At 68.6% G+C, this 56948-nt stretch carries 50 protein-coding genes and 1 tRNA gene (1 of these 51 running past the window's edge); 21 read left to right on the top strand and 30 right to left on the bottom strand.

Translation table 11 applies throughout. The features are described from left to right. On the top strand, positions 1 to 515 hold the 3' portion of the coding sequence (locus tag BLP83_RS12810) for a hypothetical protein (RefSeq protein WP_143006672.1). 82 nt of this gene lie to the left of the window's left edge; only the last 515 of its 597 coding nucleotides appear in the window; its start codon lies beyond the left edge, outside the window; the stop codon is at positions 513 to 515. Between the two features lie 46 nt (positions 516 to 561). Beyond that, positions 562 to 1095: a hypothetical protein gene (locus BLP83_RS12805; protein WP_091243439.1), complete on the top strand. Its 534-nt coding sequence runs from the start codon at positions 562 to 564 to the stop codon at positions 1093 to 1095. A gap of 424 nt (positions 1096 to 1519) precedes the next feature. On the opposite strand, the gene BLP83_RS12800 is transcribed toward BLP83_RS12805, so the two are convergent. The 12 genes from BLP83_RS12800 to BLP83_RS12745 form a co-directional block, all read right to left on the bottom strand. Then, positions 1520 to 3196 carry a DUF1501 domain-containing protein gene (locus BLP83_RS12800; protein WP_091243615.1) on the bottom strand — a complete coding sequence of 559 codons (1677 nt, stop codon included), beginning with the start codon at positions 3194 to 3196 and terminating at the stop codon, positions 1520 to 1522. 11 nt (positions 3197 to 3207) lie between these two features. Continuing rightward, complete coding sequence (locus tag BLP83_RS12795) at positions 3208 to 5529, bottom strand: DUF1800 domain-containing protein (RefSeq protein WP_091243437.1); 2322 nt, start codon at positions 5527 to 5529, stop codon at positions 3208 to 3210. A 660-nt stretch (positions 5530 to 6189) separates the two neighbouring features. Continuing rightward, positions 6190 to 7524, bottom strand: a complete 1335-nt coding sequence (locus BLP83_RS12790; RefSeq protein ID WP_091243435.1) for a tryptophan--tRNA ligase — start codon at positions 7522 to 7524, stop codon at positions 6190 to 6192. Positions 7525 to 7555: 31 nt separating this feature from the next. Continuing rightward, the gene (locus tag BLP83_RS12785) at positions 7556 to 7696 is read right to left on the bottom strand and encodes an entericidin A/B family lipoprotein (protein WP_091243432.1); all 141 of its coding nucleotides are present in this window, start codon (positions 7694 to 7696) and stop codon (positions 7556 to 7558) included. A gap of 109 nt (positions 7697 to 7805) precedes the next feature. Next, entirely contained in the window at positions 7806 to 8750 is a 945-nt protein-coding gene (gene rocF / locus BLP83_RS12780; RefSeq protein ID WP_091243429.1) for an arginase, read from the bottom strand. Continuing rightward, a complete protein-coding gene (locus BLP83_RS12775) occupies positions 8747 to 9127 on the bottom strand; it encodes an Hpt domain-containing protein (RefSeq protein WP_091243427.1) in 381 nt (126 codons plus the stop codon). Before BLP83_RS12775 ends, rocF begins: the two co-directional genes overlap by 4 nt. Before the next feature lie 49 nt (positions 9128 to 9176). Beyond that, a tRNA-Thr gene (locus tag BLP83_RS12770) sits at positions 9177 to 9252 on the bottom strand. 114 nt (positions 9253 to 9366) lie between these two features. Then, positions 9367 to 10014, bottom strand: a complete 648-nt coding sequence (locus tag BLP83_RS12765) for an SPOR domain-containing protein (RefSeq protein WP_176764185.1) — start codon at positions 10012 to 10014, stop codon at positions 9367 to 9369. 90 nt (positions 10015 to 10104) lie between these two features. Further along, complete coding sequence (locus tag BLP83_RS12760) at positions 10105 to 10902, bottom strand: type III pantothenate kinase (protein WP_091243421.1); 798 nt, start codon at positions 10900 to 10902, stop codon at positions 10105 to 10107. Then, positions 10899 to 11684 (bottom strand): biotin--[acetyl-CoA-carboxylase] ligase, encoded by a 786-nt coding sequence (locus BLP83_RS12755; protein WP_091243418.1) that lies wholly within the window; start codon positions 11682 to 11684, stop codon positions 10899 to 10901. The genes BLP83_RS12760 and BLP83_RS12755 overlap by 4 nt, the downstream gene beginning before the upstream one ends. 11 nt (positions 11685 to 11695) lie before the next feature. Continuing rightward, a complete protein-coding gene (plsY, locus tag BLP83_RS12750; RefSeq protein WP_091243415.1) occupies positions 11696 to 12319 on the bottom strand; it encodes a glycerol-3-phosphate 1-O-acyltransferase PlsY in 624 nt (207 codons plus the stop codon). A 76-nt stretch (positions 12320 to 12395) separates the two neighbouring features. Next, on the bottom strand, positions 12396 to 14153 hold the full coding sequence (locus BLP83_RS12745; RefSeq protein WP_176764184.1) for a DegV family protein: 1758 nt from the start codon (positions 14151 to 14153) through the stop codon (positions 12396 to 12398). A gap of 301 nt (positions 14154 to 14454) precedes the next feature. On the opposite strand from BLP83_RS12745, the gene BLP83_RS12740 reads away from it, so the two are divergent. Continuing rightward, positions 14455 to 14769: a hypothetical protein gene (locus BLP83_RS12740; protein ID WP_143006671.1), complete on the top strand. Its 315-nt coding sequence runs from the start codon at positions 14455 to 14457 to the stop codon at positions 14767 to 14769. A gap of 36 nt (positions 14770 to 14805) precedes the next feature. Then, complete coding sequence (locus BLP83_RS12735; RefSeq protein WP_091243405.1) at positions 14806 to 15591, top strand: M90 family metallopeptidase; 786 nt, start codon at positions 14806 to 14808, stop codon at positions 15589 to 15591. A gap of 54 nt (positions 15592 to 15645) precedes the next feature. Here the strand turns inward: BLP83_RS12735 and BLP83_RS12730 are convergent, their stop codons facing one another. The 6 genes from BLP83_RS12730 to BLP83_RS12705 all read right to left on the bottom strand — a co-directional run bounded on the left by BLP83_RS12730 (position 15646) and on the right by BLP83_RS12705 (position 22126). Further along, entirely contained in the window at positions 15646 to 17028 is a 1383-nt protein-coding gene (locus BLP83_RS12730) for an ATP-binding protein (RefSeq protein WP_091243402.1), read from the bottom strand. Between the two features lie 87 nt (positions 17029 to 17115). Next, positions 17116 to 17796 carry a response regulator transcription factor gene (locus tag BLP83_RS12725; protein ID WP_091243399.1) on the bottom strand — a complete coding sequence of 227 codons (681 nt, stop codon included), beginning with the start codon at positions 17794 to 17796 and terminating at the stop codon, positions 17116 to 17118. Positions 17797 to 17886: 90 nt separating this feature from the next. After that, positions 17887 to 18201, bottom strand: a complete 315-nt coding sequence (locus BLP83_RS12720; RefSeq protein WP_091243396.1) for a PepSY domain-containing protein — start codon at positions 18199 to 18201, stop codon at positions 17887 to 17889. A 123-nt stretch (positions 18202 to 18324) separates the two neighbouring features. Next, on the bottom strand, positions 18325 to 19227 hold the full coding sequence (locus BLP83_RS12715; protein WP_091243393.1) for an arginine deiminase-related protein: 903 nt from the start codon (positions 19225 to 19227) through the stop codon (positions 18325 to 18327). Next, entirely contained in the window at positions 19224 to 20177 is a 954-nt protein-coding gene (gene dusA / locus BLP83_RS12710; RefSeq protein WP_091243390.1) for a tRNA dihydrouridine(20/20a) synthase DusA, read from the bottom strand. The genes BLP83_RS12715 and dusA overlap by 4 nt, the downstream gene beginning before the upstream one ends. Before the next feature lie 200 nt (positions 20178 to 20377). Further along, positions 20378 to 22126, bottom strand: coding sequence for a VWA domain-containing protein (locus BLP83_RS12705; protein ID WP_091243388.1), 1749 nt, complete (start codon positions 22124 to 22126; stop codon positions 20378 to 20380). A 165-nt stretch (positions 22127 to 22291) separates the two neighbouring features. Between BLP83_RS12705 and BLP83_RS12700 the strand changes: the two genes are divergently transcribed. From BLP83_RS12700 to grxD, 3 genes are all read left to right on the top strand, one after another. Then, positions 22292 to 23233, top strand: coding sequence for an NUDIX hydrolase (locus BLP83_RS12700; RefSeq protein WP_091243386.1), 942 nt, complete (start codon positions 22292 to 22294; stop codon positions 23231 to 23233). Positions 23234 to 23419: 186 nt separating this feature from the next. Continuing rightward, a complete protein-coding gene (locus BLP83_RS12695; RefSeq protein ID WP_091243383.1) occupies positions 23420 to 24172 on the top strand; it encodes a class I SAM-dependent methyltransferase in 753 nt (250 codons plus the stop codon). Between the two features lie 268 nt (positions 24173 to 24440). Further along, positions 24441 to 25370: a Grx4 family monothiol glutaredoxin gene (grxD, locus tag BLP83_RS12690; protein WP_091243381.1), complete on the top strand. Its 930-nt coding sequence runs from the start codon at positions 24441 to 24443 to the stop codon at positions 25368 to 25370. A 108-nt stretch (positions 25371 to 25478) separates the two neighbouring features. Here grxD and BLP83_RS12685 read toward each other — a convergent pair whose 3' ends face one another. Continuing rightward, complete coding sequence (locus BLP83_RS12685; protein ID WP_091243378.1) at positions 25479 to 26252, bottom strand: AMP nucleosidase; 774 nt, start codon at positions 26250 to 26252, stop codon at positions 25479 to 25481. 169 nt (positions 26253 to 26421) lie between these two features. Between BLP83_RS12685 and BLP83_RS12680 the strand changes: the two genes are divergently transcribed. Continuing rightward, a complete protein-coding gene (locus BLP83_RS12680) occupies positions 26422 to 26973 on the top strand; it encodes an ECF-type sigma factor (RefSeq protein WP_176764183.1) in 552 nt (183 codons plus the stop codon). Positions 26974 to 26989: 16 nt separating this feature from the next. After that, on the top strand, positions 26990 to 29527 hold the full coding sequence (locus BLP83_RS12675; protein WP_091243374.1) for a serine/threonine protein kinase: 2538 nt from the start codon (positions 26990 to 26992) through the stop codon (positions 29525 to 29527). Positions 29528 to 30007: 480 nt separating this feature from the next. Here the strand turns inward: BLP83_RS12675 and BLP83_RS12670 are convergent, their stop codons facing one another. Together BLP83_RS12670 and queF are read right to left on the bottom strand one after the other, a co-directional pair. Further along, a complete protein-coding gene (locus BLP83_RS12670; RefSeq protein WP_091243373.1) occupies positions 30008 to 30478 on the bottom strand; it encodes a hypothetical protein in 471 nt (156 codons plus the stop codon). Positions 30479 to 30682: 204 nt separating this feature from the next. Next, entirely contained in the window at positions 30683 to 31531 is an 849-nt protein-coding gene (queF, locus tag BLP83_RS12665) for an NADPH-dependent 7-cyano-7-deazaguanine reductase QueF (protein WP_091243370.1), read from the bottom strand. 166 nt (positions 31532 to 31697) lie between these two features. Here queF and BLP83_RS12660 point away from each other — a divergent pair, with 166 nt between their 5' ends. The 3 genes from BLP83_RS12660 (at position 31698) to BLP83_RS12650 (ending at position 36801) form a co-directional block, all read left to right on the top strand. After that, positions 31698 to 35006: an amidohydrolase family protein gene (locus BLP83_RS12660; protein WP_091243612.1), complete on the top strand. Its 3309-nt coding sequence runs from the start codon at positions 31698 to 31700 to the stop codon at positions 35004 to 35006. A 159-nt stretch (positions 35007 to 35165) separates the two neighbouring features. Then, a complete protein-coding gene (locus tag BLP83_RS12655; protein ID WP_091243367.1) occupies positions 35166 to 35696 on the top strand; it encodes a hemerythrin domain-containing protein in 531 nt (176 codons plus the stop codon). Positions 35697 to 35967: 271 nt separating this feature from the next. Then, a complete protein-coding gene (locus BLP83_RS12650) occupies positions 35968 to 36801 on the top strand; it encodes a DUF3050 domain-containing protein (RefSeq protein ID WP_091243365.1) in 834 nt (277 codons plus the stop codon). Positions 36802 to 36859: 58 nt separating this feature from the next. Here the strand turns inward: BLP83_RS12650 and BLP83_RS12645 are convergent, their stop codons facing one another. The 7 genes from BLP83_RS12645 to BLP83_RS12615 all read right to left on the bottom strand — a co-directional run bounded on the left by BLP83_RS12645 (position 36860) and on the right by BLP83_RS12615 (position 42988). Further along, a complete protein-coding gene (locus BLP83_RS12645) occupies positions 36860 to 37477 on the bottom strand; it encodes an acyl-homoserine-lactone synthase (RefSeq protein ID WP_176764181.1) in 618 nt (205 codons plus the stop codon). A 474-nt stretch (positions 37478 to 37951) separates the two neighbouring features. After that, positions 37952 to 38683: a helix-turn-helix transcriptional regulator gene (locus BLP83_RS12640; RefSeq protein ID WP_176764180.1), complete on the bottom strand. Its 732-nt coding sequence runs from the start codon at positions 38681 to 38683 to the stop codon at positions 37952 to 37954. 237 nt (positions 38684 to 38920) lie between these two features. After that, the gene (locus BLP83_RS12635; RefSeq protein WP_091243359.1) at positions 38921 to 39286 is read right to left on the bottom strand and encodes a DUF6164 family protein; all 366 of its coding nucleotides are present in this window, start codon (positions 39284 to 39286) and stop codon (positions 38921 to 38923) included. A gap of 4 nt (positions 39287 to 39290) precedes the next feature. Further along, on the bottom strand, positions 39291 to 39824 hold the full coding sequence (locus BLP83_RS12630) for a PAN domain-containing protein (RefSeq protein ID WP_091243357.1): 534 nt from the start codon (positions 39822 to 39824) through the stop codon (positions 39291 to 39293). Next, complete coding sequence (locus tag BLP83_RS12625; RefSeq protein ID WP_091243354.1) at positions 39821 to 40984, bottom strand: prephenate dehydrogenase; 1164 nt, start codon at positions 40982 to 40984, stop codon at positions 39821 to 39823. The genes BLP83_RS12630 and BLP83_RS12625 overlap by 4 nt, the downstream gene beginning before the upstream one ends. 22 nt (positions 40985 to 41006) lie before the next feature. Then, positions 41007 to 41798 (bottom strand): sulfurtransferase, encoded by a 792-nt coding sequence (locus tag BLP83_RS12620; RefSeq protein WP_091243352.1) that lies wholly within the window; start codon positions 41796 to 41798, stop codon positions 41007 to 41009. Between the two features lie 8 nt (positions 41799 to 41806). Then, complete coding sequence (locus tag BLP83_RS12615) at positions 41807 to 42988, bottom strand: phosphoglycerate kinase (protein WP_091243350.1); 1182 nt, start codon at positions 42986 to 42988, stop codon at positions 41807 to 41809. Positions 42989 to 43323: 335 nt separating this feature from the next. Between BLP83_RS12615 and BLP83_RS12610 the strand changes: the two genes are divergently transcribed. Further along, positions 43324 to 45456 (top strand): methyl-accepting chemotaxis protein, encoded by a 2133-nt coding sequence (locus tag BLP83_RS12610; RefSeq protein ID WP_091243347.1) that lies wholly within the window; start codon positions 43324 to 43326, stop codon positions 45454 to 45456. 186 nt (positions 45457 to 45642) lie between these two features. Here the strand turns inward: BLP83_RS12610 and ypfJ are convergent, their stop codons facing one another. Next, positions 45643 to 46524, bottom strand: a complete 882-nt coding sequence (gene ypfJ, locus BLP83_RS12605) for a KPN_02809 family neutral zinc metallopeptidase (RefSeq protein ID WP_091243345.1) — start codon at positions 46522 to 46524, stop codon at positions 45643 to 45645. A gap of 372 nt (positions 46525 to 46896) precedes the next feature. Here ypfJ and BLP83_RS12600 point away from each other — a divergent pair, with 372 nt between their 5' ends. From BLP83_RS12600 to BLP83_RS12565, 8 genes are all read left to right on the top strand, one after another. Next, positions 46897 to 48789: a DEAD/DEAH box helicase gene (locus tag BLP83_RS12600; protein ID WP_091243343.1), complete on the top strand. Its 1893-nt coding sequence runs from the start codon at positions 46897 to 46899 to the stop codon at positions 48787 to 48789. Positions 48790 to 49078: 289 nt separating this feature from the next. Next, positions 49079 to 50077 (top strand): LacI family DNA-binding transcriptional regulator, encoded by a 999-nt coding sequence (locus BLP83_RS12595; RefSeq protein ID WP_176764196.1) that lies wholly within the window; start codon positions 49079 to 49081, stop codon positions 50075 to 50077. Positions 50078 to 50090: 13 nt separating this feature from the next. Then, positions 50091 to 50636: a GNAT family N-acetyltransferase gene (locus BLP83_RS12590; RefSeq protein ID WP_091243339.1), complete on the top strand. Its 546-nt coding sequence runs from the start codon at positions 50091 to 50093 to the stop codon at positions 50634 to 50636. 145 nt (positions 50637 to 50781) lie between these two features. Next, complete coding sequence (locus BLP83_RS12585; RefSeq protein ID WP_091243337.1) at positions 50782 to 51651, top strand: ATP-grasp domain-containing protein; 870 nt, start codon at positions 50782 to 50784, stop codon at positions 51649 to 51651. Between the two features lie 346 nt (positions 51652 to 51997). After that, positions 51998 to 52744 carry an electron transfer flavoprotein subunit beta/FixA family protein gene (locus BLP83_RS12580; RefSeq protein WP_091243334.1) on the top strand — a complete coding sequence of 249 codons (747 nt, stop codon included), beginning with the start codon at positions 51998 to 52000 and terminating at the stop codon, positions 52742 to 52744. Positions 52745 to 52768: 24 nt separating this feature from the next. Next, positions 52769 to 53707, top strand: coding sequence for an electron transfer flavoprotein subunit alpha/FixB family protein (locus BLP83_RS12575; protein ID WP_091243331.1), 939 nt, complete (start codon positions 52769 to 52771; stop codon positions 53705 to 53707). Positions 53708 to 53872: 165 nt separating this feature from the next. Then, entirely contained in the window at positions 53873 to 54649 is a 777-nt protein-coding gene (locus BLP83_RS12570) for a hypothetical protein (protein ID WP_091243329.1), read from the top strand. 250 nt (positions 54650 to 54899) lie between these two features. Then, positions 54900 to 55754: an energy transducer TonB family protein gene (locus BLP83_RS12565; protein ID WP_091243327.1), complete on the top strand. Its 855-nt coding sequence runs from the start codon at positions 54900 to 54902 to the stop codon at positions 55752 to 55754. Between the two features lie 138 nt (positions 55755 to 55892). Here BLP83_RS12565 and BLP83_RS12560 read toward each other — a convergent pair. Continuing rightward, a partial coding sequence (locus tag BLP83_RS12560) for a DUF7507 domain-containing protein (protein WP_143006670.1) occupies positions 55893 to 56948 on the bottom strand: 1056 nt, incomplete at its 5' end.

The following is a 56948-nucleotide window of genomic DNA, read 5'->3' as shown; positions in this document are numbered from 1 at the left end:
CAACCCAGCCGCTCGGCAGCGACTGCGAGGACCTGTCGGATATCCCGATCACCTACGGCATGCAGTACGACCTGCCCGGCAGCGGCCTGCCCGGCCCAATCCGCGATATCCACGACGTCTGGCTGTCCGGTGGCTGTGTCGGTTGCCACAATGCATCCAACGCATCCAACGCTGGCGATCTGCAGCTCGACGACCCCCAGATCGGGGGACTCTCGCTCGTCAATGAGGCGAGCAACCGCGATCCGAACGCGCTTCGCGTGCGGCCCCGGAACCCCGAGGCCAGCCTGCTGTACGCGCAGATCAACTGTACGCCGCCACCGACCGAACAGTTCATGCCGCCCCCAGACGGTGATGTGCTGGTGAGGATTCCGCGCGTGCTACGGGCCGCGGTGTACGACTGGATCGCTCAGGGCGCGCGCGGCTTCGACGAGGACGGCTTCCCCCTGAGCGATGTGATCTTCCGCGACGGCCATGAGTCGCAGCGTTTCCAGCGCAATGTGGCCCTTGGTCGCTGAAGGCTTCACCCGTTACGCATCCCTTTCCAGCGGACACGCCATGCCCATGAATCCAAATCTGCAGTTCGCCCGCTGCGCGGCCCTTGCCTTCGGACTGTCGGCCACGCTGGCCGCGGGCGCGCAGACCCTGCCAGCCGGCTGTGACGAACTGCCTGCCAGCACCTATCCGATTCGCTACGACGTCAGTTTCGAGGCTGACATCCGTCCGCTGCTCGAATCCGAGGAACAGCGCTGCACGGTCTGCCACGGCTCTTCGGGCAACCTCAGCCTCAGCTTCGCCAATGCCCGTTCCAACCTGCTGGGCGCGCAGGAGCGCGGGGTGGCATCCGCCGGGGACGCGTCTGCGAATCCGATCCTTCGCGTGCGCCCACGCGAGCCGCTTGCAAGTTCGCTGTTCCTGAAACTCAACTGCGCCACGCCGCCGTTTGGTGGACGCATGCCGCTGGGCCTCAGCCCCAGCCCGGAACTGCAGGCGCTGGTGCACGACTGGATCGCGAGCGGCGCGCTGATGCCGGACAGCCCCGGCGGTGTTCGCCTGTTCATCGGAGGCTTCGAGAGCATTCGGCGTCCGAGCCCCTAGCAACGTGTTGAAAAACGCTCTTCCGGGGAGTTTTTCAAGTCGGCGGTCCGGCGCAGGTCCGTACCGCCTCAGGACACATCAATCGCCTAGGCGCCGGCTTCGTCGTCCCGGCCATCCCTGCCCGCTAGCAGGCTGATTTTCAACAGCCGGCTAGCGGGCAGGCTTTGCGCACTCGGGGAATCTCAGCCCGCTCGACAGACTTGGTCGTCCGGCAAGCCGTCCAGCGCCCGCGCTTCTCCTCTGCCCTTGCGTGCTCGGAACCGCAGACCTTTCCGCCAGGCTCGCAAAGGCTCGTGCGCCAGCTGGATTCCGGCGGTGTTGATGGCGCGGCAACCCAGCAAAGATCACCCGCAAAGGCCGGCCTACGAAAAAGGAGATGCCGGCAATGCCGGCATCTCCTTTGTGCGTGTGCGGCGGACCTCGTTCAGATCGCGAGGAAGGGCACCGTACGACTGTTGTAGGCCATCACACCCTGATTCGGGTGCGCACTGGCGAAGGTGTCGATGTTCGGGAAAATCAGCGGCAGATCGGCGTTGCTGATGCCCATCCAGCGCGCCATTGTCGCCGACATCTGCTCGACCGCCATGGTCGGGATGAACTCGCCGCGGTTGAAGCACTCGCCGTACTGGTCAGGCTGGGTACCGGGATAGGTGCGGTTGAGCAGCTGCAGCGGATAGCGGCCGTAGATCTGGCCACCGATCAGCGGGCCACCCTGCGAGGCGGGGGCACCCATCACCATCTGCACGGCACCCCAGGCATGGTCGGTGCCATTGCCGTTGGAGTTGATCGTGCGGGAGAACTCGCTCATGGTGAAGGTGACCACCTCGTTGCGCACGCCGCTGTAGCCGGAGATGCCGTTCAGCGCCTCCAGCGCATCGTTGAACCCCTTCATGGCCTGAGCGACCTGCTGCAGTAGGCCCTGGTGTCCGTTCCAGACACCGTTGGTTGGCCGCGCTGCAGGGATCTGTCCGCCATGGGTGTCATAACCGCCCGTGCTGACGTAGAACACCTGACGATTGGCCTGGACCGGGCTGCCGGACAGGCGGCTGACCGCGATCATCCGCGCTACCTGCCGGAGCTGGTTGCCGATGCTGGTGTTCGGAATGGCGGCCACGGCCGTATTGAAGGCGGCATAAGTGGTGGCATTGGTGCCGCTGGTCAGGCCGGTGATCGCGCCGTTGACGCTGCTGGCCAGACCCAGGGAGCGATCCAGAATCTCGCCGTAGGCACCGGTGAACGCCTGCGGATAGGTGACGTCCAGCAGCTCCTGGAGCGCGGCGCGACGACGGTTGCCGGCCTCGGAGCCCGTGCCGCTGTAGTTGCCCAGGGTGACCGAGGGCGAACTCGAACTGGTCGACATGCGGTAGGGGAAGAGGTTCTGGCCCGACGGGTACTCGCCGACCAGGAACTTGGCCTGCCCCGAAATCGAGATGCACGGAGCCAGACCGTTGGTCGGCGGTGCCCCCAGTAGCCGGCCAGCCATGCGACCGCCCCAACCGGCCGGATCTCCGGGCGCACGGCCGGCGCCCAGTTGCCAAAGGCTGGTCTGGTCGTTGTGGGAGTAAAGCTGCGGGGGGCGTCGGAAGCTGTTGATGCCTTGTCGCCGCAGCGGCTCCACGAGCGGTCCGACGTTGGCCATGAAGGTCAGACGGCCATCGTTGAACAGCTGCTGCAATTCGGGCACGGCCGGATTGAGGCCGTACTGATTGCCGAGAATCCCCAAAGCCGGAGGCAGGAAAGAGGTTCCGGCATCCGGAGCTCCGGGACGGATCAGGCCAAGAGCAGCCGCGTTGCCCTGGAACTGTCCGCCACGCGAGGTGACGTACCAGCCGTAGGGCGTCGCCGTCTGCCCGGCGATCGGATCACGGCCGGTGACCGGCACGGGCGTGCTGTTGTCGCCGGGAATGAGCAGGTTCCAGGAGTCGTTGCCGCCCGACAGGTAGATACAGACCAGGGCCTTGTAGCCGGTCGGCGCACTCTGGGCCAGCGCCGTGCCCATCATCGACAGCTGCGGCACGAAGGTCGAGGCGGCGCCCGATGCCGCCATGCAGGCGGCACCCTTGAGGAAGTCACGGCGCTTGTTGAAGTGGATGCGGGACATGGATGAGATCCTCAGCGCTGGGTGCTGTATTCGGGCGAGATGGCGATCAGGTGCATCAGGTACAGGGCCTTGCGGCGCTGGCGCTGCTGCTGGTTGCCATTCGAAGTGCCATTGGTGCCACCGTTGAGGGCGGTGTTGATGCTGGCCACGGTCGCGTTGTTCCAGGTGGCGGAGCAACGCATCGCCTTCATGAGCACGCTCTTCATGCCCGTACCTGTATTGCTGCAGCTGAAGTCCGCCGGCACGCTGCCCGACATCGTTCCGCCCATCAGCCGGACGTTGAAGAACTCGATCAGAGCCAGATCGTCGGCCACGGCAGGCTCGGCCGCGGTGGAGCGCTCGGCGACGCGGGCCGGGATCTGGTCGATCTGCGCGATCGGGAAGTAGGCGCGGCTGTTCGGCGGGTTGTTGTTGGCGTCGGGCGGCGTCGGCGAGGTCGGTCCGCCGGTCAGGGCGCCGGAGCCGCAGTTGTTGCTGTTGCCGCCATAGCCGGAGCACAGGCGGGCGAACAGATCATTGGCCGCCGCCACCGAGGTGACCTCGTGGATGATCTGCAGTTCGGGCGAGAACAGGCCGCGCTCGGTGACCGTGCCAGGCTGGCGATAGTCGGGTTCAAAGAAGTTGAACACCGTAGGCGCACCGAGCGGACGCTGCTGGTACTCGTTCTGCGGGTTGGTCGGGCCCCAGCGGCGCAGGGCCGGCTGGCCTGCCAGCGGATTGGCCGTGGCCGGGCTGCCCTGCGGGTTCTGGTTCGGGAACAGGGCGGTATCACCTGAAACCGCGCCAAAGTGGCGCCACAGGGCTACCAGCTTGAGCATGGGCTCACGCACCTTCCCAAAGTCCACCGGCTGGCCGGCGGCGCCATGCGGGCGGCGCGCCTCTTCGTCGATGAGGATCGCCCGCACCACCGCCTTCATATCGCCGCGCACATTGTTGCCGTTGTTGGCGAAGACCTCCGCCACGCGCCGCACGTAAGCAGGGCTGGGGTTGGAGGTGACCAAACGCTGGATCAGCTGGCGCGCCACCATCGGCGGCGTGTTCGGATGGTTGAACAACAGGTCGACGACCGCATCGATGCTGCCCTCGCAGTAATCGATGCAAGCCTGCTGCTGGGCTTCGTTCAGGTTGCTGGCGTGGCAGTTGAGCGGCGAGCCGTCGAGGAAGCTCGGCTGCACGGTCAGGGTGCGGACGCCCTGCGAGCTGCCAAGGGTCAGGGTCTTCTCGGGCGTGGGCGTGCCCGGCGGCAGAGAGAAGCTGCCGGTATCGGTTTCGATGATGGCGCCGCTCGTGTCGCGACCGTTGTCGTGGTAGCGCGGATAGCAGACCAGCGGGCGGTACCAGTCGGGGTGGATCAGGCCACGATTCAACGGGTCGCGCGGCGGGCTGTTACCGAACAAGCGGTTGCCGCCGTTGCCAAAGCGGCAGCCAATACCCGTGCAGGCCGTGGTCGAATTGGAGCCGCAGTTGCGCTCCAGCGGGACCCCACCCACCACCGAGACACCCTGGGTGCACTGGTAGGACAGGCCGGTGAAGAAGCGCGCCAGCTCGGAGATGTCGTCTTCGTCGTAGGTGGTCTGCAGCACCTGCGGGTTCTGCGGATCGGCGAAGGTGGTGTAGAAGTCGTCGCCGCGCACGACCAGGCCGATCGAGAACAGCTGCATGATCTCGCGGGCGTAGTTCTCGTCGGGCTGCACGCCGTTGTTGCCGGCGGTGAAGGTCGTGTTGCCACCACTGGTGCTGCGCACCAGCTCGAACTTGCGATTGCGCAGATGCGTCAGGTAGCGGCCCATCATCGGGCTGTAGGTCACCTCGCGCAGCAGCGTGCGGTAGTTGCCCAGCGCGTTGCGGACGAGGATGTCGTTCCACTCCGCCATCTGGATCGGCTCGCCGGCCAGGAAGTCATCGCGGTCGGAGGCCACCACGATCTGGGACAGGGCGTAGGCCACCTTCTGACGGACCTGATCGGGGGCCGTCACGGCGACATCGAACCAGCGGTGGAGGCGCGCATCCTGGTTGACGCTGCTGTTGGCGGGCAGGGCCGCGGCATACGCCTCCAGCCAAGCGCGCGACAGTGTCACCGTGGGGTGATTCAGCTGGCCATTGAGCCAGCCCGAGACCGACTGCGAGCGCACGATCGGGATGTCCTGCGGGCGCGCACCGAACGTGGCCTGATTGAGGAAGCGCACCGCCTCCGCGTCCGAGGTCGGCAGGTCGAAAGCCACCTCGAAGGAGTTGGAAAACAGCGGGTCATCGGCCTTGCTCTCGGCTGAGAACAACGAGCAGGTCAAGCCTGCCAGGCCCAGGATCAGACTGGAAAAACGTGTGTAGGTCATGCGAGTTCCCCGGATGGGAAGAGCGGTGAAACGTTTGTTCACTCTACCTCGGGCTAAACATTTGAAAACTTGTCGCTGGCCGCAGCCCCGATAAACGGCAGTGAAACGCCGCTGACACACCGCGTCACATTCTGCGCAGTCTCGTCAAAACGCGAAATCGATCGTAAAAGCCCGGCAATCGGGGGGTTTCCGACACGAACTGGCGGAGCCCGCCCCACATGCGCGTGCTGCAAGGCGCAAGACTGCGCTGCCAGAGCGATCGGCCGAGGTCAGCGAAGAGGCAAGCGCACGGAAAGCCACTGAGCGCGCAACGCGCCCGTCGGCCGCGCCGCGGAGCTTGGCCACAGCCAGACCCTCGCGCGCCACCTCTGCCGACAGAAGTCCCGGAGCCCGCCGCGCCTGGACGCGGGCGCCGCAATGATCCGGGCCGGCCCTACAACCTCCGGGAATGCTCTGACGCATGGCCGCCTCCGGGCACAAGGCCGGCGCGATCCCGGGTCATTCACGCGCCTGCTTGATCCAGCGCGAGCGGAGGCAGCAGAGGCGCGCCGTGCAGCAGCCGAACGGGGCGGACCTGCAGCGGACTCGCAGCCCCTGACAACGCCAGGGGGGATGGCTCAGATCTTCCCAGGGCACCAGATCAGCGCGTGCCAGCAGTCTTCAGCCGCCCGCAGCCTTGGCCTTGCGTTCTGCTTCTGCAGCCTCAAGTGCGGCGAAGGCGCTGGCGATCCGCTCCTGCTCGGCAGGGCCCACTCGTCCGCCGAGGGCTTCAGCGAGATCAGCCGGGGCGCACTGCCGCAACCGCTGCAGGGCCTGGCCCGCCTCCTTGGGCGAGGCATGGCCCTCGCTCTGCAGCAGCAGTTCGCCTTCGGCCGAGAGCAGCTTGAAGTAGAACTGGCCGTCGGCCTCCCGGTACTGCTTCACCTGCGGCAGGGCTTCGCGCTCGGCTTTCGCCGGCGCGGGCTTGGACGAAACGCCGACGAACCGGCGCAGGCCCACCGCCTCGCGCAGCTCCGCCAGCAGCGGCGCAGCGATGGCGCGGGCGCGGGCGGCGCCAGCCTGCAGGATGTCCTCCAGCCGCTGCGGATCGGCCATGTAGGCCTGGTAGCGCTCGCGCATGGGCGCCACGTCGCGCTCGATGCGCTCGACCAGACGCTGCTTGGCCTCGCCCCAGCCCAGGCCGGCACGCAGGTCCGCACGGTAGGCCGCGGCCTCGTCGGCGCTGGCGAAGGCATCGAAGATCAGGGCCAGCGCATTGGCCTCGGGATCCTTGGGCTCACCGGGCAGTCGCGAGTCGGTGACCACGCGGGCCACGGCCTCCTTCAGCGCCTTGGCGCCGCCCTCGAACAGCGGGATGGTGTTGTCATAGCTCTTCGACATTTTGCGGCCATCGAGCCCGGGCAGGGTCGCGACCGACTCCTCGATCACCGCCTCCGGCAGGGTGAAGAAGCTGCGCCCCTGGCCGAACAGATGGTTGAAGCGCGCGCCGATGTCGCGCGCCATCTCGATGTGCTGCACCTGGTCGCGGCCCACCGGCACCTTGTGCGCGTTGAACATCAGGATGTCGGCCGCCATCAGCACGGGATAGCTGAACAGGCCCATGGTGACGCCGGCATCGGCATCCTCGCCGGCCGCCTCGTTGGCGTCGGTCGCGGCCTTGTAGGCATGCGCGCGGTTCATCATCCCTTTGGCGGTGACGCAGGTCAGCAGCCAGGTCAGCTCGGGAATCTCGGGGATGTCCGACTGCCGGTAGAAGTGCACGCGCTCCGGGTCCAGCCCTGCCGCCAGCCAGGTCGCGGCGATCTGCATGCGCGAGCTCTGGATGCGTGCCGGTTCGTCGCACTTGATCAGGGCGTGGTAGTCGGCGAGGAAGAAAAAGGCGTCGACATTGGGGTCGGCGCTGGCGGCGATCGCCGGGCGGATCGCGCCGACGTAGTTGCCGAGGTGCGGGGTGCCGGTGGTGGTGATGCCGGTAAGGACGCGGGTGCGGGACATGGAGCCTCTTGGGGGTGGGGGCGCGGCGCGCTCAGCGGCGCGCGGCCTCTTCGATCTTCTCGCCGGCACGTTTCAAGTCCTTGCCGGCGCCCTGGATGGTGTTGCAGCCGGCCAACACGAGCAGGCCGAGCGCGAGCGCCGCAAGGCGCCAGACTGGTTTCGAGATGCGCATGGGATCTCCGGCGGCAATCGCCGCGAAAAGCGGGGGCAGCAGCCTAGCAGCGCCTTCGCCCGACCGTCAGCGCCAAGGCTTGCGAGGATTCAGCGCGGTCAAGCGCGCGTCAACGCGCCTCGCGCTGCGGATCGCGCATCAGGGTCGATTTGCCGAACAGGCTCTCGACCAGGTCGACCGCCAGCCGCGCCGTGCGGTTGCGCTCATCAAACGCCGGGTTCAGCTCGACGATGTCGAGCGAGGCCATGCGGCCGGTGTCGGCGATCATCTCCATCACCAGCTGGGCTTCGCGGTAGTTCGGCCCGCCCTCGACCGTGGTGCCGACGCCGGGTGCGATGCCGGGATCGAGGAAATCGACGTCGAAGCTGACGTGCAGGTGGGTGTCGGCGTCGACCCCTTCCAGCGCTTCCTCCATCGCCCGCTTCATGCCGACTTCGTCGATGTAGCGCATGTCGTAGATGTCGAGGCCGGCCTCGTGCACGAGGCGACGTTCGCCCTCGTCCACCGAGCGGATACCGATCTGTTTGACCTGGTCCGGACTAATCGCCGGAATGCTGCCCCCGAGATGGGTCAGCGCGCGCGGCCCCATGCCGCAGAGGCAGGCCACCGGCATGCCGTGGACGTTGCCGCTGGGCGTGAGCTCGGAGGTGTTGAAGTCGGCATGCGCATCCAGCCAAAGGATGCGCAGCTTCTTGCCCTGCGCGCGCACGTGCTTGGCGACGGCGGTGATCGAACCGACCGCGAGGCAGTGGTCACCGCCCAGCATGATCGGCATGCGCCCGGCTTTCAGCTCGGCCTCGACAGCCTGCATCACCGCCGTGTTCCACTCGACCACCTGTTCCAGATGGCGATAGCCCTCGTGCGGCGGCTGCCAGGGGTTGAAGGGTCCGCGCAGGTTGCCGCGGTCGTGCACCTCCAGACCGCGCGCAACCAGGGCTTCGCCAAGGCCGGCGACGCGCAGGGCCTCAGGCCCCATCGAGGCGCCGCGATGGCCTGCGCCGATGTCGGTCGGGACGCCGATCAGGCTGACCGGCGGGAAACGGTTCGAGCTCATGGGTCTTCCTGCTCCTCGGTCGCCTGCGAGGCGGCGGCGATAGCCTTGTCGATCAGCACGAGCAACTCCAGCGTCGGCGTGAGCAGCTCGGCGCACAGCGCCTGCACGGGACGACGCGCCTCGGCAGGCGACTTGATCCAGGCGATCCACTGGCGCTCGATGGCGCGGGCCTTGTCGCTGACCTCGGGGAAACCGTAAGCGCCCGCCGAGCCCGCCATCTTGTGCAGCATGCCGCGCAGCTCGGTCACATCCGCCTCTGCGGCCTCGTTGCTGGCTGCTTCGCGGATCGAGGCCATGTAGCGGCGCAGCTTCAGGCGCTTGTCCTTCAGCGCCAGTCGGTACAGGGCCAGCAGGGAGTCAAAACCGTCGATGCTCACGCGTTCGGGCCACGCTGGGGGTCGATCGGGCAGCGCGGGGCTGCGAGAGTGGTGCCGGCAGTCCGAATCGAACGGACGACCTACCGCTTACAAGGCGGTTGCTCTACCAGCTGAGCTATGCCGGCACGGAGCCGGGATTGTAGCGTCTTGAGGGCGCGATTCGGGATCGCCTGACCGGGACTTCTGCCGCATGCCGCCCGGATGCACTGCGGCGAGGGCGCCATCCCCTGCCCCAGCCTTCAGGTTTCACAGTCGATTCGGCTGGAATCGACGCCGGCATAGCCGCCGAGCTGGGCGCGCCAGTCGAAGCGCGGGTCGGCGGCGATGTCGACCCAGTACTGCGGGATTTCCTCGGTGCGCTCGCCGAGCTCCGCGCCGAAGCCCATCGCACGCACATCGGCCTGGCGCTGTCGGGCGTTCGCGAGCTCGCGGAACAGTCCCAGCGAGATGGTGTTCTGCCGGTCGCCGGCAGTGACGACGTAGTAGTCGCGCAAACCCTGGGCCGCCAATTCGCGCGCGGTGGCGAGCGCGGCGTCGCGAGTCGGCTGCGCAGGCATGTAGACCCAGTAGCCGCGGCGGGCCAGGGCACGGGTCTCGCGGAACTGGATGCGCTGCACGACCGGGGTCAAGGCGCCGACCGCACGGCGCAGGTCGGCCTGGGTCAGGAAGGGGCCGATCCGCTCGCACACCGCATCGGCACTGGGCGCGATCGGCTGCGGCGCCTCCGCCAGCTCGCCGACCATGCCGCGCGTCTCATGCTCGCTCAGCAACTCAAGGCCCGGCACGGCCGGTTCGGTCGGCGCGAAGCGGCGCGGCTCGTGCTCCGGGCGCAGGAACCACCAGGCGCCGACGCCGACGTTCATGAGCAGCAGCAGCAGGACGAGCACGCGGGGCAGCATCGGGGTCGGGAGGTCGATCGGGCACGGAACGGGCGCGCAGGATAGCAGGGCGTCCCAGCCCCGCCGGGCGACCAGGCTTCAGTCGTGCACCGCGGCCTGCAGCAGACCGTGCAGCACCAGGGCAGGCTCGACACGCACGGGACACTCCAGCAGCGGCGCGATGCCTGAGGCGTCACCGCCCGCCAGCAGCACACCGGGCACCTCACCGGCGTCGCGCTCCAGCTGTCGCCGAGCGCGCTCGATCAGCCCCGCCGCCGCCTGCCAGGGCGCCATGGCGACCGCTGGCGCGGTGTCATTCGCCCAGAAAGCCCCGAGCCCAGGTGAGCCGCCGGGCATGCGCAGATGCGGCGCACGCGCCAGCAGGGCCTCGTGCATCGTGGCGATGCCGCTCAGGATCAGACCGCCGAGATGCCGGCAGTCGCGGTCGATCGCATCGATGGTCAGAGCGGTACCGGCGCCGACGACCAAGAGTGGCGGGGCAGCGATCGCCAGCGCCCCGCGCAGGCTGAGCCAGCGGTCGGAGCCGAGATGCCCCGGCCGTGGATAGGCGCAGCGCAGCACCGGGCCACGCGCGGTGGGCGCTTCGGCTTGGGTGCGCGCTCGAAGCAGGCCGGGGCGCTGCACCCGCACCGAGGCGGCGACGCAACGCTGGATCGCATCCACCGTCGCCTCTGCGGTGACGGCCACCAGATGCACGCTGTCGAGTTCGGGCAGCCCGCGCAGGGCGTGTTCCAACGCGGGCAGGAAATCCGGGCCGGCATGGGCAAGCGCGGCCACCTCGCCGAGCCGCCAGTCCGGGTGCTCCGCATCCGGCGGCAGCGCCAAGCCCCACTTCAGGCGGGTATTGCCCAGATCCAGCAGCAGGCGCGGCTTCATGCCGGCCTCAGGCTGGCTTCGCCGCTGTGCCAGACCCGCACGCCATCGGCATGCTCGACGCGCAGCCCGCCATCCGCGGCCAGTCCCAGCGCGCGACCGGGCCAGCGCTGCTCGCCCGCGAGCATCTGCACCGGCTGCCCGCGAAGCACGTCAAGACGCTCCCAGTGCGGCAGCAGGTCGCCTAATCCCTGCGCCTGCATCTGCCAGAGACGGGTACGCAGCTGCCGCACCAGGGCCGCCACCAGCTCGGCGCGGTCGGGCTTGAGCCCCAGATCGGCGAGGGCGATCCACTCGACTTCGGCCTCGAAGTCGCGCGGCAGGTCGAGGTTGAGGCCCAGTCCGATCACCAGAAACACGCCGTCGGAACGCCCGCCGACCTCGACCAGCAGCCCCCCCAACTTGCGCTCGCGGGCCCACAGATCGTTGGGCCACTTGAGGCCCACATCGACTGCGCCAAGTCCGCGCAGCGCTTCCGCCACCGCCAGACCGGCGATCAGGCTGGCGCCGACCGCAGCGGTGATGCCACCAGGCCATGGCAGCGCCATCGAGAGGCAGAGGCTGCCCCCAGGGCGCGACTGCCAGCGACGACCCAGGCGCCCTCGGCCAGCCGTCTGCCGCTCGGCCACGCGAACTGCGCCCTCGGGCGGTGGCGGGCCTGCAGCCAGCAGATCGGAATTGGTGGACTCCGTCACCGCCACCCACTGCAGCTGCGGCGGCGCAGGGTCAGCCGCCGCCAGTGCTCGCTGCGTGCGCTCGGCCAGCGCGGCGATCGATTCGCTCATTTCCGCCGGCCTCAGCCCGCCCGGCGATGGAACAGGCGCACGCGCTCGAAGCGGTGCTCGGTGCCGCGCAGCAGCCGCTGCACATTGCTGCGGTGGGTGAACAAGATGAAGCTCGCCGCAGCCACGGCGAAGCCGAGCTGCGCTGGCGCGATCCACAGCGCCAGCGGCACCAGCACAGCGGCTCCGAGGATGGTCGAAAGCCCGACATAGCCGGTCAGCACGAGACAGAGCATCCAGACCAGGAACACCGGGCCCACGCTGAGCGGCCAGACCACGCAGAGTCCGCCGACCAGGGTGCCCGCGCCCTTGCCGCCGCGGAAGCCGAAGAACACCGGCCAGGTGTGACCGATGGCCGCCGCCAGGGTGCAGGCCCCAGCCAGGTCAGTCGCCGACAGCAGTGCCTCAGGAGTCCACAGCCACGCGCCAAGCGCGGCGGCCAGGGCGCCTTTGCCGATGTCGATCAACACCACGCCGAGCGCAAAGCGCCAGCCTCGCGTGCGGAAGGCATTGGTGCCGCCGGCGTTGCCGCTGCCGCTCTGGCGGATGTCGACGCCGATGGCGCGACCGATCAGCAGGCTGCCGGACAGCGAACCCAGCAGATAGGCCAGCAGGAGAGCGATCAGGGATTGGAGCATGGGCCTAGTGTGCGGGTTCGGAAGGGCGCCACGGAAGCGCAGGCCAGCACACGGCGGCCTCGCGCTCGCCGATGGCTCAGGCGCGATCGATCGGGCCGAGATCCAGCAGACCGACCACCAGCGCGCCCGAGCCCGCATGCGCGCCAATCGCGGGGCCGACTTCCACAACCCCGAAACTATCGGCCTGCAGGGCCTCGCGCAGGCGGAGTTCCAGCTGCTGCGCATCGTCTGCGCAGTCGACGTGGCCGACCAGCAGACGCCAGCGTCGGCGCGCGTCGAGCCGCTTGAGCAGATGCCTCGCGAAGCGCTCCGGCGCCACCTGCGCCCCGCCCGTCAACGCGCCCGCGATCGCCAGTCGACCACTGGGCTTGGCGCGCGCCACCGGCGTGAGCCCGAGCGCCGCCACCAGCTTGCCGGCCCAGGCAGGAATGCGTCCGCCGCGCACGGCGAAACTCACGTCGCGGGTGATGGCCCAGGTCTGCACGCGCGGGCGCAGGGCTTCCACCTCGGCGACGACCTCCGCTGCACCGAGCCCCCGCGCCGCCGCTTCGGCGGCGGCAATCGCCAGCAGGGCTTGGCCACAGCTCGCATGCCCGGAATCGACCACGCGGATGCGTTCGGCGGCGACGCGGGAGGCCGCCGACTCGCCAGCCTGCAGCGTGCCCGACAGTGCGCGGGCGATGCCGACATAGACCAGCTCGCGGTGGTGCGAGAGGCGCGTCTCGAACTGACGGCGGAAATCGCCCGGCGGCGGCTGCGAAGTCTTGGGAGCGACGGGGCTGGCCTTCAGTCGCCGATGGAATTCGGCGGCGCTCATCGAGACTTTGTCGAGGAACTCCTCCTCGCCGAAGGAGACGCGCACCGGTACCGCGGACAGGCCAAGCCGCTGCGCCAACTCGGCGGGATAGTCGGCGCCCGAATCGGTGACCACCGCCACCGCCTGCGCCAGGCTCGCCTCGTGCTGCTGGGCGAGCATGTCCTCCGCCTTGTGCGCGCTGACCTTGCCGAAGCGACCCGCCAGTTCGAACAGCTGCGCCGGCGCACCGACATGAGCATGGATGCGCACGCGCTGACGGCCGCCGGCGATCACGACCGATTCCGCGCCCGCCGCGGTCAGGGCGGCACGCAGGGCCTCGGCATCCAGCGCTTCGGCGCTGAGCAGGCACTCGGTGCACCAGCGATGTGCGGGGTCGACATCCTCATGGAGATCGGCTCCCGCAAATGGGATGTCTTCCAGATGCTCGACCCGTGCCGCCACTTTCAGGCGGCCTGTTCGCAGGTAGTCGGCAATGCCTTCGAGCAGGTCGACGAAGCCCTGTGCGCCAGCATCCACCACCCCTGCCTGGCGCAGCACCGCGAGCTGTCGGGGCGTATCGGCCAGCGCCGCGTGTGCTGCGTCAAGCGCGCGCTCGAAGCGTTCGCGCAGGTCGCGGGCGCCCTCGGCGCTGGCCCGCGACATGCCATCGGCGAAGGCGCGAATGACGCTGAGGATGGTGCCCTCGCGCGGTTCGGACAGAGCCTTGCGGGCGGCGTCCGCGCCGGCAGCAGCGGCGGCGGCGAGCTCATCGGGCGGCAACACCTCGGCGTCGGCGACTCGCTCGGACACGCCGGAGAGAAACTGCGCCAGGATCGCGCCGGAGTTGCCGCGGGCGCCATCGACGGCGTCGTCGGCCACCTGCCGAAGCAGGGGACCGAGCGCCGCACAGCGGCGACTCAGGCTGCGGCTCAGCACGCTGTTGAGGGTGAACGCGAGGTTGCTGCCGGTATCGCCATCCGGAACAGGGAAAACGTTGATGCGATCCAGCAATTCGCGGCGTTCGACGACGCGACGCATGCCCGCAATCAGGGCACGCCGCATCTGTGCGGCGGTGACGGGCGCTTCAAGGGCGCGGGGACTCAGGACGGCAACCATTCGGCGAGGATGCCAGAGCCCCCGTTCAGGTCACGCTGCGCTGCGACAGCGCAGGGCAACCCGATCGACGATTGACATTTCCTCACTTTCTCTGAACGCCCCCGCGCTACACTCGGGCAGCTGACCGCCTGTGATTCGCAGACGCGGCGTCTCATTCCGAACGTCGGAAAGAGCACTGGCCGCGATCCCGCCCGCTTCCGCAGCCCCTGTCCAAGGAATGCTCATGCCGCAGATCCGCACGATCCTGAGCGCTTCGCTACTGTGGCTCCTTGTCTCTGCGCCGGCTGCGGCGGTTGAAGTCCTGCCGATGGATTCGCCCGCGGACGAGTGCGGCAGCGAGGCTGCCGCTGGCGTCGAGCCGGCCGCGCAGGAGCCAGCGCTGATTGAGGATGCCGAACTGCCCGCAGGTCTCCAGGCCGTGGGTGGATCCGCAGTGCCCGTGCGTGCCCCGACGCAGGGCGGCGGCGACTCAAGCACACCCGCACCGGCCAAGCCGAGCTCGCGCTGGAACGCCTTCCTGCCCGGCATGGTGCGTTGACCGCAAGACCCGAGGCCCCAGACCGAGGTCATCGCCGTGCTTTCCCGCTGGTGGAGCGGTCGGCGCGCCCGTGAAACGCTGTCTGCAACCATTTTCGAATCTGTCTCCGCGCGCTGCGCCCTGATCGCAGGCCTGGACCCGGCATCCCAGGGGCGCCTGCGCGCGCTGGCTGGAAGCTTCCTGCAGCGCAAGGCGATCACACCGGTGCACGGCCTTGAACTGGGCGATCGCGAGCGTGCCCTGATCGCATCGCTCTGTTGTCTGCCGATACTGAATCTTGGCGGCCACTGGCTGGGCGGCTGGCATGAGGTCGTGGTCTATCCGGGCGCGTTTCGCGTACGCCGCAGCCAGTTGGATGAACCCACCGGCGTGCTGCACGAGTGGGACGAGGAGCTGGCGGGCGAAGCCTGGAGCGAAGGCCCCCTCATCCTGTCCTGGGAAGACGTGCTGCTCGACCTCGACGAACCCGCCGAGGGCTGCAATGTGGTCGCCCACGAGATCGCCCACAAGCTCGATCTGCGCGATGGCGTGCTGGATGGCACGCCTCCCCTGCCCGCCGCGCGCCAGCGCGCCTGGGCCCGCGACTTCCAGGCCGCCTTCGATGCCCTGTGCGCGGAGGTTCAAGCCGAACGCGAGACGCGGATCGACCCCTATGCAGCGACGGCACCAGAGGAGTTCTTCGCGGTCGTCAGCGAATACCATTTCTCGGCGCCGGAAGTGCTGCGCGATGCGCTGCCGACGGTGGCCGAACACCTCGCCGCGTTCTACGGCCCTTCGCCGGCAGAGCTGGCGCCCGAGCCACCCGCGCTCCAGCCGGAGTGAGTGGCAGCCAGCCGGGGCCCTTTGCAGAACTGCAGCCCTCGCGCGCGGCGCCGCTCAGCCGGCCGGCGAGAAGCGCAGCACGAAGCGTGCGCCGCCCAGTTCTTCCGAACGCTCCACGGACAGCTCGCCGCGATACGCGCGCACGATGTCCTGCACGATCGACAGGCCGATGCCGTGTCCCTGCACGCGCTCGTCGCCGCGAACGCCACGCTGCAGCAGCAGCTCCACCTTGTCGGGCGGAATGCCCGGGCCATCATCCTCGACCGAGATCATCAGCCCGGCGCGGCGTTGCGGCGCCACGGTGAGGGTCTGCGTGGTCAGCAGCACGCGGTGGTTGGCCCACTTGAAGGCGTTCTCCAGCAGATTGCCAAGCAGCTCCAGCAGATCACCCAGCTCGCCATAGAAGCGCGCGGTGGGATCCAGGTCGAACTCGCAAAGAACGTTCTTGCGGGCGTAGACCTTCTCAAGGCTCTGCACCAGCGACTCCACCTGCGGCTCGATGGCGATCGGTGCCGCGAACACCTGGTGGCCCGTGGTCGCCGCGCGCGCGAGCTGGTAGGCGACGATGCCGTCCATGCGCGCAACCTGTTCGCGCACATCGGCGCGCAGACCCTCGATGTCGTCGTCCCGCCCATCCTCGATGCGTGTGCGCAGCACCGCGAGCGGCGTCTTGAGGCTGTGCGCGAGATCACCGAGCGTGTTGCGGTAGCGCATCAGGTGCTCGCGCTCGCTTTCGATCAGTTCGTTGATGTTGCTGGTCAGCAGGGCCAACTCACGCGGGTAATCGCCGCGCAGGCGTTCGACCTCGCCGCGCTCGACTTCGGCCAGTTCACCGACCACTGCACGCAGCGGCTCCAGGCTCCAGCGCGAAATCAGGATCTGCACCGCCAGCAGCAGACCTGCGGCGGCGCCAAGATAGGCCCAGAGCGTGCGGCGGAACACCGCCACCTGCGCATCCACCGCCTCCGCCGTCTCGACGATGACGATCGAGAAATCGACATCCTCATCGGCTTCGCTGGTCCAGGCGACGCCAAGGCCGAGGCGATACACCGGCCCTTCGTCACTGTCGAGCGGCCCCTCGAAGCGCACCTCGCCCATCGCAAGGTCCATCGCCATGGGCACGCTGCGCGAGACCATCGAGGGCGATTCCCAGCTGAAACTCTCCGAGCGCACCGCCGCGTACAGGCCCGAACCCCCGGTCAGGAAACGCGGCTCCGGCGGCACTTCGGGAATGATCAGCTCACCGCCGCGGGCAAGATCGGCACCGGCAAGATAGGCATGCGCATAGGTCTGCAGGCGCTCTCGCAGGTTCGATACCGCCGCCTCGGTGAAGGCGCGATCCAGAGCGAAGCCTGTGAGACTCAGGAAGGCGACCAGCCCCAGCGCAGCCGCCAGCAGCTGGCGGCCCTGCAGGGAGAGCGCGCGGCGTGCGCTCATTGCACGCCCCTCGCGCGGCAGGCCGCCACTGCAAATGCGAAACCCGGCGCGGAGCGCCGGGCTTTGCGGTGATCCATGAGCATCGACTTATTCGTCGCGCGGGATCGCGAAGCGGTAGCCGCGGCCGCGCACCGTCTCGATCGGCTTGAGCTCGCCGTCAGGATCGAGCTTCTTGCGCAGTCGGCCGATGAACACCTCCAGCACGTTGGAATCGCGGTCGAAATCCTGCTGGTAGATGTGCTCGGTGAGATCAGCCTTCGAAACCAGCTCACCCGCGTGCAGCATCAGGTACTCGAGCACCTTGTACTCATAGCTGGTCAGGTCGACGCTCTGCCCGTTCACGCTCACGGTCTGTGCGGCGAGATCCAGCTTGATCGGACCGCAGTCGAGCGAGGGCTTGCTCCAGCCGGCCGCGCGGCGCAGCAGGGCATTGAGCCGCGCCAGCAGCTCCTCGACGTGGAAAGGCTTGACCAGGTAGTCGTCCGCGCCCGACTTCAAGCCTTCGACCTTGTCCTGCCAGCTCGATCGCGCGGTGAGGATAAGGATCGGGAACTTCTTGCCCTCGGTGCGCAGCGCGCGCACAAGGTCCATGCCCGACATCTTGGGCAGGCCGAGATCGATGACGGCGACGTCGAAGGGCACTTCGCGCCCCAGGTACAGGCCTTCCTCGCCGTCCTGGGCGAGGTCCACCGCATAGCCCTCGCGCTTCAGGCGGGCGCCCAGGGTCTCGCGCAGCGGGGCTTCGTCTTCAACCAGCAGGATGCGCATCGGATCGGCTCCTCATGCAGGGAACTGGAAAGTTGGAAGGCGGACGCCTCGGGCGTCGCCGGCGATGTACCGCGGGTGCGGTCATCGTACTCACTCGTCGCGGAAGGTCCCGGGCACGTCGCCGCGGCCGCCGCTGCGGCGATCGTCTCGGCGATTGTCCTGCATGACACGCACGCGTCCCTCGGGCGTCAGCACCTTCATGCGGTAGGTGTCGCGGCCACCGCGACGGACCGGCTCGACCCGCAGCACGCGCCCGCCGGTCTCCTGCTCCACTCGCCGAACCGACTCGCGGATTTCGGAAGGCGGAAGCTCAGGGATGTCCTCGCCCGAATCGGCAGACGCACAGGCGCTGCCGCAGGGCAGCAGCAAGGCGATCAGCAGCAGGGGCAGGCGGGCGGACATCATGGAGGCGCGATCTTAGACCAGTGAGGCCGTGGGCGGGAGCGTGGGGCCAGTCTCGCCAGCGGGGGGTGAATCCGTACTGAAGTCGGCCGCAGTCCTGGGCTTCCCTAGGGGCGGACCAGAGCGTCAGAAGATTTCCGCCACGCAGCAGCGCAGGCTGCCGCCGGCCTTCTCGATCTCGTCGAGTTCAACGCTTCGCAAAGCGAAGCCGGCCCGCTCCAGCTGCAGGCGCTGGTCGGGCCTCAGGCTGTCGGCTGCGCGCCCGCTGATCCATACCGAATCGGGGGCAAGGCTGATGCAGTTGGCCGCGAAGGCGTTCTTCTGCGCCGGCTCCAGCCACAGCACCTGCGGCGCATAGACGGCAGCGATCGCTTCGGCGGCGGCCGGGTCGGCGAAGCCTTCGGCACAGATCACCGCCATGCGCCCAGCCAGCACCGACAGCACGACATTGGCGTGGTACTCGCCGGCGGCAAGCTCCGCGCACAGCAGCGCGCGCAGGCCGAAGGCCTCGACCATCGATCGCGCGGCCGCGCGCGTGCAGCGCTCGCCAAGGCCGGCATAGCCGATGCCGCGGGCGCGGTCGATCACCAGCGAGCCGGTCAGCTCGCCGACCTCCCCAGCGCGCAGGTCCAGCTCGGCATAGCCCAGCAGCCCGCTGAAGAAGCCACGGATGTCCGGCCGCTCGGCCTCGCGCTGGCGCACCGGATGACGCATGCGACCGATGATCAGTCGGCCCGGTGTGGTGGCGAACACATTGTTCGGAAACAAGCCGTCCGGCGCATCCGGATCGCCAGCGAAGCAGATTGCCGGCAGTTCGCTGGAGAGCGCCCGCTGCAGGGCCTGGTGCTGGGCGCGCGCACGGTCGGTGCTGAAAGCCTGCTTCAGGTCCATGTAGGCATTGTCGCTGGCCGACTGTGCGGCGAGCTCCGAGCCCGCAGGCGAGACCAGAAAGGCCGCACGCGCGCAGGCCGGGCGATCTGCCGCCAACGCACGCGCAGCGGCGACATCAAAGCCCTCGAAAGGGCTCATGCCGCGCGCGCCTGCTGCTGCTCGACCGCCGCCAAGGCGCGCTGGACCAGCTCCCAACCGGCCTCGGGCCGATGCGCCTCGGTGCTCAGGATCTGGCGGAACTGGCGGCCGCCGGGCTGGCCGGCGAACAGGCCAAGGATGTGGCGGCTGAAGTGCTTGAGCATCACTCCGCGCGCCTGCAGCTCGCGCACGTGCGGCTCCAGCGAACGCAGCAGTTCCTCGCGCGTCTGCAGCGGCGCATCAGGCGCGAACAGCGTGCGATCCAGTCGATGCAGCAGGTAGGGGTCGTGGTAGGCGGCGCGACCGATCATCGCGCCATCGACGTGGACGAGTTGCTCCCGCACCGCGGACTCGCTGGCGATGCCGCCATTGATCGCGATCTGCAGCTCCGGCCGCTCGCGCTTGAGGCGATGCACCAGCGGGTAGTTCAGAGGCGGAATCTCGCGGTTCTCCTTCGGCGACAGGCCCTGCAGCCAGGCCTTGCGGGCATGCACGATGAACGTCCTGCAGCCGGCGGCCGTCAGCGTTTCGACGAAACCGAACAGGCTGTCGGCCTCGTCCTGGTCGTCGACGCCGATCCGGCACTTGATGGTCACCGGCACCTTCACCGCAGCCTGCATCGCGGCGAAGCAGTCGGCCACGCGCTGCGGCTCCAGCATCAGGCAGGCGCCGAAGCTGCCAGCCTGCACGCGGTCCGAGGGGCAGCCGACATTGAGGTTGATCTCGTCATAGCCCCAGTCGGCGCCGATGCGCGCGGCCTGCGCCAGCCGTTCCGGCTCGCTGCCGCCCAACTGCAGGGCCAGCGGGTGCTCGACCGCATCGAATCCCAGCAGGCGCTCGCGGTCGCCGTGCAGCACCGCCTGCGCATGCACCATCTCGGTGTACAGGCGCGCGTGCGGCGCCAGCGCGCGGTGGAACACGCGGCAGTGGCGGTCGGTCCAGTCCATCATCGGGGCGACGGAGAGGCGAAAGCTGGCAGCGAAGTCGGCGGGCACGCGCGGCGGACTCTGGTTCGGGGCGCGTAGGGTAGCGCGCGCCGGCTGAAGGCCGGGCCTGCGGTTGCATCCGGCGCGTCGATCGCGGGCAGTCACCGTGGTCGACGGGGCCGGTCCGGGGCCGACGCCCACAGCAATCCATGGCGGTGTCGCCTCTACTCCACCCGCAGCGGCCGTTCAGCCAGACCCGTGTTCGACTCGCCGTTCCAGTAGCGCAGGCGGTAGCGGCCCGGCTGCTCCGGCGCGACCAGGCTGACCTCGTTGCTGGCGAAGCCACGGTCCTGGTTCAAGCGCTGGCGCCGCACCACCTTGTCGTCTTCGGCCTCGACGATCTGCACGTCATCACGCACCGCCCCCGGCCCTTGCCAGCGCAGGGTGAAGCGCTGGCCTGCGGGAACGCTGTCGGGCGCCTCCAGCTCAACGGCAATCGCACGCACAAGAAAGGCGCGTTCGACCAGCACGCGATCATCGGTACCGCTGTAGTAGCGCAGCGTGTAGCTACCGGGGGCGATCGGCGCGGTGATGCTCGCCTCATTCTTGGCAAAGCCACGATCCTGGTTGAGACGCTGGCGACGGATCACCCGAGTGTCGTCCGCGGCGGTGATCTGCAGGTCGTCACGCACGGCCCCTGGCCCTTGCCAGCGGACAGTGAACGGACGCCCCATGTCGACCTCGGCCGGCGCATCCAGTCCCACCTCGGCGGCCACCACGTCGAACTCGCGCTCGGCCAGCACCTCGTCGTTCTCACCGTTGAAGTAGCGCAGTACATAGCGACCCGGCACCGTGGGCGCCTGCAGACTGGCCTCGCGGCGCTCGAAGCCGCGGTCCTGATTCAGACGCTGGCGACGAACCACGTTCGCGTCGCCGACCGCGGCGATCTGCACGTCGTCGCGGCCCGCGCCCGGCCCCTGCCAGCGGACCACGAAGGTCGAGCCGATCGGCACCTGCGCGGGCGCGTCCAGGCTGACTTCCGCCGCGACCAGCTCGATCGGCTGCCGGGCCAACACGCGCTGCAGCTCGCCATGCCAGTAGCGCAGCTCGTAGCGGCCCGGCTCGGCGGCCATCACCAGCCGCGCGCTGCGCGTATCGAAGCCGCGGTCCTGGTTGAGGCGCTGGCTGCGCAGCACACGACCGGTGCCTTCCGCCGCGCTTGGATCGAACAGCTGCACATCGTCGCGCGCATCGCCAGGGCCCTGCCAGCGGACCTCGATCGTGCTGGCGATGGCGGCCTGTGCAGGCGCCTCGAGCGCCGCTTCGGGAATCGGTCTGGGCGGAGGCGATGGCGCTTCGACCAGGGTCTGCTGCAGGGCCGCCTGCAGCGCGGCCACATCATTGGCCTGCAGGTAGCGGCCGCCTGTGCGCTCGGCGAGGCAGGCCACCTGCCGACCCTCCTGCTCACTCAGACCGAAGCCGACCACATGCGCGGTGAAGTCCACGCCACTGGCCGCCAGCTGCTCGCCGAGGGCACAAGGGTCGGCATCGCAGGTCTCGACGCCGTCGGTGATCAACACCACCCGCGCCGCCCGCTCGGTATGGCGCAATGCCACCGCCGCACGACGCACCGACTCGGTCAGCGGCGTCATACCCTGGAACTTCATGTCGCGCGCGGCGGCATTGATCGCATCGGCGCTGCCGACGGCCGGCGGTACTACCAGCTCGATGTCGGCGCAGTCGCCGCGGCGACGGTGGCCATAGGCCAGCAGGCCAATCTCGGCGTCGGGGGGCAATGCCGACAGCGCGCCGGCCAGGGTTTCGCGGGCGATCTCGAGCTTGGGTCGGCCCTCGATCTGGCCCCACATCGAGCCCGAGGCATCCAGCACCACCAGGGTGGCTTCGTTGGCGCTTGCTACCGTGCCCAGGCAGCTCAGCAGGCAGACAAGGGCGCGCGCGGTCGTGTGGTGCATCGGATATCTCTCTCATTGGCAGGGCAAGCGGTTGGAAGCCGCCATCCTCGGGTACGGAAGAAGGTGCGCGCGAAGGACAGGAGGACGATGACTCAAGACCGTTGATCGAGGTGAGCTGGCGTTGTCGGAGAGAGCACAGGCGGCCCGCCGCTATACTCCGCGCCCATGCCGGCCGCCGCTCCGACCCTGCTCCTGCTCAGCCTCGAGGCCGTGATCATCGCGGTCACGGACGAAACGCCACGCGTGCTGACCGTGCGCGAGGCCGGTGGCGAAGAGGCTCTGCCCTCCGGCCCGCTGGACGTGGCCAGGCACCTGACCATCGAACGCGGCCTGCGCGACTGGGTCGAGCAGCAGACCGGGTTTCCGCTGGGCTATGTCGAGCAGCTCTACACCTACGGCGACCGCGAGCGCGACCCGCGCGAGCGCGAGCTCGGCGCGCGCGTGGTGTCGACTGCCTACCTTGCCCTCGTACGCGAGCAGCCGCTGCCGCGCGAACTCACCGCGCAGTGGTCCAATTGGTACGCCTACCTGCCTTGGGAAGACTGGCGCAGCGGACGCCCCGCGCTGATCGACCGCGACCTGAAGCCCCATCTCTACGCCTGGGCGGGGCGCGAAAGGCGCCGGCGCGAGCGCGCCGATCTCGTGTTCGGCTTCGATGACGCGCCCTGGGATCCCGAGCGCACGCTGGAGCGCTACGAACTGCTGTGGGAAGCCGGCGCCGTCGGCGAGGCCTTGCGCGACCGCGGCGAAGGCAAATCCGCCCCCGGCTCGGGCCGTGCGATGGCGGCAGACCACCGGCGCATCCTCGCAACCGCCTTGGGCCGCCTGCGCGGCAAGCTGAAATACCGCCCGGTCGTGTTCGAGCTGCTGCCGCCGGAGTTCACCCTGGGCCAGCTGCAGCGCGTGGTCGAGGCGCTGGCGGGCGCGCGCGTGCACAAGCAGAACTTCCGCCGGCTGATCGAAGCGGCCGGCCTGGTCGAGGGTACGGGTCGACTGGACCACGGCACCGGCGGCCGCCCGGCCGAACTGTTCCGCTTCCGCCACGAGGTGTTCCGCGAGCGCCCGGCGCCGGGCGTTTATTTTCCGGGCGCCTGGTGGGGGCGGTAGGACGGGCCGAGGTTCCCGCGTCGCGCTTCCACAGCGGGAGATGAGCGTCACGGACCGAAGGAGGGCACCTGCCGCAGGACCGAGGCGAGCGTCCAGCCCATGCTCAGCCGGCGTCAACCCCATGCGCGGATCTCGCTCGCGGCTGCCGTCCACTAAACTACGTGCCCTTTCGCGGATACCCCTTCCATGTCCGAACTCGAATCGCGCGCGCTGGCCAAGACCTGGTTCTATCCCTTCAAGCTGCCCTCGGGAGCGATGACGCCGACCTATGACGGCGGTGCGCTGGATGCGATCCATCACACCCGCTCGCAGATGCTGGATGCGCTGATCGCGCAGGAGTTCGCCGGCGACCGCTCGCAGCTGACCTCCGTGGACTTGGCCTGCCACCAGGGCTGGTTCTCGGTGCAGCTGGCGCAGGCCGGGTTCAGCAAGGTGCTGAGCGTGGATGCCCGCGACGAGCACGTCGCCGATTCGCGGCTGATCCGCGATGCCCTGGGCCTGCCGCAGATCAACGTGGTCCAGAGCGACGTGCATGCGCTCGATACCGCGGCCCTCGGCGTGCACGACCTGGTGCTCTGCTTTGGCCTGATCTACCACCTGGAAAACCCCGTAGGTGCGCTGCGCGTGGCGCGCGCGCTGACGAAGAATGTCTGCGTGATCGAGACCCAGGTGGTGCCCGGCCTGACCGGCTGGGTGGACTACGGCAGCTATCGCTTCGTGCGTCCGTTGAAGGGCAGCTTCGGCATCATCGACGAGACCGAAGAGACCCACGGCCCGGAGGCCAGCACCACCGGCATCTGTCTGGTGCCCAGCACCGAAGCGCTGGTGTGGATTCTGCGGCGCATCGGCTTCTCGCGGGTCGAGGTGCTGCCGGTGCCCGCCGATGGCTACGAGCAGCTGGTGCACCGCAAGCGGGTGATGGTCGCAGCCTGGGTCTGATGCGTCGGGATTCGCGATCGGCAAACGCGGACTGCAGCGGGTTCCCCGCTAGCGCCGCAAGCGGTGGGCGGCCCCCAACCCGTGGTTTCCCGCGTTCGGTCCCTGCCCGGCGCGCGTCTGACCCTTTGTCCAGGCGCCAGCGGCTGGCGCTTGCCAAGGCCCGGCACGTATTGACGCGTGCCCCGGGCATCGGGTCGCCCCCTCACCCTGCCCTCAGCCGGCAGCCGCTACACTTTCATCCTTCAATACGTCCGCCTGGAAACCGTCCATGTCCCTCGACCCCGCCCTGCGCTCCCGCATCGAAAACTTGCTGTCCGAGCACCGCGTGGTGCTGTTCATGAAGGGCAACGCCCAGGCGCCACGCTGCGGCTTCTCGGCCAAGGCCGTCGGGGCCCTGCAGGCAGTGATCGAGAGCTTCCACACGGTCGACGTGCTGGAGGATGGCGAGATCCGCGAGGGCATCAAGGTCTTCGGCAGCTGGCCGACGATTCCGCAGCTGTATGTCGATGGCGAGCTGGTCGGCGGCAGCGACATCATCGAGGGCATGCTGAATTCCGGCGAGCTGCACGGCCTGTTTGGCGTCGCCCCGCCCGACCGCACGCCGCCCGCGATCACCATCACGCCCAAGGCCGCCGAAGCGATCCGCTCGGCCATGGCCGACAGCGGCGCCGGGCTTGAACTGCACATGGCCATCGATCCGCGCTTCAACGCGCAGTTCCAGCTGAAGCCCGCGGCCGGCGGCGAGATCGTGTCCGAGTCCGAAGGCATCCGCGTGCACTTCGACCTGGCCTCGGCGCAGCGCGCCAAGGGCCTCGAGATCGATTGGGTCGAGGATGTGCGCGGCGCCGGATTGAGCATCCGCAATCCGAATGCACCCGCGCCGGTGCAGGCGATGAGCGTGCAGACCCTGGCCGCGCGAGTCGCCGCCGGCGACATCACCGTGATCGACGTGCGCCCGGCCAGCGATCGCGGCTACGCGCCCTTCCCGCACCCGCACCGGGTGCTGGACGAGAGCACCGTCGCTGAACTGGAGGCCCTGCCCAAGGACACCGAACTGGCCTTCCTTTGCCACCACGGCGTGTCCAGCGCGCGCGCCGCCGAGCACTTCCGTGGCCAGGGCTTCCGCAAGCTGTTCAATGTCGAAGGCGGCATTGAGGCTTGGTCGCAGCAGATCGACCCGAGCGTGCCGCGCTACTGAGCGCGTTTAGGCTTTCGCCTGGGCACCCGGCGCCGCTCCCGAACGAGAGCGGCGCGAGCGCACGGCCGAGTCGCCGGACAGCGCGGGCAAGCGCGGGCAAGCGCATTTTCAGTCGAAGCGCAGGTGCTTGACCGACTTGCCGTGGCGACGCACCAGCTTCAAGGCCTCGATGCCGACCTGGATATGGCTTTCGACGAAGTTGGCGCTGACCACCTTGTCCGAAGCCTCGGTCTTCACCCCTTCAGGGATCATCGGCTGGTCGGACACCAGCAGCAGGGCGCCCGAGGGGATCGAATTGGCGAAGCCCGCGGCAAACACCGTGGCCGTCTCCATGTCGATCGCCATGCAGCGCAGCTTGCGCAGATAGGCCTTGAATTCCTCGTCGTGCTCCCAGACGCGGCGGTTGGTGGTGTAGACCGTGCCCGTCCAGTAGTCGTGCTCCAGATCGCGGATCATGGTCGACACCGCGCGCTGCAGGGCGAACGCGGGCAGCGCCGGCACCTCGGGGGGCAGGTAATCGTTGGATGTGCCCTCGCCGCGAATCGCCGCGATCGGCAGCACCAGATCACCGAGCTGGTTCTTCCTCTTGAGCCCCCCACACTTGCCAAGGAACAGCACCGCCTTGGGCCCATAGGCCGAGAGCAGGTCCATCACCGTCGCGGCATTGGCGCTGCCCATGCCGAAGTTGATCATGGTGATGCCGTCATGCGTGGCGCTCGGCATTGGCCGGTCGCGACCGACGATTTCGGCTCCGGTCAGCTTGGCGAACACATCGAGGTAGCCACCGAAGTTGGTCAGCAGCACGTGCTGACCGAAGTTCTCGAGCGCCACGCCGGTGTAACGCGGCAGCCAGTTGGAAACGATTTCGTTCTTGCTCTTCATGGGAGGGTCCGGGACAGCGGGTTCCGGCGACGCCACGCCGGCAGATCACATCGGGCAACACGCGCACCGCGAAGTGTACGCGAGGCCCACTGCCCGGATCGCCGCTTGGATGGCTCCGTCCCCGCACGTACAGTGAAGGTTCGAGTCTCCCAGCCCCCAGGCGATGCCCATGTCCGACATCACACAGCTGCTGAGGCGATGGAGCGCTGGCGAACAGAGCGCGCGCGATTCGCTCCTTTCGGCGCTGTATCCGCTGCTCAAGGACATGGCGCGTCGACAGCTGGGCCGGGGGCCGTCTGTGACCTTGCAGCCGACCGACCTTCTGCATTCCGCCTATGAGCGCCTGCAGATCGACCATGGGCGCGAGTGGGTGGACCGTTCACAGTTCCTGGCGATCGCAAGCGTCCTGATCCGCAATACGCTGATCGACCATCTGCGCGGACGCTCCAGCCAGAAGCGCGGCGGCGACGTGGCCCATACGGCCATGGATGTCATCGAGGCCGAACCTCAGGCGCCCGGCGAGGATCCACAGGCCGCGGTGGGGCTCGACGCGGTCTTGAACCGACTCGCGGAGATCGAGCCGGCCTGCGCGCAGGTGGTGGTGCTCAAGGTATTCGCTGGCTTCCAGACCGACGAGATCGCCGAGGCTTTGGGCAGCTCGACGGCCACTGTCGGTCGCCAGTGGCGATTTGCGCGCGCTTGGCTGGCTGAGAATCTCTGATCTCGCATTCCGTCCCATGAGCCACGACCCGGGTCGGGATCGCCGACTGTACGAACTGTTCAACGCAGCCCTGGATCTCGGCGCTCAGGCGAGAGGCGCGTTGCTTGAATCGCTGCATCGAGAGGACCCGCAGCTTGCGGCGCAGCTTCAGGGCATGCTCGATACCGATGCGATTGGCGAGATGCAGCATGAGCGCACGTCAGATCTGCACTCCGCCTTGCGCCAGTCGCTGCAGAGCGGCCCGCCCACCGATCTGCCGAGCCGATTGGGCGCTTATCGGATCGAGGGCAAGCTCGGCGAGGGTGGAATGGGGGTGGTCTATCTCGGGCGTCGCGAGGGCCTGGTCGATGCCCCCGCCGTCGCACTCAAGCTGATCGCCGAGCGATTGCGCTCGGGCGCGGCGAAAGAGCGCTTCCTCAGCGAGCAGCGCAGCCTGGCGCGCCTCGATCATCCTGGCGTGTGCCGTTTCATCGATGCCGACACTCTTGCAGACGGGCGCCCGCTGGTCGTGATGGAGGCGGTCAAGGGCCAGCCTATCGACGCCTGGCTGACCGCAAGCAAACCCTCCCTGCGGGCCCTGCTGGAGCTCTTGTTGGAGCTGCTGGCGGCGGTCAGTCATGCGCATGAGCGCCTGATCGTGCATCGCGACATCAAGGCCTCCAACGTGCTGGTGACCGACGGCGGGCGGGTGAAGCTCCTCGACTTCGGCATTGCCAAGCTGATGGATGAGGCTGAATCCACCCAGGCCACCGCAACCTCGGATCGTTTCATGACGCCGGGCATCGCGGCACCGGAGTACTGGAGCCGCGGCGAAGTCACGGTGGCGACGGATGTCTATGCGCTCGGCGCGCTGATGTATCGCCTGTTGAGCGGGCGTGACCCATTGAGGTTTGAAGGCATGGGGCCGACGGCCATCGAGCGGCAGTTGCTGTTCGTCGAACCGGACCCGCTGAGTGCCGCGGTCTCGCCGGAGTTCCGCAGCCAGATCAATCGCGACCTCGAAGCCATCGTCCACAAATGTCTGCGCAAGTCGCCCGCGGACCGCTACGGCAGCGCCGATGCGCTGGCCGCGGACCTGCGCCGGCTTCTGGATGGCTTTCCGGTGCTGGCGCGCCCCTCGGGCGCCCTCTACCGCGCGCACCTTTTTGGCAAGCGGCATCGCGGAGGTCTCGCCGCTTCGATCATGGCGCTCGCGCTCCTCGCCGGATGGGCGATCTCGCTGCGCGCAAGCCTGAACGAGGCGGAGCGGCAACGCGAAACCGCTGTTGCCGAGCGCAATCGCGCGACTCTGGTTTCGGACATCCTGCAGCAGTCGATCCTGCAGGCCGACCCGGCGCGTCGCTCGATGGAGTTCGTGGGCGCGCGGGAGATCATGACTGCGGCCGCACAACGCATTGCGCCACTCGAAACCTCTGATCCTTCGACTTTCGCCGATCTGGCGCTTTCGATCAGCAGCATCGAGCTCGAATATATCCGCAATACCGAGGCTCTCGAACTGGCTCGTCGAGGGCTTGACGCCCTCAGCGGAGTCGCGCGTCCAGAGCAAGCCAACAAGCTGCGTCTCGTGGCCGCGATCGCCGCGGCGCGCGAACGCAGACTGGACGAAGCGGAAGCGCTGATCTCGGACTATCTCGCCACGGGCGCGCCTGCGGACATGGCGCTGAATCTGGCCACCTCGCGCATCTTGCTTGGACGCACTCGATACCAAGAAGCGTTCGAGGCCTCCCTGGCTGGACTCTCCCATCCCGAGGCCGACGACCCGCAGAACCATCTGGCCAACGAGCTGCGCCGGCAACATGCCCAGACGCTTCTGCGCATGGGGCGCCGCTCGGAGGCGCTCGATGCGCTCGGCGCGATGTTGGAGTGGCAGAGGAAGTCGCTCCCCGAGGCGCACGCCTGGGTGCTGGAGACCCGCATGGATCGTCTTCCCCTGCTGGCGCGCGATTCAAGTTCCAGCGTGATCGAAACCGAACGTGATGAGCTGATCGCTTCGATGAAGCTGCTCTTCGGGGACCCCAGCCCACAGGTCGCGTTCGTGCATGCACGGGCGGGCGAAGCGCTAGCGCAGCTCGGAGACCACGCCGGGACAGCCATGGCGATGAGAGAAGCCTCAAGGCGATTGCGGGACATCCGCGGCCCGACGGACGACACCTACCTTCGGCTGCAGTTGAATCTGGGACTCGCCCTGCTGCAGATTGGCAGCGCCGAATCCTTGGCGGAGGCGCGACAGGTATTGGAAGCCGCAGAACGGACCCAGTCGGAGCGGATGGGGCCGCAGTCCGCGTTCGCACTCCACTTCAGAACCCTGCTGGCGAGGGTGCTGGCGCGGCAGGGCCGTGGCGAAGAGGCCGTGGCACTGCTCTCCGGACCGGAAGAAGCAGCCTGGGAAGTCGCCGTGGCTAGCAGCGCCAACCGCAGGGCGAGAGCCGCCACCCTGCGGGAGCTGCTGGAATCGTCCGCCCTGGGCTGCCGCCCCGGGCACGCCTCAATCGATCCGCGTTGCGCGCAACTTCAACAGCGCCTGGAGCGCCTGCAGCAGACACCCGGCATCTAGCGGCGTGTTGAGAACCTCCCTTCCGGGGAGTTCTTCAAGTCGGCGGTCCGGTGCAGGCCCGCACCGCCTCACGACACACCAATCGCTTACGCGCTTGCCTCGTCGCCCCCTGCGGTGCAGAGGACCGGCTCGCACCGGGCGTGGTCGTTCTCGAGGGACTGGTCGATGCGCTTGATCAGCGGTGAAACGCTCTCGAAAGCGCCGCGCCGTATTGCTCCGTCCTTGATCAGCCCGAAACGCCGCGCGACCTGATCAAGACAGGCCCCCTAGGGCGTCACTTGTCCAGTCCCACCTGACCTTGATCCCTGGTCGCGAGTCCGGCACGTGTCCGGACTCGCTTGCGCTGGATCAAGCATCGCGTGCTCGACCCGCGGGTGCGCCCTCCGTGGCGCGGGGCAACGCTGAATTCCTCTGCGTTGCCCCAGCCCGCGATGACGTGCCTGTACCCGCGATCGCGCACGTAGGCCGGTCACCCAGCACCTACTGGATCCACGCATCCACGGTGCAGGCCACCGGAATCGACGCATTGGAGGAGACACCGAACGGTGAAGTCACGGTGATGTGCATGACACCGCTGGAGCCGGGGCTGGGGCAGGAATACGACTGGAACGGAAAGGGCGTGCTGCCGCTTATCGAGGGGAGCACGCTGCCTTGCGTCACGAAGGTGTAGGTGAAATTCGGCCCCTGCGGCCAGACTTGGCAGTCCATCGATCTCGGGTAAACGGGATAGCACACCAACTCGGCCACATCTGGCGGTTCAGCGCTCCCGCGACAGGTCCCGAAGACCAGGCCCTCGCTGGAATCGCAGGGATCGCCCGCAGCGACGTGCTGGTACGAGCCTGCGGCACAGGACTTCATGCCGAGCTCGCAGAACTCCTCCGCCTCGACATTGGATCCGTAGCCGAGAGCGGCGACCAGGAGGGCGCAGAAGACGGAACTTGCATCGCGCATGGATGGGTTTCGCGTGGGCATTTGGTTGTTGGGACACGAAGCAGCGCATTCCGGGCTGCGCTTTGTCGTGGAGAACGACGCGCGTCGGACGGGCACCTACCCCGCCGGGCGAATGGCCGACTCAGCATACGTGTTCCCATTCGCAATCGAGAGCGCGAATCGATCACGGCGACGCGCCAGGGGGCGGAGCAAACAATTCACCGGCTACTGCCGTGCCCCCCGAACATTCCCCGGCTCGCCCGGCAGGGTGCTGCGCCAGGGGTTGATGTCGAGGCCGCCGCGGCGGGTGTAGCGGGCCTGCACAGTGAGGCGCTCGGGCGCGCACCGGCGCATCAGGTCCACGAAGATCCGCTCCACGCACTGTTCGTGGAAATCGTCGTGGCGGCGGAAGGAGACGAGGTAGCGCAGCAGACCTTCGCGGTCGATGCGCGGGCCGCGGTAGCCGATCTGCACGCTCGCCCAGTCGGGCTGGCCGGTGACCGGGCAGTTGGATTTCAGCAGCCGCGAGACCAGCAGCTCGTCGACCACGTCGTCGCCGGCACTCAGCAGTTCCGGTCGCGGCGGGCCGTAGACATCGATGTCGGTTTCGATCTCATCGATGCAGAAACCGGCGGGCTCGGCCATGGGCTCGGCCGCCGCCTCGTCGAGCGTCTTGAGTTTCACGCGCACCGGCGCGCCGGCAGCCTGTGAGAGGTCGGCCTCGATGCGCGCTTGCACTTCGTCGCGACCGTCGATGCGCTCCTGGTTGAAGCCGTTCAGGTACAGCTTGAAGCTCTTGGATTCGATGATGCAGGGCGAGTCCGCCGGCACCCGGATTTCGGCGATCGCCACCTTCGGCTTGCCGCGCGGATCCAGCCAGGACAGCTCCCAGGCGTTCCAGATGTCGACGCCCGCGAACGGCGGCGGCGCTTCGATGCCGAGCTCACTGCGCTTGGCGGCGCGCGGGATCGGGAACAGACGCGAGGCGTCGTAATGGTCGGCATATTCGACCGTCTTGCCCAGGGTCGAAGCGTGAGCGGCGCTGTGGAAGTCGCCAGAGCTGTGCGTAGTCATGGCGCGGATTCTAGCGGCCGCCTTCCGCGGCGACTTCCGGCCCATGCCTGCGCAGGGCGTGAAGAGCATTCTTCACGACCTGCCGATCGCCGCCGCGATGCGGCATCCGCTGCGACCGGGGGACGGTCGCAGCACCCCTGCACTCGTAGCAGCAAAGGACGACCCGATGCGCAGCCTGACCCTGATCGGCAGCCTGGCCCTGAGCCTCGCCGCCGCCTCCGCCAGCCCCAGCCTGTACGCCAAGCCCAAGCCCGATGACTCGAAATGGGACATCAGCCAACTGCGCGGGCCGACCCAGGAGATCCGTTTCACCACCGAGGAAGGCACCTGGATGAGCGTCGACGTCAGCCCCGACGGCCGCCAGCTGGTGTTCGATCTGCTCGGCGACCTGTATCTGCTGCCGATCGAGGGCGGTGACGCCAAACGCCTGACGTCGGGCCCGGCCTTCGATGTGCAGCCGCGCTTCTCGCCGGACGGCCGCGAGGTGAGCTTCACCTCCGACCGTGGCGGCGGCAACAACATCTGGCGCATGCCGGTGGCGGGCGGCGAACCGACCCAAGTCACCAAGGAAGACTTCCGCCTGACCAACAACGCGGTGTGGACGCCGGACGGCGACTACCTGATCGCGCGCAAGCACTTCACCGGCCAGCGCTCGCTGGGCGCGGGCGAGCTGTGGATGTGGCATCGCACCGGCGGCAGCGGCCTGCAGCTGACCAAGCAGAAGAACGACCAGCAGGACCAGGGTGAACCGGCGATCAGCCCCGACGGCCGCTACGTGTACTTCAGCGAAGACGTCACCCAGGGGCCGTTCTTCCAGTACAACAAGAATCCGCATGCGGGCATCTACGCGATTCGCCGACTGGATCGCGAGACCGGCGAGGTCAGCAACCTGATTGGCGGCCCCGGTGGCGCGGTGCGGCCCGAGCCCGCACCGGATGGCCGCGGCATCGCCTACGTCAAGCGCATCCGCGACAAATCCGTGCTGCACGTGTTCGATTCGCTGAGCGGCGAGGAGCGCCCGCTGTGGGACGGCCTGTCGCGCGACCAGCAGGAAGCCTGGTCGATCTTCGGCCCCTACCCCGGCTTCGACTGGACGCCGGACGGCAGCGCCATCGTGATCTGGGCCCAGGGCGGGCTGTGGAAGGTCAGCGCCGCCGACGGCTCGGCCGAGCGCATTCCCTTCCGCGCCGAGGTGCGGCAGACCGTCATCGAAGCGCTGGATCCGCAGATCACCCTGCCCGAAGGTCGCTTCGCGCCGGACATGATCCGCGACGTGGCGACCCGTCCGGACCGCGGCGAGATGGTTTTCCACGCGGTCGGCAAGCTGTATCGCAAGACCCTGCCAAGCGGCGCACCGCAGCGTCTGGGCCGCGAGGACGCGGTCTACGAGTACGAGCCGAGCTACAGCGCCGACGGCCGCCAGCTGCTCTACACCACCTGGACCGACGCCAACCTGGGCGAGTTGCTGGTGCTGGATCTCAGCAGCGGCGAGCGCCGCAGCCTGACGATGCGGCCGGGCTTCTACTACCACCCGCGCTTCTCGCCGGATGCCAGCAAGGTGGTCTATGCGCGCAGCGCAGGCTCGGGCCTGACCGGCAGCCTGTGGGCGCAGGAGCGCGGCATCTTCTGGGTGCCGGCCGCGGGCGGCGAGCCGGTGCGCGTCGCGCGCGAGGGCTACAACCCGCAGTTCTCGGCCGACGGCAGCCGCATCTACTACATGACCGGCGGCGGCCTCTCGAAGAAGCTGATGTCGGTCGGCTTGAACGGTGAAGAGCCGCGCGAGGTGTTCAACCTGAAGTACGTCAACGAGATCGCGCTCTCGCCGGACGGCCGCTTCGTGGCGTTCACCGAACTGTTCAACGCCTACATCGCGCCGATGCCGCAGACCGGCGGCAGCATCGAACTCAGCAAGGACACCAAGGCGATCCCGGTGGCCAAGGTCAGCCAGGACGTCGGCAGCTACTTCCATTGGTCGGGCAGCGGCAGCGAGCAGGCCCTGCACTGGATGGTCGGCAAGCGCTACTTCACGCGCGAGCTCAAGGACGCCTTCGCCTTCCTGCCGGGCGCGCCCAAAGACCTGCCCAAACCAGAGGACGCCCGCGGCATCGAGGTTGGCCTGGAACTGCCGGTCTACGCCCCCGACCACGTCATCGCGTTCACTGGCGCACGCATCATCACCATGCGCGACGCGCAGAACCGCGAGGAGGTCATCGAGGACGGCACGCTCGTGGTGCGCGGTGACGAGATCCTGGCCGTCGGCCCCAGCGCCAGCGTGCAGGTGCCGGCCGGTGCGAACGTGATCGATGCGCGCGGCAAGACGATCCTGCCCGGCATCGTCGATGCGCATGCACATGCCGCGCATTTCGGCCAGGGGGTGGTGCCGCAGCAGAACTGGGCCTACTACGCCAACCTCGCCTTCGGCGTCACCGCCCTGCATGACCCCTCGGCCACCACCGAGTTCGTGTTCAGCCAGAAGGAGCTGGTGCAGGCCGGCGAGATGGTCGGCCCGCGCGTGTTCTCGACCGGCACGATCCTCTACGGCGCCGACGGCGATTTCAAAGCGGTGATCAACGGCCTCGATGATGCCCGCTCGCACCTGCGCCGCATGCAGGCGCACGGCGCGTTCAGCGTGAAGAGCTACAACCAGCCGCGTCGTGACCAGCGCCAGCAAGTGAACCAGGCCGCGCGCGAACTGGGCATGCGGGTGGTCGAAGAGGGCGGCTCGACCTTCTTCCACAACCTGACGATGATCCTCGACGGCGCCAGCACCGTGGAGCACAACCTGCCGATCGCGCCGCTGTACCGCGACGTGGTGCAGCTGTGGGCGGGCACCAAGGTGCGCAACACGCCGACCCTGATCGTCAGCTACGGCGGCCTTTCCGGTGAGTACTGGTGGTACGCCCGCGACAACGTCTGGGAAGAGCCGCGGCTCAACCGCTATTTCCCGCGCGAGACCCTGGATGCGCGCGCGATCCGCCGCGAGACCGCTCCGGACTGGGATTACTACCACATCGAAGTCGCCAAGGCGCTCAAGCAGCTGCGCGACGCCGGCGTGCGCATCCAGACCAGCAGCCACGGCCAGCTGCAGGGCCTGGCCAACCACTGGGAGATCTGGATGCTGACCCAGGGCGGCTTCACCCCCTTCGAGGCCCTGCGCGCGGCGACCATCGATGGCGCCGAGTCGATCGGCCTGGGTCGGTATTTCGGCTCGCTGGAAGCCGGCAAGAAAGCCGACCTGGTCGTGCTGAATTCGAACCCGCTGGAGGACATCCGCCGCAGCGCCGATACCGCGATGGTGATGGTCGGCGGCCGCCTGTTCGACCTCGGCGCCGACATGGCCGAAGTCGGCGGCCGTGGCGCCCCTGCGCCCGAATTCTTCTGGCAGCGCCACCGCGAAGGCCGCAACTTCGGCCTGGAGTACGGCCCGACCATGCCCTGCCACTGCCCGAAATCGGGCGTGCCGCACGCGCATTGAGACAGGCATCAATCGCCTGCCCGACACGCCGACCCGCGTGTCGGGCAGGTGAAAGCGTGAAATCCACCAACCTGCGATTTCTGACAGGTGCCCTGCCGTCCAGCCTCGGGCTACTGTTCTCTCCCGTATCCGTCCGCGGAAGCACAGGGGAGATTCGCCATGTTTGAATTCGTCAAGCGCTTGATGGGCCAGGACAACACTGCCGTCGCCGCTCCGCCGCCGGCGCGTGGAGCCGCTGCACCGGCGGGTTCGCTCGCCGCCCGCGTTCCCGCCTACGACTCGCGCCTCGTCGAAACGCTGAAGCACGACCACCACGATCTGGTCGAGCTGTTCCAGCAGATCGGCCAGGTCGCCGAGCGCGGTCGCTTCCATGAGTTGCCCGCGCTGCTGGTGGCGTTCAAGACCGGCCTCGAAAGCCACGTCATCGCCGAGAACGTGCGCTTCTACAACTACGTCGAGAACTCGCTGATCGGTGACGAGGAGAACCTCGCCCTGATCCGCAGCTTCCGCCGCGAGATGAACGCGATCGCGCGCGGCGTCGTCGATTTCGTCAAGAAGTACCAGCGCGCCGCCTTCAACGAGGCGACGCGCGACGCCTTCCTACGCGACTACGCCGTGGTCGGCGGCCTGCTCAGCCAGCGCATCCAGCGCGAAGAAGCCAGCCTGTACCCGCTGTACCAGCCGAACTGAGGCTGCGGGATCCATCCGCAGCCTGCCGCCGACGGCGGCTGCGCGCAGGGAAGCGCGCAGCCGGGTCGGGCGAGAAACGATCCGCGTGCATCACGCAAGCAGCTACCGCACCCATGCAGGGCGACGGTCGAGAGCATAGCCACTGAATCGCGCGCTGCCGGGTGCCACTGATCAGCACCTGCGGGCGTGTCGCGCCCACCTGAATCGAGTTCCCTGCACCCTCCGCGCCGCGGAGGGCCTCTATCGCCGTGCACAGTGAAAGGAGTCCCCGATGAGCACCGCCCACAGCCACGCTACGCCTGATCCGGTTCTGACGTCCGACATCCGCGAACTGCGGGCGGGGCTTGAAACCCATCCGGTATTCGCCGCCCTGAAGGAGCGCGAGCACCTTCGTGCCTTCATGGAGATCCACATCTTCGCGGTCTGGGACTTCATGTCCCTGGTCAAGCGCCTGCAGAACGAATTGACCTGCACGCAGATCCCGTGGATGCCGCCGTCCAACCCGGAGGCGGCTCGCCTCATCAACGACATCGTGCTGGGAGAGGAAAGCGATATTGGCGCCGATGGCCACCCGGCCAGCCATCTGGATCTCTACCTCGGCGCGATGCGCGAGGTCGGGGCGGATACCCGGGTCTTCGACCGCTTCATGGACGCCCTGCGCGACGGCGAGATGCTGAGCGTGGCGCTGGCGGACGAGAGCATCCCCTGGTTCGTGCGCGAGTTCGTCAGCCACACCATGGACACCGCGCTCAACGGCAGCAGGCTGCAGGTGATGGCGAGCTTCCTGTACGGCCGCGAGAACGTGATCCCCACGATGTTCCAAGGCCTGCTGGACAGCTGGTCGCTGAAGCCATCGGATGCGCCGCAGTTCGTCTACTACCTGGAGCGCCATATCGAGCTCGACGCTGACAGCCACGGCCCTGCCGCGGCGCGACTGATCGGCAGGGAACTGGAGCGCAATCCGCAGGGCCTTGAGGCGGCGCGACTCGCGGCCAGCGACGCCCTGCGCGCGCGCCACCAGCTCTGGGATGGCGCCTACGAAGTCCTGCGTTCGCTGGGTGCCAGCGCACCGGCCAAGACACCTGCGTTGGCGACCGCGTTCTGAGCCTGGCAGGCAGCGGGCCGCAAGGCCCGCTGCCCTCTGACCCTGGCTGCCGACAGCCTCAGGCCGCGCGTGCGGTCCCGCTGGAGAGCGCGTACGGAGAAACGGCCTGGAGGTTGCCTGCAGTCAGGGGCAGTTCAAAGGCCAGGCTCACGACCCGTCCGATGCGCCGAGCCCGACCGAGACGGCGCAGCTCAATGCCAAGCCCCAGCAGCATCCGCTCGAAGGCCGCGCTGGTGACTCCCACCACCGCACTGGCACCGCGTGCCGCCGAGTCCTGCAGAACCGCGGCCACCATGGCGGCCGGCACCGCACTGAAGCCGATGCCCGCCTCCGTGCAGTTCTCCGCCACCGCGAACCGGCTGACCTCCAACACATCCGGTGCCGCGGGCGCGGGCGCACCGTCCAACAGTTCGGGAAACACGTCGCGCAGCATGTTGGGGCCCTGCGAGGGCAGCAGCCGGCAACAGCCCAAGGCTCGCGGCAGGGAGCCAAGACTGTGGGCAACGAGGTAGCGCGGGCCGACCAGATCGAACCAGTCGTGCTCCCGCCCCTGTTCGACCCTCACATCCCAACCCAAGCGCTGGTGAAATACCTCGGCACGCAGACGAAACATACTGTCCAACAGGCCGGCCGACAGCGCACCTTCACCGGCGCGCGCAATGCTGATCTCGATCATGGATGGTCTCCTCCGCGACAGTGCGGAGGACCAGCAGAGCGCCACCCTGTCGGTTCCGACAGCTGTAGGACCTGACAGGATGATGGGCATCACAGCGCCCGCGCGAAGGCGCTTGCTGCCTGGGTTTGCAGCGAATCGTCGGACGCGGCGCTGGGACATGGCAGGGTAAGCTCGGCGCTGCCAGCAAGCATCGGACCGCATCCAAACTCGCCGGCAGGTGCGAGGCATGTCGCTGGCGTGCGTACCCGCGCGAATGGGTGTCCGCCGCGTGGCAGGCGCGCATGGCCGGCTTCGCCCGAGGCCATCGAGGACACGCGGGCCTTCACCCGACCCCAGGGTTTGGACTTCACGTGCCGAGCCGCAGCGCCTCTCGCTCTGCCACAAAAAAAGACCCCGGTTGCTGGACCCAGCAACCGGGGACTCCCTCCGGCCTACCCTCCCCCGGCGTCCGGAGTCATGCGGCTCGGGGGGCGATCAGGATGGACTGATGAGTCCCAGCGAGATGGCGCGCGCCACGGCGGCCTGGCGACCGCTCACCTCCAGCTTCTTCGCCGCGTTCTGGAGGTGATAGATCGCGGTGCGCTCGCTGACACCGATCAGGCGCCCGACCTCCCAGCTGGTCTTGCCCTCGGCCGCCCAGTGCAGGCATTCGCGCTCGCGGCGGGTGAGCTCGGGCGTGCTGGTGCAAGCGCGGCTGCGAGCGAAAGGTCGCGCCGCTTCATGAGCGTAGTGCGCCACCAGCATCAACTCGGGCAGACGGCGTTCGATCTCCGCGGTGCGCTCGCGCGGACCCGCGAAGGACATCAGGCCCCAGCAGGCCCCCGGTCCGTGCAGAGGAATGCTGACGCCCGCACCGAGCCCATAGCCTTCGGCCTCCTCGAACATCCGCTTGACCAGCTGGTGGTGGGGGTCGACAGCACAGCGGGCGCGCAGCTGGGCCTCGCTCCAGAGAAAGGGCGTGCTGTTGTCATGACAGTGGGCGACCACCGGATCGATCTTCAGGTAGTCGTTGGCGAGGTAGTGCTCGACCCAGGCCATCGGGTAGTCGCCGAGGGTGTACTGGTTCTGGCGATCGTTCACCAGGGGCAGGTTGATCGCATAGACCCAATGGTCGACGCCGAGGCGTTCAAGGACCCGGCCCAACTCCTGACTGAGCTGTTCGGGGCTGCCAACGTTCGATAAGGCCCGCAGGGCGCGCAGTGACATGGCCATAGTTGCTTACTCGCAGAAGCGCGCCCCGGGTCATCAACACAGCGCATCCGGCGGGGGGCGCCACCGCAACATAGCAAAGGCGGATGAACGTTCCGCCTTGATGGCCGATGCTGAGCGCGCCCGGAGAAGCCCCAGCGTTTTATCGTCAAATCAATAGCCTGGAAGCTTTTCGCCCGGGCCGGATCGTTCACACCGGCGCAAAAGCTTCCCACTTGGTCCCGCTCGCGCGCCCTATCGGCCCAGACCCAACATGGGCAGGCTCAAGGCGAACAGCACACCCAGCACGAGGACAATCAGTCCGAGCGTGTGCCAGGGACGCGCACGAATCGAAGCCCACAAGCCCGGGACCTCGCCCGCCTCGCGCGCCGAGCGCCAGGCCGCCCGCGCGGCTTCTGCGCGTTGCGTCTGAAATTCGGCGAGCAGGCGCTGGGCCTCGGAGAGATCGCTTGCGTGCTTCACCCACAGCGCAGCGGGCGAGAGCCCGAACAGACCGGGCGGGCTCTGGTAATGCTCGATTCCCGCCGTCTGCAGCGTGGACACCAGGCCCGCGAGCTCATCCTCGGGCACGTCCCGCAGCCCCATCAGCCTGACGCCCATGGCTTCACTGCCTCCTGTCGAGGATGCCGCTGGCGCAACAGTCCGATGTCATCGGGGCCGGCACGGCCTCTTTCAGCCAGCAGCGAGGCGCATCGCCCTGGAGGCCGGGGCGAACGTAGGTGAACGCCTGGCACGCCGCATCTTCCAGGCAGGCCTGCTGACACAGCGCGGGGTCCTCCTGGTCGAGATCGAAGTCGCGGTAGTCGCTGCCCGGCCGATCGACGCCCCAGACCCAACCGGCATCACGCACGCCGCTGGTGCAGCAGTCCGAGACCACGGGAGTCGGCACCGCGTTCTTGAGCCAGCAGACGGCGGAATCGCCCTGTATCCCCGCCGCGACGAAGGTGAAGGCCTTGCACTCGGGATGCTCTGCGCAGAGCGCGGCGCAGTCCTGGGGGGCGGCATCGACGAGCGCAATCTCGGCCATGTCCGATCCGGGCCGATCGACGCCGGCCTCCAGCGGGATCGGGCTCTGAGCAAAGGCCGCGCGAACGGACGCGGCCAAGAGGACCGCAAAGGCGATGTATCGAATACTCATGTCGGGTTCCTCGCGAGGGTTGACGACTTGTCATACGACGCCGCAGCCGAAGCGGCGACTGGCGCAAGCACGCGACCGATGCCATCGCGCTCGATGTCCGCACAAAGCCGCGCGAGCGTGTCGGGATCGGGCGGACGGGAGAACGAGAACCGGAAATGGACCTCGCCCGACGGGGTGCGCGAGCTGTGAATCGAAGCGAGATTCACCGCGCTCTGTTCAAACACTTCGAGCAGCGCGCGAAGCGAGCCGGGACGGTCCTCTGGCAGGTGCACGCAGAGTGCACCGACGTGGGCAAGATCGGCGAGCAGGTAGCCCACCTGTTCGAAACCATGGTTGCCGCGGGCAATCTCGTCGGCGCCGAAGGCCGCGCGCGGCGCCTCGACAAACTCGCGTTCGAAGGCATCGCGATCGCCCTCCTTCACCAGCTCACGGAGTCGCGTCACGCGAGCGGCGAGGCTGTCGAGCACGGGCAGCACGGCGGGATTGTCGAACTGGATGCCAGCGTAGATCGCCGGGTTCCCCGCCAGGATGCGGTCGGCCATCGCAAGATCGAGTTCGAACGAGGCCGAGCGGAACGGGAACAGTGCAGCTGGACCGCCGATGTCGGCGGCAAGCTTCGCCAATACGCCCGCCTGTGCCAGGTGCCCCGCGTGCACCAGCGCCTGCACCAGGGCCATCACCCGATCGTGCTGGGCAGGGTCACACTCGACGCGCTCGGCTTCCAGCCCTGCGTAGAGGGCGTCGACGAAGGTTCGCCAGCGGTCGATGCGCGCCTCACAGCTGATCAGCACGCGACCCCGCAGGCTGGGCGCCTTGGGCGGCGCGGTCATGGGATGCAGCCCCAGCACCTCGGCGGGCGATGCGAGCATCGCCGCGACTGGCACCGCCTTGATCGAGGTCACGTCGATCCACAGCTGCACCGCCGCACGCGCGCCGGCAAGGACACGGGCCTCATCGATCAGCCGCTGCGTCTCCGCAATCGGCGCTGAGAACACCAGCACTTCGCTGTGCGCCACCAGCTGGGCCAGCGAACAGGCGGCGGGATCGGCCGGGTCGCAGCCCAGCACGCGACAGCCCATCACGGCCTCGAAGAACCGCGCGAGCCAGCGTCCGTAGGCGCCTGCGCTGCCGACAATGCCGACGGTCGCCGTCGACCTCATGGATCGCGGCCCGCGTCGCGGCTCATGCGGCGCGCTTCCGCGCCGCCAGCGGATCGACCGGCTCGGGCACCGGCGCATCGACACGCGGTGTGAGGTCGGGCTTCAGAGCCACGCGCGCATCGAAGACGAAGCACTCGCCCTGCCAGCCCTCGCCGCCGACCCGCTCGAAGTAATCCAGGATGCCGCCGTCAAGCTGGAACACGTTCGCGAAGCCGGCGTCCTGCATCCACAGCGCCGCCTTCTCGCAGCGGATGCCGCCCGTGCAGTAGCTGACCACGGTGGCGTCGGCCAGCCCGGGCTTCAGCGGCTCCAGCGCGGCGGTGAGATCGGTGAAATTGTCGATCGGCAACAGCATCGCGTTCTCGAAGTGACCGTAGGCCAGCTCCTCGCGGTTGCGGGTATCGACCAGCACCAGCGGACGTCCCGAGTCATCGCTGCCGCGGGCGATCCACGCGCGCAGCTGCTCGGCAGACACCGCTGGCGCGCGTCGCGTGCGCGGCACGCAGGCCTCATGTCCGAAGGCGATGATCTCTTTCTTCAGCTTCACCTTGAGCCGGGCAAAGGGCACGTGCGCACTCCAGCTGCGCTTCACCTTCAGGTCGGCGAAGCCGGGCTGGGTGCGAACGAACGCGATGACCGACTCCACCGCGGCCTCGCCGCCGGCGAGGAACAGGTTCAGACCTTCGGGCGCCACCAGCACGCTGCCCTTCAACCCCGCCGCCTCGCAGCGGGCGCGCAGCTGCGCGCGCAGCGCTGCCGGCTCCGCGACATCGGCAAAGTGATAGGCGGCGATGTTGAGCACCGTCGGGGTCATCGCTGCAGTCACGCCGAGGCGCGGGCTCTGAGGGCCGCCACGGCTGGCAGCTCCTTGCCCTCGCAGAATTCCAGGAAGGCGCCGCCGCCGGTCGAGATGTAGCTGATGCCCGACTCGACCCCGTACTTCTCCACCGCGGCCAGGGTGTCGCCGCCGCCGGCGATCGAGAACGCCTGCGAGTCGCGGATGGCCTCGGCCACCGCGCGCGTGCCCTCGCCGAAGGCGTCGAACTCGAACACGCCGACCGGGCCATTCCAGATCACGCTGCCCGCCTTGGCGATGATCTCGGCGTACTGCTTCGCGGTGGCCGGACCGATGTCGAGGATCATGTCGTCCGGACCCACGCGGTCGACGTCCTTGATCGTGGCCGGCGCGTCGGCGGCAAAGGTCGGGGCCACCACCACGTCCACCGGCAGTGGAATCTGCGCGCCGCGGGCCTTGGCATCGGCGAGGATCTGACGCGCGGTGTCGAGCAGGTCGGCCTCGCACAGGCTCTTGCCCACGGCCAAGCCCTGCGCGGCCAGAAAGGTGTTGGCGATGCCGCCACCGACGATGAGCTGGTCGACCTTGCCGACCAGGTTGCCGAGCAGCTCCAGCTTGGTGCTGACCTTGGAGCCGGCGACGATGGCCAGCAGCGGCCGCGCCGGGTGCTCCAGGGCCTTGGCCAGGGCATCCAGTTCGGCCATCAGGAGCGGACCGCCGCAGGCCACCTTGGCGAAGCGGATGGCGCCGTGGGTCGAGGCCTGCGCGCGGTGCGCGGTGCCGAAGGCGTCCATGCAGTAGATGTCGCAGAGCGCCGCGTACTTCTTCGACAGGGCTTCATCGTCCTTGCCCTCGCCGCGATTCATGCGGCAGTTCTCGAGCAGGACGATCTCACCCGCCGCCACGCTGAAACCACCGTCGACCCAATCGCGGACCAGCGGCACGGGCCGTCCCAGATGTTCGGCCAGACGCGCCGCCACTGGCGCCAGCGAGTCGTCGGCACTCCATTCGCCCTCGACCGGGCGCCCCAGGTGCGAGGTGACCATCACCGCCGCGCCCTTCTCCAGCGCCAGCTTCAGCGTGGGCAGGGCCGCCAGGATGCGCTGCTCGGCAGTGATCCGGCCGTCCTTGATCGGCACGTTGAGGTCTTCGCGGATCAGCACGCGCTTGCCGGCGAGGTCGAGGTCAGCGAGACGGAGGATGGACATGGCGGCTCCCGGGCCTGCATTGGGTCAGCCCGCGATTATGCCGGAGGGCCAGCCCGGCCTTGCCCATCACAGCGCCGGAGCCGCACCGACAGATGACAGAAAAGCGGCGGGGGCCGCTTGGTCGCGTGGATTCGCCGGCGGCCAAACGGTGAGGGTCTTTCGACGGGAATCACGAAATTCAAAGCCTCAGCCGCCGGCGAGTTCGCGGCATGAGACTTGCCTATGCGTCGCCAGGGATGATCGCTTCCGGCTCTTTGATAGTTTCTGCCTATCCTCTCAAGAGCAACAGTCGATCCAAGCCCGCCCCCCGCAGCCCCCCCGCCCCGGAGCCTCCCATGTCCAAACTCCACAACCTGCGCATCTGGCAGCGACTCGCCCTCGGTTTCGGCCTGGTCATCGCGCTGATGCTGACTCTCACCGCCGTTGGCGTGGAGCGCGTCGGCCAGATCGAGCGCGCTTTGTCGACCATCAACCAGCTCAACAGCGTCAAACAGCGCTACGCGATCAACTTCCGCGGCAGCGTCCACGACCGCGCGATTTCCCTGCGCGATGTGGTGCTGTTCGATGCCGAAAGTGACGTGGACGCCGCAGGCCGCGAGATCGATCGACTGGCTGCGTTCTATGCTGACTCGGCGGCGCCACTGGACGCCCTGGTCATGAATGAGGACACGGGAGACCACGAGGAGCGCGCCATCCTCGACTCGATCAAGGCCATCGAGAACCAGACCCTGCCGCTGATCGTCGAAGTCCGGCGCCTGCGCGCGGCCGGCGAACGCGAGGCCGCGCACGCCCTGCTGCTGGCCGAGGCCAAGCCCGCCTTCGAAACCTGGCTGGCACGCATCAATCAGTTCATCGACCTGCAGGAAGCGCGCAACGGCGTCGAGGCCAAGAAGGCCACGGCCACCGCCGAAGGCTTCGCCCAACTGATGGTGCTGCTCTCGGCCCTGGCCATCGGTCTCGGCTCGCTGGTGGCCTGGCGGATCGTGCGCAGCGTCACCAAGCCCTTGAACCAGGCGGTGCAGGTCGCACAGCGCGTCGGCGAGGGCGACCTCGGCAGCATCATCGGCCAGACCCGCGGCGACGAAACCGGCCAATTGCTGCAGGCCATGCGCCGCATGCAGGAGCAGCTGCAGCGTTTCACCGAGGCGCAGGAGGAACTGGCCGCCCGCCATGCCCGGGGCGAGCTGGGCTTCCGCATCGAGGCCTCGCAATTCCCTGGCGTCTATGGCCGCATGGCCGAGGGCGTCAACAGCGTGCTCGGCTCGTCGATCAAGGTCAGCCTCGACATGCTGGACCTGGTGGATGCCTACGCCCGCGGCGACTTCTCGCGCGACATGGCCCGCCTGCCCGGCGACATGGCGCGCATCAGCGCCAGCATGGATGGCGCCAAGGCCAGCCTGGTCGAGTTCAGCGCCGAGGTGAAGCGTCTGGCCTCGGCCGCTGCCGCCGGCGACTTCAGCGCACGCGGTGCGGCGGAGCGCTTCGCCTTCAGCTACCGCGAGATGGTCCAGGATCTGAACACCCTGATGCAGACCGCCGACGCCAACCTCGCCGAGATCTCGCGCCTGTTGGGCGCACTGGCCTCGGGCGACCTCACCGCCTCCATGCAGGGGAACTTCGCCGGCGTGTTCGCGCGCATCCGCGACGATGCCAACCGCAGCGTCGCCAACATCCGCAGCATCGTGGCCGGCATCGTCGAGCGCGCCGACTCCATCCGCGTCGCCACCGGCGAGATCACCGCGGGCGTCGACGACCTGTCCTCGCGCACGGAAGCCCAGGCCGGCAACCTCGAAGCCACCACCCATGCGCTGACCGACCTGACCCAGACCGTGCGCCGCAACGCCGACCGCGCGCGCGAGGCCAACCAGCTCGCCCAGGGCGCCGGCAGCGTCGCCCAGTCCGGTGGGCAGGTCGTGGGCGAGGTGATCTCGACCATGGACTCGATCAGTGAATCCTCGCGCCGCATCGCCGACATCATCAGCGTGATCGACGGCATCGCCTTCCAGACCAACATCCTCGCGCTGAATGCAGCGGTCGAAGCCGCGCGCGCCGGCGAGCAGGGCCGCGGCTTCGCGGTCGTCGCCAGCGAAGTCCGCTCGCTGGCACAGCGCTCGGCCGAAGCGGCCAAGCAGATCAAGGGCCTGATCGACGACTCCAGCCACCGGGTCGAACTGGGCGCCGAGCTGGTCGCCCGCGCCGGCACGACCATGCAGGACATCATGGGCGCGGTGCAGCGCGTCACCGACATCATGGGCGAGATCAGCGCGGCCTCGATCGAGCAGAGCAGCGGCATCGAGGGCATGGGTGAAACCATGCAAGCGCTCGATCAGGCCACCCAGCAGAACGCCGCACTGGTCGAGGAGGCGAGCGCCGCGGCCAACAGCCTGCAGGACCATGCGCGTGCGCTGCAGGAAGCCGTGGCCGGCTTCCGCCTGGGTGGCGAGCCGTCCCTGCGACGGGCAGCCTGAGCCCGCCCCGGCCACACGCTGCGCTGATGGGTGCGGTGGTCTCGCGTGGCGGGACTGCCGCCCCCCTGCCGACCCCAATCCAGACGCTGCGCGCGGCCGGGACGCGCAGACCCGACCGCGCCAAGATGAGGGCAGGGGCACGAGGGGGCCTCGCCCCGAGGCGCCGCCGTCTGCCCGAAGCGACGGCTACAGTCGGGTCGCCGAGAAGGTGTCGCAGGCGCCGACTTCGCCCTGCTCGAAGCCGCGGCGGAACCAGCGCACCCGCTGCTCCGAAGTGCCGTGGCTGAAGGCGTCCGGCACCACCCGTCCCTGCGCCTGCTGCTGCAGGCGGTCGTCGCCGATCGCGGTGGCCGCGTTCAAGGCTTCCTCCAGATCGCCAGGCTCGAGGATGTCGAAGCGACGCTGTGCCGAGTGCGCCCAGACGCCGGCATAGCAGTCGGCCTGCAGCTCCTGCCGCACCAGCAGGCCGCCGTCTCCCTTGACCTCCTCGCCGCGCTGCCGCGCCGCGTTGACCCTCGCCGACACGCCGGTGAGCGTCTGGATGTGGTGGCCCACCTCATGCGCGATCACATAGGCTTGGGCGAAGTCGCCGGCAGCGCGGAAACGCGTCTCCAGCTCGCGGAAGAACTGCAGGTCGATGTAGACCTTGCGGTCGCCCGGGCAATAGAACGGGCCGACGGCGGACGAGGCGTAGCCGCAGGCCGTGGTGACGCCGCTCTCGAAGACTTCAAGGCGCGCCGGCTCGTAACGCGAGCCGGCGGCGGCGAACAACTCGCTCCAGGCATCCTCGGTATCGCCGAGCACGGCGCGTACGAATTCGACGGCCGGGTCCTGCGGGTCGGGCAGGCGCTGCTCGGCGCTGCCGCCAGGGGAAGAGGCCGGCATGCCGCCATCGAGCAGGGACAAGAGCTCCAGCGGGTTCTTGCCCATCGCCCAGGCCAGCAGGAAGACGATCACGATGCCGGTGAGGCCGAGCCCCTTGCCGCCGCCCGGCAGGCGCCCGCCGCCACGCCCCTGGCCTCGGCTGTCGGTGACGTGGCTGCTTCGGCGAAGACGTTCCCAGCGCATGGCGCACTCCCCGGATGGTGGACGCAAGGCATCGCGGCGGCGCGATGTGGCCGCAGCCTAACAGGGTGCGCGGCCGGCTCGAATCGTCTGCGCCGTCCTGGAAGCCTGAACCGCAGCCCGAATCTCGCGGCTACCGCGGCCGCGAATTCCGCGGATCGCCTGCTAGACTGCGCGCCGCTGTACCCCGTGTGCGCCTTTCGGCCCCGTCGTTTCCGCTCTCGCCCCGTCCCCTTCCTGCCGCGCGCAGGCCTGATCGCATGATGCGACAGGCGGACGGGAGCTGCCCCGCACTGACCTGCGCGGCTCGTCCCGAGCGCTGTTCTCCGGCCTGCAAGGTGCGTGATTCCAAGCCCCTTGTGGAGCAAAGAAAACATGTCCTCTGAAAACACTGCCGCTCCTGCGGCGGCCGCCGTGCGTTTTGCCGATCTCGGCCTGTCGCCCGCCCTGCTCGAAGCCATCACCTCGGTCGGCTACGAGACCCCGTCGCCGATCCAGGCCGCCACCATCCCCACCCTGCTCTCCGGCCAGGACGTGCTGGGCCAGGCCCAGACCGGCACCGGCAAGACTGCGGCCTTCGCGCTGCCGATCCTCTCCAAGCTGGATCTGCACCAGAAAGCCCCGCAGGCGATCGTGCTGGCGCCGACCCGTGAGCTGGCCATCCAGGTGGCCGAAGCCTTCCAGCGCTATGCCTCGCACATGCCGGGCTTCCACGTGCTGCCGATCTACGGCGGCCAGGGCTATGCCCCGCAGCTGACCGGACTGAAGCGCGGCGCCCACGTTGTGGTCGGCACGCCGGGCCGCATCATCGACCACCTCGAACGCGGTTCGTTGGACCTCTCGCAGCTGAAGTGGGTGGTGCTCGACGAGGCCGACGAAATGCTGCGCATGGGCTTCATCGACGATGTCGAGTCCATTCTGCAGAAGACCCCGGCCAGCCGTCAGGTCGCGCTGTTCTCGGCGACCATGCCGCCGCGCATCCGCGCCATCGCCCAGACCCACCTGCGCAACCCGCGCGAAGTCACGATCGCGGCCAAGACCACCACCGCGAAGAACATCCGTCAGCGGTTCTGGCTGGTCTCGGGCATGCACAAGCTGGATGCGCTGACCCGCATCCTCGAAGCCGAGACCTTCGAGGCGATGATCGTGTTCGCCCGCACCAAGCAGGCCACCGAGGAGCTGGCCGAGAAGCTGGCTGCGCGCGGCTTCTCCGCCGCCGCGCTGAACGGTGACGTGCCGCAGGCGGTGCGCGAGCGCACCGTGCAGAAGCTGAAGGACGGCGAGCTCGACATCATCGTCGCCACCGACGTCGCGGCGCGCGGGCTGGACGTCGAGCGCATCAGCCACGTGCTGAACTACGACATCCCCTACGACACCGAAAGCTACGTGCACCGCATCGGCCGCACCGGTCGTGCCGGCCGCAGCGGCGAGGCGATCCTGTTCGTTGCTCCGCGCGAGCGTCACCTGCTGCGCACCATCGAGAAGGCCACGCGCCAGCCGATCGAAGCGATGGCCCTGCCCTCGGTGGATACCGTCAACGAGCAGCGCCTGAACCGCTTCCGCCAGCAGATCCAGGAAGCCCTGGCCGATCCCCAGCTGGACCAGTACCGCAGCGTGATCGAGCGTATCGAGAGCGAGCAGAACATCCCCGCGATCGAAATCGCCGCGGCACTGGCCCGCCTGCACCGCGGAGACACGCCGCTGCTGTTGCCGCCCGACAAGCCGATGCCGGCCGCGCGCGAGTTCCGCGAACGCGGCGAGCGCCCGGAACGCGCGCCGCGCGAGCGCTTCGAGCGCGAAGAGCGTGCACCGCGCGAACGCGCCGAACGCGAGGCTCGCCCGCAGCGCGAGATCGCCGCCGACTACGCCTTCGAGACCTTCCGCGTCGAAGTGGGCCACATGCATGGCGTCAAGCCCGGCAACCTGGTCGGCGCCATCGCCAACGAGGCCGGCATCGAGTCCAAGCACATCGGCCGCATCGACATCCGCGGCGATCACGCCCTCATCGACCTGCCCGAGGGCATGCCCGAGGACCTGATGCAGCATCTGCAGCAGGTCTGGGTGTCGGGTCAGCGCCTGCGCATCCGCCGCGCGTCCGAGCAGGACAAGGCCTTCGTGAAGCCCAAGTTCGAACGCGGCGGCCCGCGCGAGCGCAGCGGCTTCGACGGCCCGCGCAAGCCGCGCCCGGCAGGCGCTGGCTTCGAGCGCAAGCCAGGCGGCCCGCGCGGCGAGGCTGGCTTCAAGAAGAGCTTCAAGCCGAGGGGCTGAGAAGCCGGGATTCGGGATTGGGGATTCGGGATTGGCCGACGCTTGAATCCCGCGACAAGGCTCTGGGCTCAGCTACGCAGCGCCGCATGGGCCTCGCGGCGCAGGTCGGCATGCGAATCCCGAATCCCAATCCCGAATCCCAATCCCGAATCCCCCATCGCCGGCGAATGCCGGCGATGCTGCAGAGCACAATGCCATCCCAAGTCCACGCCGCCACACTCAGCGCCCCCGCGCTGCAGCAGTTCCGGTTGACGTGAAAGGCAAGGTCACCTCGTTCGACATCGCCCACATGGCGGGCGTGAGCCAGCCGACGGTGTCGCGCGCCCTGCGCGACAGCCCGCTGGTCAATGCCGAGACGCGCAAGCGCATCAAGGCGATCGCGCAGCAGCTGAACTACCAGGTCGACAAGAACGCCTCGAACCTGCGCACCCAGCACGCCGGCACGCTGGCCCTGCTGCTGTTCGAGGACGCCAACTGCGACGAGTCGCAGATCAACCCCTTCTTCCACGCCATGCTGGCTTCGATCACCCGCGCCTGCGGCGCGCGCGGTTTTGATTTGCTGGTCAGCTTCCAGCAGATGTCGCGCGACTGGCACGCCGACTACGAGGACGCCAAGAAGGCCGACGGGCTGATCCTGCTCGGCTACGGCGACTATGAAGCCTACCGGCGGAAACTCGACCAGCTGGTCGCCCAGGGCACGCATTTCGTGCGCTGGGGCGCGGTGCAGGCCGACCAGCCTGGCGTGTCGATCGGCAGCGACAACGCCAGCGGCGGCGAGCAGGCCACGCGCCATCTGATCGCCCAGGGCCGGCAGCGGATCGCCTTCCTCGGCGACGCCTCGCCGCGCTACCCCGAGTTCGAGGCCCGCCATCGCGGCTACCAGCGCGCGCTCAAGGCCGCCAAGCTGTCCTGCTCCAAGCGCCTGCGCGTCGACGCCCTGTCCAGCGAGGCCGATGGCATCGCCGCCACGCGCGAACTGTTGCGCCGCGGTGAGCCTTTCGATGCGATCTTCGCCGCCTCCGACCTGATCGCGCTGGGCGCCATCCAGGCCCTTGCCGAGCGCGGGCTGCGGGTGCCCGATGATGTCGCCGTGGCCGGCTTCGACGACATCCCGATGGCGCGACTGGCCCAGCCGGCGCTGACCACCGTGCAGCAGGACACGCGCGGCGCCGGCGCGGTGCTGGTGTCGACCCTGATCGACCTGATCGAGCGCCGCCCAGCGCAGAGTCGGGAGCTTGAGACCCGGCTGGTGGTGCGCCGCAGCTGCGGCGCGGCCGGCGGCGGCTGAGGCCTGCCGGCAGATGGCGACCCTGCCCACGCTTGAAGGCGAACGCATCGTCCTGCGCCATCCGCGCGGCGCCGATCTCGACGAGCTCTACGCGCTGTTCGCCAGCCCCGAAGTCACCCGCTACTGGAGCCACGGCCCGTGGCAGGCGCGGCATCAGGCCGAGGCTTACCTGCGCGACATCCATGCCGGCGCGGCCAGCGGCCAGCTGCTGCAGTGGGCCATCACCACGCGCAACGAAGACCGTCTGATCGGCACGGTCACGCTCTACGCCCTGTCCCGCGCGCATGCCCGCGGCGAAATCGGCTTCGCCCTGCAGCCCTCACGCTGGGGCCAGGGGCTTGCGCGCGAGGCTGTGTCCGCGGTGCTGGCGCATGCCATCGACAATCTCGGCATCCAGCGCGTCGAGGCCGACACCGATCCGGACAACGCTGCCAGCCTGCGGCTGCTGGAGAGCCTCGGCTTCAAGCGCGAGGGTTATGCCCGTGAACGCTATCGGCTGGGAGGTCGCACCCAGGACAGCGTGCTGCTGGGGCTGCTGGCGAGGGAGTTGGCGCGTTGACTCGGTGCAGCGCCAGCAGGAACGAGTGGAGAGAGTACCGAGTCAAGGGCGCGCGTTGGCGGCCCGTGATTCGCCTAGACTGCGCCCCAGCCCGCGCAAGCCGTTTCTTTCAACTCGTTCCTCGCCACTCGAACATCCCCAACCCATGACCCGCATCGCGCTCGCCTCCACCCTGCCCGCCCTCGACCTCGACGAGGACCTGCCGCCGCTGCGCGAAGCCCTGGACCGCGCCGGCATCGGCCATGAAACCCTGGTCTGGGATGACGCCACGGTGTCGTGGTCGCGCTTCGATGCGGTGCTGATCCGCTCGACCTGGGACTACACCCAGCGCCTGCCGGAGTTCCTGGCCTGGTGCGCCCGAGTGAGCGCACAGACGCGGCTGATCAATCCGCTGGAGATCGTGCGCTGGAACACCGACAAGCGCTATCTCGGCGAGCTGGCGAAGAAGGGCCTGCCGGTCATCGAGAGCTTCTACATCGCGCCGGGGGAACGCGCGGACGGCTTCCCGGCCTGGCCGGAGTTCGTGGTCAAGCCGACCGTGGGTGCGGGCTCGCGCGACACCCAGCGCTATGTCGATTCCGAGCGGGCGCAGGCCGCGCAGCACGTCGAGCGCCTGCTGGATGCCGGCCGCCATGTGCTGGTGCAGCCCTATCTGGCCCAGGTCGACAGCGCCGGCGAAACCGCCCTGCTGTTCTTCGGCGGCAAGTTCTCGCACGCCATCCGCAAAGGTCCGCTGCTGAAGCGCGGCGAGGGCCCGACCCGCGCCCTGTTCGCCGCCGAGCACATCACCGCCCGCGAGCCCTCGGCGCAGGAGATGGCGACCGCGCGCCAGGTGCTGGCCGCGCTGCCGGTGCAGGGCCTCGCCTATGCCCGCGTCGACCTGCTGCCCTCGGCCAAGGGCCCCCAGCTGCTGGAGCTCGAACTCACCGAGCCCTCGCTGTTCTTCCACACCGCGGCCGAGGCGGCCGACCGCTTCGTCGCCGTGCTGCGCGAGAGGCTGCGCGAGCACGGCTGAGTCGACCCGGGGTTGGGCCGAGGCGCGCTTGGAAATCCGGGTGGCCCGCGGCGGCGCTTGCAGGACAGGGCGCGCGGAGGCCCAGGTGGGCCAGGGCCCACCCCGCGACCCGCGCACCTGTACAGGGTGTGTCCTGGCCCACCATGGGCTCGACCCTTGCCGGGCGCACTCCGGCTTCGAGCATTCCGTGCGTGCGCTACACGCCCGCCGCACGCTGGCACCGCCATAGTCGGAACTCGCGACTGGTATCGAGTAGGTATTCGAAATCCGCGCGGTTAGAATCGCCGGGTTTCGGCTGGCACTCGCATGGCCGCCCCTTCCACCCCCGTATAGGAACTGCAGTCCGATGAAGATCCTGGTCGGCTACAAGCGCGTCGTCGATTACAACGTGCGCATCCAGGTGAAGCCCGATGGCACCGGTGTGGTCACCGATGGCGTCAAGCTCTCGCCCAATCCCTTCGACGAGATCGCGCTGGAAGAAGCCCTGCGCCTGCGCGAGAAGGGCGTGGCCACCGAGGTGGTGGTCGCCACGATCGCCCCGGCCGATGCCCAGGCGCATCTGCGCAACGGCCTGGCCATGGGCGCCAACCGCGCCCTGCACGTGGTCAGCGACCAGCCGGTGTCGCCGCTGGAAGCCGCCAAGGTGTTCCTCAAGCTGATCGAGAAGGAGCAGCCGGACATCGTGCTGCTCGGCAAGCAGGCGATCGACGACGACGCCAACCAGACCGGGCAGATGCTGGCCACGCTGTGGGGCCGTCCGCAGGCGACCTTCGCCAGCGCGGTCGAGGTCGCCGACGGCGCCGCCACGGTCACCCGCGAAGTCGATGCCGGCTTGGAAGTGCTGAAGGTGCAGCTGCCGGCGGTGATCACCGTCGACCTGCGTCTGAACGAGCCGCGCTTCATCAAGCTGCCCGACATCATGAAGGCCAAGAGCAAGCCGCTCGAAACCCTGCAGATCGCCGACCTCGGCGTGGCGCTGGGCGGCGGCTTGAAGACGCTCAGCTACGCGCCGCCGGCCAAGCGCTCGAAGGGCGTGATGGTGAAGGACGTTGCCGAGCTGGTTTCGGCGCTGAAGGCCAAGGGCCTGGCGTAAGCCGGCCACACGGGAGAGATTCGAATGAGCAAGATCCTGATCGTGGCCGACCATCTGAACGGCCAGTTGAACGGCGCGGTGGCCCGCTGCGTCACCGCAGCGCGCGCGATTGCCGGCGCCGAGATCCACATCGCGGTGCTGGCCGCCGACCCCGCTGCGCTCGCCACACAGGCCGCCGCCATCGATGGCGTGGCCAAGGTGCTGACCGTGGCGAACCCCGCCTTCTCGCACCTGATCGCGCAGCAGGTGGCGCCGGTGATCGCCAAGCTGGCGGACGGCTACAGCCACGTGTTCGGCCCGAGCAGCAGCTTCGGCAAGGACGTGATGCCGGCGATTGCCGCCCTGCTCGATGCGCCGCAGGTCTCCGACCTGATGACGGTCGAAGGCAGCCACCGCTTCACCCGCCCGATCTACGCCGGCAACGCCATCATCACGGTCGAGGCGCCGGCCGATAAGCCCGTCGTCGCCACCGTGCGTGCGGCGTCCTGGCCGGCCACCGGCGCCGGCGGCAGCGCGGCCGTCGAGGCCGTGAGTGTCGATGCCGCCCTGCCGAGCCACACCAGCTTCGTCGAGCTGAAGCAGGGCAGCAGCGACCGCCCCGACCTGCAGTCGGCGGCCAAGGTGGTCTCCGGCGGCCGTGCGCTGGGCTCGGCCGAGAACTTCGCGATCATCTACAGCCTGGCCGACAAGATCGGTGCGGCGGTGGGCGCCTCGCGCGCGGCGGTGGACGCCGGCTACGTGCCGAACGAACTGCAGGTCGGCCAGACCGGCAAGATCATCGCGCCGGAGCTGTACATCGCCTGCGGGATTTCCGGCGCGATCCAGCACCTCACCGGCATCAAGGACGCCGGCACCATCGTCGCCATCAACAAGGACGCCGAGGCACCGATCTTCGAGGTCGCCGATTTTGGCCTGGTTGGCGATCTGTTCCAGGTCGTCCCGGAGCTGGAAAAGGCGCTGTAAGCCCTCGCTTCCACGCCTGCGTGCCCTGCGAACGGCGGCCTTTATGGCCGCCGTTCGTGTTTGCGCCGAGCGCTTTTGTGGCGCTCCCGCTGGGGCCGCACCGGGAAGCTCTGGCACACTCGCCTGCCCGGCCGCGCGATGCGGCGCTTTCGACGAAGACTCTCCATGCTGCTGCGCGCATCCCAGCTGATCCTGTTGTTCGCCCTCTGCCTCGTCGCCACCTTTGCGCGCGCCCAGGCCGATGAGGCGCTGGCGGTGAACGCCATCCTCGACCTCGCCGCCGACGGCAGCGTCGAGAAGGTCGAAATCCACGACGCCGGCCTGCTCTTGCCGTATGTGCGCGAGGGCGTGGCCAACAGCGTGCGGCGCATGCGCTTCGAACCGGTGGTGATCGACGGCCAGGCCCGGCGCGTGCGCACCTCGGCCCTGTTCCGCATCGGCTTCGAGGGCTGGGGCGAGGCACGAAAGCTGCTGGTCACCACGGTGATGCTGGGCCAGCCGATCGCCACGGCCGCGCCTTTCCTGCCCTTTCCCGAGGCGCCGATGCAGCGCGGCCATGGCGCCCTGCTCTGGCTGCTGGTCGAAGTGGATGCCCAGGGCAAGGTGCTGGGCTCGGAGCCGCTGGCGGTGGTCCTGAGCGCCCTGCCGCGCGCCAGCGGCGACGATCGCGAGCGCCAGGCCTCCATCCAGGACTACCTGCAGCGCGCCCAGGACAGCGTGCGCGGCTGGACCATCCTGATGGCCGAGGCCAACGCCGAGGGCCGCCAGTACGCCGTGGTCACCTTCGACTACGCCCTGCAAGAGGAAGGCGGCGCGGCCCGCGAATTCCCGGCCTCGACCTTCCCGGCGCTGGAGCGCAGCGGCATCCGCGTGGAGAACCTGCGCGAGCGCAGCCGCAGCCTGCCGCCGGGCACCCTGATGCAGATCTCGATGCTGCGCTGAGGCTCCAGCGCAGCGCCGAAGCTGGGCCGTCCGAACATCACCCGCCAAGGCCACCCCGTCAGATCTGACAGGTTCAATGCGCGTGCGGCGCGGCCGATGCTTGCGCGCGCCGTCCAACCCGCTGGCGCGGGCGCGCGAACCGCGTCACGCAAAGGCTGTGCGGCCGTCATCGCCCGCGCGCCGCCAGAGACCGGCGCCGCCGGGTTCATCCGTGACCTGCATTCCTTGGCTGACTCCTGAGACTGACTCCATGAACAAGACCCTTGCCGTTCTACTTGCGGCCGCCCTGGCCTCGCCGCTCGTGCCCGCTCCGCCCGCCCTGGCCGAAACGGCGGCCGTCACCGGGCAGGCGCAGGTGCTCGAATCCATCCATCTCGCCGGCGTCATCGAAGTCGACGCCAGCGGCCGCGTCGAACAGGTCAAGCTGCAGCCCAACCAGTTGCTGCCGAGCATTGAAACCAAGGTCCTGCAGGTGATGCAGAACTGGACCTTTGCGCCCTACGTGCTCGACGGCACGCCGCGCCGCATCCGCACCTCGGTCTATGCGCGCCTCGACCAGCTGAAATCCGCAGCGGGCTACCAGCTGGTGCTGGCGACCGCCGAGTTCGGGCAGCCACTGGCGCAGAACCTCACCCCACCGCGCTATCCCGCTCAGTCGCTGGGGAACCGGATCGCTGCGGAAGTGCTGCTGCGCCTGACCCTGGACAACGAGGGCGGGGTCGCGATCGCCGAGCCGGTGAGCGCGCGGGTGCTCAACCGGAACGTCCGCAGTGAGAGACGCCACCGGCACCTGGTCGAGCCCTTTGCGCGGGCTTCCGTGGAGGCTGTGCAGAGCTGGCGCTTCGACTTCGTCGAGCCGCGCACGGACGGCACAGCACATCAGATGCTGGTGCCCATGACGTTCACGATCAGCGGCATGTACGCCGGCACCGGCGGGCGCCGCCCGGAGAACACGCCGGTGCTGTTCGAGCTGTCGACGCCGCTGGGGCGTCCGCTGGAAGCCCTGGCGCGCGAAGCCGAGAGCCGCAGGAGCAGCGTGCCGATCTCGCCCACGCCTTCGCCCCTGAAGCTGCTCAGCCCGACGGGAGAGGCGCTGACGATGTGAGGAGAGGCTGCTCGGCTCGCGCTTGAGGAGAGCGATACGGCTGCGCCCAAGACGTCGGGCGATTCAAGCTTGGCGACACCACGCGAAGCAAAAGGCGGCCATTTGGCCGCCTTTTGCTTTTCCACGCTGCGTCCGGATTCAAGCGCCTCGTCGCATCGCCCGCATCGAGGCGAAGCCGATGGCCAGCATCAACAACAGCAAAGCCAGCGGCTGATCCACCGGAATCTGCGCCACCGCACGCGGCGCACGCAGGTCCACCGGCGTCGGTGACTGCTCATCCGGCAGTCCGTTGCCGTCCGGGTCGGAGCTGTTGCCGTCCACCGAGTCATCGCTGGTGTTACGCCCATCGGGGCCGCTGCCACTGGCGATCACCACGTTGTTGAAGGTGCCCGATATACCGCTCAGCGTGACCCTCACCCTCAGATCGATGCCGGCTTCCGCCCCGACGGCGAGGCTTCCTCCCGGTGCCAGCAGCTGGGTCTGGGCGCTGCCATCGAAGCCCGGATTCGCAGCAAGGCCACCGCCCGCATTCACTGACACAACTTCGAAGCTGACCGGCAGCGGGAAGGTTTGGCGCAGGTTCTCGGTCACCTGCACGTTGCCGAGCGGCACCCGCCCGAAGTTGCGCACGCGGATGCGGTAGTCGAGCAGGAAGGGCGAGCTGCCGCTCACTGCGAGCAGCACCTTGCTGACGCCGATCACCGGCGGCGCGACGGTGACTGGCACGCTGGCCGTGTCGGTTCGGGTCAGGGGTGCCCCCGAGGGCGGCTGTGCGCTCGCCGTCGCGGTGTTGACGATCGGCAGCTGCGCGTCGTAGTCGGCCTGCGTCACCGTGTAGCTGCCCGTGCACGAGAGGCTCGCCCCCGGCAGCAGCGTGGTCGGCTGCGCCGGCGTGCAGCTCAGGCTCGGCAGCCGCGGGTCGCTGATGCTGACCGTGGTCAGGGTGACACCACCGCTGTTCTGCGCCACGAGGGTGTAGGCAACGACTTCGCCCGCATCCGCCGTGGCGTTGCCGTTGGTATCGCCCAGTGTGGCGGTCTTGTCGAAGGCGAGCGCAGCCGGTGCGCCGGTGACCGGCACGGTGGCCGTGTCGGTCGCGGTCAGGGCCGGCCCGCTGGGCGGCGTGCCCGTCGCCGTGGCGGTGTTGCTGATCGCCACCTGCGCGTCGATATCGCCCTGCGTCACCGTGTAGCT

This window comes from Aquimonas voraii (assembly GCF_900101825.1).
GTDB classification, from domain to species: Bacteria; Pseudomonadota; Gammaproteobacteria; order Xanthomonadales; family Xanthomonadaceae; genus Aquimonas; species Aquimonas voraii.
The sequence above is the reverse complement of the archived record's forward strand: the minus strand, read 5'-3'. Positions and strand labels throughout refer to the sequence as shown.

Coding starts and splice junctions, on each gene's coding strand:
- plsY (WP_091243415.1), bottom strand. CDS start 12,319: ATGCTCCAATCCCTGATCGCTCTCCTGCTGGCCTATCTGCTGGGTTCG.
- BLP83_RS12730 (WP_091243402.1), bottom strand. CDS start 17,028: ATGAGCGCACGCCGCGCGCTCTCCCTGCAGGGCCGCCAGCTGCTGGCG.
- BLP83_RS12705 (WP_091243388.1), bottom strand. CDS start 22,126: ATGCACCACACGACCGCGCGCGCCCTTGTCTGCCTGCTGAGCTGCCTG.
- BLP83_RS12645 (WP_176764181.1), bottom strand. CDS start 37,477: ATGATCGAGATCAGCATTGCGCGCGCCGGTGAAGGTGCGCTGTCGGCC.
- BLP83_RS12635 (WP_091243359.1), bottom strand. CDS start 39,286: ATGGGCGTCAGGCTGATGGGGCTGCGGGACGTGCCCGAGGATGAGCTC.
- BLP83_RS12615 (WP_091243350.1), bottom strand. CDS start 42,988: ATGTCCATCCTCCGTCTCGCTGACCTCGACCTCGCCGGCAAGCGCGTG.
- BLP83_RS12565 (WP_091243327.1), top strand. CDS start 54,900: ATGAACAAGACCCTTGCCGTTCTACTTGCGGCCGCCCTGGCCTCGCCG.
- BLP83_RS12805 (WP_091243439.1), top strand. CDS start 562: ATGAATCCAAATCTGCAGTTCGCCCGCTGCGCGGCCCTTGCCTTCGGA.
- BLP83_RS12625 (WP_091243354.1), bottom strand. CDS start 40,984: ATGAGGTCGACGGCGACCGTCGGCATTGTCGGCAGCGCAGGCGCCTAC.
- BLP83_RS12795 (WP_091243437.1), bottom strand. CDS start 5,529: ATGACCTACACACGTTTTTCCAGTCTGATCCTGGGCCTGGCAGGCTTG.
- BLP83_RS12670 (WP_091243373.1), bottom strand. CDS start 30,478: ATGCGCGATGCAAGTTCCGTCTTCTGCGCCCTCCTGGTCGCCGCTCTC.
- BLP83_RS12675 (WP_091243374.1), top strand. CDS start 26,990: ATGAGCCACGACCCGGGTCGGGATCGCCGACTGTACGAACTGTTCAAC.
- BLP83_RS12715 (WP_091243393.1), bottom strand. CDS start 19,227: ATGAGCCCTTTCGAGGGCTTTGATGTCGCCGCTGCGCGTGCGTTGGCG.
- BLP83_RS12590 (WP_091243339.1), top strand. CDS start 50,091: ATGGCGACCCTGCCCACGCTTGAAGGCGAACGCATCGTCCTGCGCCAT.
- BLP83_RS12640 (WP_176764180.1), bottom strand. CDS start 38,683: ATGTCACTGCGCGCCCTGCGGGCCTTATCGAACGTTGGCAGCCCCGAA.
- BLP83_RS12695 (WP_091243383.1), top strand. CDS start 23,420: ATGTCCGAACTCGAATCGCGCGCGCTGGCCAAGACCTGGTTCTATCCC.
- BLP83_RS12685 (WP_091243378.1), bottom strand. CDS start 26,252: ATGAAGAGCAAGAACGAAATCGTTTCCAACTGGCTGCCGCGTTACACC.
- BLP83_RS12655 (WP_091243367.1), top strand. CDS start 35,166: ATGTTTGAATTCGTCAAGCGCTTGATGGGCCAGGACAACACTGCCGTC.
- BLP83_RS12725 (WP_091243399.1), bottom strand. CDS start 17,796: ATGCGCATCCTGCTGGTTGAAGACGAAGCCCCGCTGCGCGAGACCCTG.
- ypfJ (WP_091243345.1), bottom strand. CDS start 46,524: ATGCGCTGGGAACGTCTTCGCCGAAGCAGCCACGTCACCGACAGCCGA.
- BLP83_RS12630 (WP_091243357.1), bottom strand. CDS start 39,824: ATGAGTATTCGATACATCGCCTTTGCGGTCCTCTTGGCCGCGTCCGTT.
- BLP83_RS12600 (WP_091243343.1), top strand. CDS start 46,897: ATGTCCTCTGAAAACACTGCCGCTCCTGCGGCGGCCGCCGTGCGTTTT.
- BLP83_RS12610 (WP_091243347.1), top strand. CDS start 43,324: ATGTCCAAACTCCACAACCTGCGCATCTGGCAGCGACTCGCCCTCGGT.
- BLP83_RS12570 (WP_091243329.1), top strand. CDS start 53,873: ATGCTGCTGCGCGCATCCCAGCTGATCCTGTTGTTCGCCCTCTGCCTC.
- queF (WP_091243370.1), bottom strand. CDS start 31,531: ATGACTACGCACAGCTCTGGCGACTTCCACAGCGCCGCTCACGCTTCG.
- BLP83_RS12585 (WP_091243337.1), top strand. CDS start 50,782: ATGACCCGCATCGCGCTCGCCTCCACCCTGCCCGCCCTCGACCTCGAC.
- BLP83_RS12800 (WP_091243615.1), bottom strand. CDS start 3,196: ATGTCCCGCATCCACTTCAACAAGCGCCGTGACTTCCTCAAGGGTGCC.
- BLP83_RS12595 (WP_176764196.1), top strand. CDS start 49,079: ATGGCGGGCGTGAGCCAGCCGACGGTGTCGCGCGCCCTGCGCGACAGC.
- BLP83_RS12755 (WP_091243418.1), bottom strand. CDS start 11,684: ATGAGCGAATCGATCGCCGCGCTGGCCGAGCGCACGCAGCGAGCACTG.
- BLP83_RS12660 (WP_091243612.1), top strand. CDS start 31,698: ATGCGCAGCCTGACCCTGATCGGCAGCCTGGCCCTGAGCCTCGCCGCC.
- BLP83_RS12790 (WP_091243435.1), bottom strand. CDS start 7,524: ATGTCCCGCACCCGCGTCCTTACCGGCATCACCACCACCGGCACCCCG.
- BLP83_RS12575 (WP_091243331.1), top strand. CDS start 52,769: ATGAGCAAGATCCTGATCGTGGCCGACCATCTGAACGGCCAGTTGAAC.
- BLP83_RS12680 (WP_176764183.1), top strand. CDS start 26,422: ATGTCCGACATCACACAGCTGCTGAGGCGATGGAGCGCTGGCGAACAG.
- BLP83_RS12745 (WP_176764184.1), bottom strand. CDS start 14,153: ATGCGTCGCGTCGTCGAACGCCGCGAATTGCTGGATCGCATCAACGTT.
- BLP83_RS12700 (WP_091243386.1), top strand. CDS start 22,292: ATGCCGGCCGCCGCTCCGACCCTGCTCCTGCTCAGCCTCGAGGCCGTG.
- BLP83_RS12620 (WP_091243352.1), bottom strand. CDS start 41,798: ATGACCCCGACGGTGCTCAACATCGCCGCCTATCACTTTGCCGATGTC.
- BLP83_RS12760 (WP_091243421.1), bottom strand. CDS start 10,902: ATGAAGCCGCGCCTGCTGCTGGATCTGGGCAATACCCGCCTGAAGTGG.
- grxD (WP_091243381.1), top strand. CDS start 24,441: ATGTCCCTCGACCCCGCCCTGCGCTCCCGCATCGAAAACTTGCTGTCC.
- BLP83_RS12785 (WP_091243432.1), bottom strand. CDS start 7,696: ATGCGCATCTCGAAACCAGTCTGGCGCCTTGCGGCGCTCGCGCTCGGC.
- BLP83_RS12720 (WP_091243396.1), bottom strand. CDS start 18,201: ATGATGTCCGCCCGCCTGCCCCTGCTGCTGATCGCCTTGCTGCTGCCC.
- dusA (WP_091243390.1), bottom strand. CDS start 20,177: ATGATGGACTGGACCGACCGCCACTGCCGCGTGTTCCACCGCGCGCTG.
- BLP83_RS12740 (WP_143006671.1), top strand. CDS start 14,455: ATGCCGCAGATCCGCACGATCCTGAGCGCTTCGCTACTGTGGCTCCTT.
- BLP83_RS12580 (WP_091243334.1), top strand. CDS start 51,998: ATGAAGATCCTGGTCGGCTACAAGCGCGTCGTCGATTACAACGTGCGC.
- BLP83_RS12650 (WP_091243365.1), top strand. CDS start 35,968: ATGAGCACCGCCCACAGCCACGCTACGCCTGATCCGGTTCTGACGTCC.
- rocF (WP_091243429.1), bottom strand. CDS start 8,750: ATGAGCTCGAACCGTTTCCCGCCGGTCAGCCTGATCGGCGTCCCGACC.